The sequence below is a fragment of the Marilutibacter aestuarii genome, assembly GCF_006546775.1.
GTDB lineage: Bacteria > Pseudomonadota > Gammaproteobacteria > Xanthomonadales > Xanthomonadaceae > Marilutibacter > Marilutibacter aestuarii.
On record NZ_VICE01000001.1, the window covers coordinates 1 to 56,836 of the forward strand.

Below are 56,836 nucleotides of genomic sequence, written 5' to 3' on the forward strand. Positions count from 1 at the left end.
CCTGGAAGCTGGGCGCCATCGGCGCGGCCATCGCCACGCCGCCCTTCGGGGTACGGGCCAGGCGGACGGATTCCTCGCCCTCCTTGATCTCGATCTCGGCGAGGTTGGATTCCTCGAGCAGGTCGATCAGTTTCTTGATTTTTCGCAGGTCCATGGAAGGGCCTCTCGGTCAGGTGCCCCGGGCGGGGCGGTCGGTCGGATGGGGGGCGTCAGGCGTCGGGCGCCAGCAGCAGTTCGAGTTCACGGGTGCGGGTGCGGGCGCGCTCGCTCATGCAGGTCAGGAAGACGACGGTGCGGATGGTGCCATCGGCGTTGTACTGCCAGGCCGCGTCGCAGTCGCTCTTGCGGTAGGCGACCCAGCTGCGCTGCGCCTCGGTCAGCAGTTCGCGGGTACGGGCGCAGTGGGTGCCGCAGTCGGGCTCGGCCAGGTGGGCGCGGACCCGGCGGTAGGTCGCGTTGAGGTCGGCCTCGGCGCGATCCAGTTGCGTCTGCGCACAGGCATTGATGTCCTGCGTGGTGATGGCGTCGGCCTGGCAGGCTTCGACGTCGGTGTCGCCGGCCAGGGCCGTGGGGGCGGCCAGCAGCAGGGCCAGGGTCCATGCGCAGCAGGCCCCTGCAGCGGCCCTCATGCCCGGGCCCCCAGGCGTTTGAGCGCGGCGTCGAGCGCGTAGTGGTAGCTGTCGGCGCCAAACCCACAGACCACGCCGGCCGCGAGATCGGAGAAGTAGCTGGTATGCCTGAAGGGTTCGCGCGCGTGCGGATTGGACAGGTGGATCTCGATGAACGGGATCGCCACTGCCGCCAGGGCGTCGCGCAGGGCCACCGAGGTGTGGGTGAAGGCCGCCGGATTGATCAGGATGAAGTCGACCGTGCCGCGTGCCGCCTGGACCCGCTCGACCAGGGCGTGCTCGGCGTTGGACTGGAAACTCTCCAGCCGGTGGCCGGCCGACTCGGCGCGGCGGGCGAGCGCCGAGTCGATCTCGGCGAGGGTCGTCGCGCCGTAGATCCCCGGCTCGCGGGTGCCGAGCAGATTGAGGTTGGGGCCGTGCAGGGCCAGCAGTGTCGCCATCGGGTAGCGCAATTACCTTTGGAAGGCCGGGAGTGTGCGCGACAGATGGGGCCGTGTCTAGGAGTTCGCTGCCAAATCGGCGAAGTTGTCGCGATTTAAGCGCTTGTTTGATTTTCGGCGACAGGCGTCCGCGCAGGCTTGTCAAGGGCCGGAAGCCCTTCTGGCGGGCTCAGCGCGCCCAGTCGTCGATCTCGCCATGCGTGAAGGGCCCGATCTTCTGTTTCAGCAGCCGTCCGTCGGACGACAGCAGCACCGAGTAGGGCAGCACGCCCTTCGGATTGCCCAGTTGGACGCTGCTGTCGCGCGGTCCGGCCTGGTCGAGCAGGATCGCGTAGTCCACCGGCACGCGCGCCAGGAAGTTGCGGACGGCGTCGGCGTTGTCCAGCGCGATGCCGACCACTTGCGTGCCGTTCGGCCCCTGGGCGCCTGCGAAGCGGTTCAGTTCGGGCATCTCTTCGATGCAGGGTCCGCACCAGCTGGCCCAGAAGTTGACCAGCACCGGGCGTCCGGCGAGATCGCCGGGCAGGGTCGTCAGGGCCCCGTCCAGGCCGGCCAGCCGGACGGTGGGTACCACGTCGCCGCGCACGGCGATCGGCAGGTCCGCGGGTGGCGGCGGAGCCGAGGTCGCCAGCGCGCCCTGCAGCGCACGCTGGCCCAGTTCGGTCCTCAGCAGCGGCGCAGGTCCGTTGAGCCACAGGCCCACGACCCCACCGAGCACGGCGCCAGCCACCGCGACCAGCACGATCGCACCGGTCTTCATCGTGCCGCCGCCTGTTCAAGGGCCTCGCGGGCGAGGTCGGGGGTCAGCACGGTGGGCAACACGCGGCCCTCGCCGCCGTCGGCGGGGAAGACCACGTACAGCGGGACGCCGACCGCCTCGTAGCGCTGCAGGAAAGCCGTCAGCGCGGGGTCCACGTCGGTCCAGTCGCCGAGCATGTAGACCGCGTTGGCGGCCTCCAGCGCGTCGCGGAAATCCTCGCGCCCGAACACCGTCTTTTCGTTGGCCTTGCAGGTCACGCACCAGTCGGCGGTCATGTTGACGAACACCGGCCGCCCGGCCGCGCGCAGGTCGGCCAAGCGTTGCTCGGAAAACGGCACCGGGGCCAGCGCTTCGTGGGCCGGGCTCGCGAGCACGGCGGCGTCGCGCGGCCGCGGCAGGGTGTGGATCGCATGCAACGGCCACAGCGTCGCCAGCAGCGCCAGCACCGCCAGCACAACGCCCCCGCGGCCGCCGCTGCGGCGCGCGCGGGTCAAGGCCCAGGCGGCGAAGGCGAGCAGGGTCGCGGCCAGCAGCCACCAGCCGATCGCGTCGGCCCCGCGCTGGCGTGCCAGCACCCAGGCCAGCCAGACCGCGGTCAGGTACAGCGGGAAGGCCAGCGCCTGCTTGAACGTGTCCATCCAGGCGCCGGGCCGCGGCAGGCGATGCGCCAGCGCGGGCACGAAGCCGATCAGGAGGAACGGCAGGGCCAGGCCCAGGCCCAGGGCGAGGAAGACCAGCAACGCGCTGGCGCTCCCGGCGGTGAAGGCCCAGGCCAGCGCCGGTCCCATCAGGGGCGCCGTGCAGGGGGTCGCCACCACGACCGCCAGCACGCCGGTGAAGAAGTCGCCCATGGCGCCCGACCGGGTGGCCAGGCCGTGGCCGACGCCGGTCCACCGGCCCCCCACGTGCCACACGCCCGACAGGCTCAGGCCCAGGGCGAACATCAGCAGGCCGAGCAGGGCGACCACCAGCGGCTGCTGCAGCTGGAAGCCCCAGCCCAGCGCAAGCCCGGCCTGCCGCAGTCCCAACGCCAGCGCGCCGAGCGCGACGAAACTGACCAGCACGCCGGCGGTGTACCACAGGGCATGGCGACGCGCCTTGCCCGGGCTTTCACCGCTCCCGGCCAGCGACAGCGCCTTGAGCGACAGCACCGGCAGCACGCAGGGCATCAGGTTGAGGATCAGGCCGCCGCCGATGGCCAGCAGGAGGGCCGAGAACAGGCCCAGGCGGGAGCGTGCCGGGCTCGCTTCGGACTCGGCGGCGGGCGTCGCCGCCGCGGGCGGGGGCGTCTCGCGCGCGCTCGACGCAGCGGCCATCGCCGTGGCGGTTCCGGCCTCCGGCTCGGCTTGCCCGGCGGTCGACGGCGGCACCGGATCGGATTCCGGGGCCGCCGCTGCATCGTCCCGGCTGCCTGCGCCGGCGGCGTCGATCGCCGGTGCCGAGGCCGCTCCCGCGGGAATCGACACGGCCAGCGAGCGGCGCATGGGCGGATAGCAGATGCCGCCGGTCTGGCAGCCCTGGAATTCGACTTCCAGGGTGCCCGCGGCCGCGGCGGCGCGGCTGCGCAGCAACGGTACGGTCGCGGTGACCGGGTCGAAGAACACGATGGTCGTGCCGAAGTGCTCGTCGTGGTGCGACTGGCCGGCCGGCCAGCGCGGCGTGCCGGCGCGTACACCGGGCGTGCGCAGCTCGAACGCGGTCTTGTCGCGATACAGGTAATAGCCGGGCGTGACGTCGAAGCGCACGCGCAGGACATCGCCGTCGACGGCTTCCAGGGCGACGCTGAACGCCTGTTCGGCGGGCAGCGGGCGGGCCTGGCCGCCAGGCAGGGCGGTCGGGGCCAACAAGGGGTTGCCAGGGCTGGCATTGGAAACGCCGCCGGCAATCCCGCCCCGCAGGCGCAGCCCGCCGCCGCTCGCGGGTACGGCGTCGACGTTCGCTGCGCCGGCCGCCGCGGCGGGCATCACCACCGACAGCTCACGGGTCTGGGGCGGGTAGCAGATCCCCAGGTCGGCGCAGCCCTGGTACTTCACCTTCAGCGATACGGTGCCGGCGCCGGCACGCCCGGGCAGGACCGCCGTGAGGGTGCCGCGATAGGTCTCGACGTCGCCGAAGAATTCGTCGGTGTACGCGTGTCCCTTGGGCAGTTGCAGCGCCTGTTGGCCGTATGCAGCGTCGGCCTGCACCGAGGTGCGGTGGCGGTACAGGTAGTAGCCGTCGGCGATCTTCCAGCGCAGGGTGATGGTGTCGGGCGCGGTGGCTTCGGCGCTGAGTGCGAAGGCCTCGTCGACCGGCAGCAGGTCGTCCAGGTCGACCGCGGCCGCTGCCGGGGGCGGGAAGGCCGCGGCTGCGAGCAGCAGCACCAGGGCGGCGGGGGCGAGCGAAGGCAGGGCGCGCGCGAGGCGCTCGCGCGCGTTCCGGAGGATGTCAGTCATCGAGTCTTGTCTGTTGGGCCACCCATTGCAGGTAGGGGGCATGGCCGGCATGGGCTTCGACCGCCACCAGCTCGGGGAGTTCATGGGGGTGCAGCTCAAGCACGCGCGCGGTCAGCGCCTCGAGCCGGTCGGCGCAGGTCTTGGCCAGCAGCAGCACTTCCGTGTCGGTCTGTACCCGGCCTTCCCATCGATATGTCGAGCGCAGGCCTTCCAGGCGGCTGACGCAGGCCGCCAGGCGCTCGTCGACGAGCGCCTGCGCGATGCGCTCGGCGCTCTCGGCATCGGGACAGGTGCAGTGGACCAGGAGCACGGACATGCCGCGATTGTAACGGGCGCGTCCGCGAACGTTGCCCCGGGCCGCGGGCGGGGCGCCTGCCCCGGCAGCGCGGGGCAGGACGGGCGGCCGCTACCGGAGTTGGCAGGTCGCCGGCGTGGACGAGGTGAACAGCGCCGCGCTGGCCCATTCCGGGTGGTCGACGAAGGGGTTGCGGTTGCCCTGGAAGCTGAAGACCACTTCATTGCGCTCGCGCTCGGCCGCATCGGGCGGATCGGCCTGGTGCCAGGCCAGGAGGGTGGAGAGCAGGCCCATGTAGGCCGGCGAGCCCGAGGTGGCGACGATGCGGCTGCGGTCGTCGGTGAGCTCCAGGTCCGGTTCCGACTGCCCGGTATGGACGTCGCGGCCACCCTCGTAGCGGATCGCCATGTACATCACCGCGCGCGCCATGTCGCCGCGGCGGGCGTTCCAGACCTGGAAGGACTGGCTGTCCACCCAGTTGGAGTTGCCCGGGAACTGGCCGCTGCCGCCGCCGCGCCCGCCGTTGGCGTCCGTCGGGCGCTCGCCGCAGTTGGCCTGCGAGCTGCAGTCGGCGTAGGGCTTGTTGCCGCGGTCGGCGTTGTAGCCGGTGTCGGTCAGGTAAAGCATGTGGGTGTCGGTGTAGGGCGCGTTGGGCAGCCCCAGGTCGCCGGTGCGCGTGCCGAAGCCCAGGGAGTTGGGCCAGCTGTGCTCGCGGTTGTAGGTCGCGCCGCTGCCGGTACCGGCACGGGCGCTGCCCTTGGCGTAGCTGCGGTTGCGGTAGGCGTCCAGGATCCGGCCGCCGTTGGCGGGGTCTTCGTCGGCGATCTCCAGGATGGTCCAGGTGCTGGTGCCCGACCCGCTGTAGGGGTAGGCCGTGTGGCCGCGGATGGTCTGGTGCAGCGAGCAGCGCAGTTGCCCGGCATTGCTGGTGTTGACACGACCGTAGTAGTCGCCGCTCCCGTTGCCGGCGGCAACGCCGAACGCCACCACGGTGTCGCTGTCGGGGCGCGCGCCCGCGAGGTCCTGGACGCGGCTGGCATCCACGGTCAGCGTGCAGGCCTCGCCGGCATGCAGGGCGCCATCGGTCGAGAGGACGAACTGGTCGCCGCTGGCAGCGTGCGACAGGCCCACGTTGCCCGACTGCGCGCACTGCAACCGGAACGCGCCCGCGGCGAGCGTGACAGGCTCGCTGAAGGCGACGCCCAGGTCTGCCGCGGCCGGGAAATCACTCGCGCCGTCGACCGGCATCGTCAGGGTCACCCGGGGCGGTGGATTGGGCGCAGGCACGCCCTGGCCGGGGTTGCAGCGTCCGAAACTCTGCGTCGCCGAGGCTTGCCAGCTGAAGTCCGCCGCCGCTCCGCCGTGCCCGGCCAGTTGCAGCGACGTCCCCACGGGGGTGTTGGCGCCTTCGGACACGGGGATCGCGGTGCTGGCCAGGCCGGCGGCGGGGCCGTTGGCCGCGACAAGCGTGCCTTCGTAGCTCAGGAACTGCACCACCGCGCCGCTTGCGTCCACGAGGGCGAGGCCATCGGGAGCGCCGTTCTGCAGGCCGTTGGCCGGGTACTGCAGCGTAGCCACGCGCGCCTGGCCGCCGCCGTCGCAGGCCACGATGGCGCCGCCCGGCAGGGGGGCGTCGTCGTAGGCGACTGCCGCGCCCGGCGAACTGCCGTTGTAGAGGTGGATCCGGTAGCCGGCCAGGCTTTCGCCGGCGGTCGCGACGACCTCGATCGCCTCGCCGGCATCGCCGCCGGCATTGTCGTAGTGGAGCTCGTTGACGAACACGTCCGCCAGCGCGGACGCGGGCAGCAGGGCCAGCAGGGTGGCGATGGCGAGGCGGGGGGCGTGGCGTGCGGCGTCGATGCCCATCGGCGTACATCCTTCCTTGAATGCGGTGGGCCGAGTCTACCCCGCTCGGATGTCGGGACGGTTTCGTGGCCGGGGCGGTGTCACGGTTTGCGTGCTTCGGGGGGCTTCACCCGGCCCGTCCGCTGCGCGGCCAGCTGCTCGACCACCTCCACCAGCGGCGCGCGCGCGAGGGTCGGCGATTCGCGGAAGGCCGCCAGCAGGCGCAGTTCGAGCGGATCGTCCACGAGCAGCGCGTCGACGGCGGCCACCGAATCCATCGCCACGTCCTCGGACAGGGTCATGCGGCCCCGGCCCGTGGCCAGCCATTCGAACTGGACCTGGGTCACCAGCGCCAGCTCGCGCAGGTGTCCGGCGCTGGGTGACTTGCCCAGGGTCGCCTCCCAATGGCTGACGGCGCTGCGCTGCACGCCGACGGCCTGGGCGAGGGCGGCCTGCGACAGGCCGGCGTGGCGACGGGCGAGGCGGATGCGTTGCGCGGGCGTCATCTGGGAGCTCCTGCAAGGGGGCTGTCATTCATCCTGGGGCCAAATCCTGTGGTGCATTTGGCATTAACAGGCGGATTGTTACCAATAATAACCTAGTGATCGATAATCACATTCATCTGTCTACCAATGGTAGCGCCCGGTGTGGTGATTTCGTGAAGTACAAGGCATATTCAGCCGTATTCAGGTCTCGATGCTACCTTTAGCGCACGCTTTTGGGGGCTTGCAGGACTGGTCAAGCCGACACTGAACGCGCAATATCGTCCCAGGCCGACAAGGAAGGCCGGTATCAGACAAGAAGTCTGGTCAGCAGAATGGCGCAAGGAGGCGCGAGCTCAGGAAGGGCCATCTCTGTACCAGGAAAGGGCGCGTCACTTCGGGGACGCGTCCTTTCTTTATTTGCGTCTCTTCGAATGCGCGTCCGCGACGGACGCGTCGCGACGCGGGCGCGGGGCCGGTCCGCGGGGCCCGCCGGAAATTTTTCGCCGACAGCCCCTTGAAAGCCCGTCGCGCCCCCCCATCCTTTCGCCATCCCGGTGCGCCGGGCGCTGTTCGCCCCGGGGTTGGCACTCTCCCGGGGCGACTGCCAAAACTCCAAGAATTGCTTCCCACAATCAACCACTTGCGTGAGGTTCCAATGAACATCAAGCCGCTCTACGACCGCGTGGTCATCAAGCGCATGGAAGAAGAGAAGATGTCCGCCGGCGGCATCGTGATCCCGGACTCGGCCACCGAGAAGCCGATCAAGGGTGAGGTCGTGGCCGTGGGCTCCGGCAAGGTGCTCGACAACGGCGACGTGCGCGCGCCGGTGGTCAAGGTCGGCGACAAGGTGCTGTTCGGCAAGTACAGCGGCACCGAGGTCAAGCTCGACGGCACCGAATACCTGGTGGTGAAGGAAGACGACATCTTCGCGACGATCGGCTGATCGCGCTGTCGCCCTGCCACCGCTTCTCCCCAATCCATTGAATTCCTGAGGTAATACGCAAATGTCCGCGAAGGAAATCCGCTTCGGCGAAGACGCGCGCTCCAAGATGGTCCGTGGCGTCAACACGCTCGCCAACGCCGTCAAGGCGACCCTCGGCCCGAAGGGCCGCAACGTCGTGCTCGACAAGAGCTTCGGCGCCCCGACGATCACCAAGGACGGCGTGTCCGTCGCCAAGGAGATCGAGCTGGCCGACAAGTTCGAGAACATGGGCGCGCAGATGGTCAAGGAAGTCGCTTCCAAGACCTCCGACAACGCCGGTGACGGCACCACCACCGCGACCGTGCTGGCCCAGGCCCTGATCCGCGAGGGCATGAAGGCGGTCGCCGCCGGCATGAACCCGATGGACCTCAAGCGCGGCATCGACAAGGCCGTGACGGGCGCCGTCGCCGAGCTCAAGAGCCTCAGCAAGCCGTCCTCGACCAGCAAGGAAATCGCCCAGGTCGGCGCGATCTCCGCCAACTCCGACGCCAACATCGGCGACCTCATCGCCCAGGCGATGGACAAGGTCGGCAAGGAAGGCGTGATCACCGTCGAGGACGGTTCGGGCCTGGAGAACGAGCTCGACGTCGTCGAGGGCATGCAGTTCGACCGCGGCTACCTGTCGCCGTACTTCATCAACAACCAGCAGTCGATGCAGGCCGAGCTGGACGATCCGTTCATCCTGCTGCACGACAAGAAGATCTCCAATGTGCGCGACCTGCTGCCCGTCCTCGAGGGCGTGGCCAAGGCCGGCAAGCCGCTGCTGATCATCGCCGAGGAAGTCGAGGGCGAAGCCCTGGCGACCCTGGTGGTCAACACCATCCGCGGCATCGTGAAGGTCTGCGCGGTCAAGGCCCCGGGCTTCGGCGACCGCCGCAAGGCGATGCTGGAGGACATGGCCGTCCTGACCGGCGGCACCGTGATCTCCGAGGAAGTCGGCCTGTCGCTGGACAAGGCCACCATCGAGGACCTGGGCCGCGCCAAGAAGGTGCAGGTCTCCAAGGAGAACACCACCATCATCGACGGCGCCGGCGACACCGGCGGCATCGAGGCGCGCATCAAGCAGATCAAGGCGCAGATCGAGGAGACCTCCTCGGACTACGACCGCGAGAAGCTGCAGGAGCGCGTGGCCAAGCTGGCCGGCGGCGTCGCGGTGATCAAGGTCGGTGCTTCGACCGAGATCGAGATGAAGGAAAAGAAGGCACGCGTCGAGGATGCCCTGCACGCGACCCGCGCGGCCGTCGAGGAAGGCATCGTCCCGGGCGGCGGTGTCGCCCTGATCCGCGCGCTGGCCGCCGTCGGCACCCTGAAGGGTGACAACGAGGACCAGAACCACGGCATCGCCATCGCCCTGCGCGCGATGGAGGCCCCGCTGCGCGAGATCGTCACCAACGCCGGCGAAGAGCCCTCGGTCATCGTCAACAAGGTCAAGGAAGGCAAGGGCAGCTTCGGCTACAACGCCGCGACCGGCGAGTTCGGCGACATGCTCGAGCTGGGCATCCTGGACCCGACCAAGGTGACCCGCACCGCGCTGCAGAACGCTGCGTCGATCGCCGGCCTGATGATCACCACCGAAGCCATGGTGGCGGAGCTTCCGAAGAAGGAAGAGCCGGCCATGGGCGGCGGCGACATGGGCGGCATGGGTGGCATGGGCGGCATGGGCTTCTGATCCCCCACCGCCACGACCCCGCGTCGTGACACCGGAAAACCCCGCCTCTGGGCGGGGTTTTCCTTTTGGCGCGCGAGCCGGGAAGTCCGGGCTCATCGCTCATTCATGTACCCGTCGGTTCTTTTTTGCACTGCAGCGTGCAAGCGACTAACACTTCCTTCACGATCGACCTGCATCCCGACGTGGGGGAGGGAGCAAGCCCGCAACCGGTTCAGACCGGGGCGGGCTTTTTTATTGCGCCCTTCCCGACGGCGGCCCCGCCTGGATGCGTCCGCCGCGATGCCGCGGTCGGTGCGTGCTTGCGGCCCTCTTCGCGTGCCCTTGTTGGGGGGCCTGCGCGCCGCTGGGGATGCACGCCGCGCGCCGCCGTGGGATGCTGGCGGTCCGCGCGCGCCGGGGTCCGGGCGGGCGACAGGGAGGTGGCCGGCCGGGCGCCGGATGCACGTGGACACAATGGGGTTGGCAAGGGGGGCGACCCTGATCGCGCGTGCGCATGCACGTCCTCTTTGATGCTTCGGAGTATCTCCATGAAGAACAGAAACCTTCTCGCCACCAGCGTTGGCGTGGCCCTCATCGGCCTGGGTGCGATGGCCACCGCCCAGGCCGCCAACTACGTGGTGATGACGCACGGCAATGGACTGAGCTCGACCCAGCAGGAACGCATCCGCGCGGCCGGCGGCACGATCACCGCCCATCTACCGCAGATCGGCGTGGCGATCGTCGAGGCCGGCGACGGCTTCGATGCCGCCGCCGGGGCCATTCCGGGCCTGCAGTCGGTCACCCGCGACGTGACCCTGGACTGGGACATCGCCGAACCCGACAGCGCGCCGATCGCGGCCGAAGACTTCGCCAATCCGCCGGGTTCCGGGGACGACGACCGCTTCTACGACCTGCAGTGGGGCAACGCCGCCGTGGATGCCGCCGGGGCATGGAACGCGGGCTACCGTGGCGCCGGCGCGACCGTCGCCGTGCTCGACAGCGGCGCGTACTGCGCCCATCTGGACATCGCCCCCAACCTCATCGGTGGCGCGTCCTTCGTTCCGGGCGAGACCTTCTGCAACACCTCCGGCAGCTCCCACGGCACGCACGTGGCCGGTTCGATCCTCGCCGCCGACAATGCGACCGGCACGATCGGCGTGGCGCCGGAAGCCAAGCTGCTGGCGGTCAAGGTCCTCAGTGCAGCGACCGGCAGCGGTGATTTCGCCGGCATCATCCAAGGCATGGTATGGGCCGTGGACAACGGCGCCAACGTCATCAACATGAGCCTGGGCGTGCGTGGCGGCCTGCCGCGCAGCGGCCCCGGCGCGAACGAGCTCTCCGAACTGATCAACGCCACCAAGCGGGCCGTGCAGTACGCCGGCAAGAACGAAGTGCTGGTCGTGGCCTCGGCCGGCAACGACGGCCGCGACCTCGACCATGACGCCTCGACGATGAGCTTCCCCGGCCAGCTCCCGGGCGTGCTGACGGTGTCGGCACTGGCACCGGAGGGCTGGGCGATCGATCCCACCGTCGACCTCGATCCGCTGGCCAGCTACAGCAACTACGGCCAGTCGACCATCCACTTCGGCGCCCCCGGTGGCGACACCCGCTATCCGGGCAACGAGTTGTGCACGGTCGGGCCGGTCACCCAGGTCTGCTGGATCTTCGACGCGGTCTTCAGCACCGTGCAGGTGAGCGGCGGGTCGAGCTTCTATGGCTGGAACGCCGGCACCAGCATGGCGGCCCCGCACGTGGCCGGCGTCGCCGCGCTCGTGTACGGCAAGCATCCGGGCATCAAGGCCTCGCAGGTCGAGTCGATCCTCAAGCGCTCGGCCGACGACGTCGGCAAGCCGGGCCGTGACGATGCCTCCGGCTTCGGTCGGGTCAACGCCGCCCGCGCCGTGCAGTACTGACGCCCCAGTGGCGTAGCGAAGGGCGGTCGCCCCGGGGGCCGCCCTTTCTTGTGGGTCGCGCACCGGGCGCTCGTGCCATCATCGCGGCATGCCGCCCCTGCCTGCCGCCCAACCCGACATCGAGCGCGCCCTCGGTCGCCTGCGCGCCTGCGCACCCGGCCTCGCCGCCCTCGAGGACGCCGACGTCGTCGCGCGCCTGCGCCGCGTGGCCGTGGCGAGCGACTTCGCGATCGAAACCCTGTGCCGGCAGCCAGCGCTGCTCGAACGCCTTGCGCTGGACGCCGATGCCCCCGCCACGCCGCCGCCGGTGCTGGCAGCCGACGAGGTCGCCCAGTTGCCCGGGCTGTTGCGGCGTTACCGCGCCGCGGAGTCGACGCGGCTGGTCTGGCGCGACGTACTCGGGCTGGACGACGTCGACGCTACCCTGGCCGGCAGCACGCGCCTGGCCGAAACCTGCCTGGTGCTTGGCCTGGACGCGCTGGAGCAGGCCTTCGCCGAACGCCATGGCGTGTTCCGCGATCGCGACGGACGGGTCCGGCGCCTGGTGGTGTTCGGACTGGGCAAGCTGGGCGGCGGCGAGCTGAACTTCAGTTCCGACGTCGACCTGGTCTACGGCTACGACGTCGATGGAACCGGGGGCGCTGACGCGAGCGACGGCGAGCGTCCCTTGGCCGCCGAAGCCTATTTCACGCGGCTCGGCCAGCAGCTCGCCCGGCTGCTCGACGACACCACCGCCGACGGCTTCTGCCACCGCGTCGACCTGCGCCTGCGCCCCTACGGCACGGCGGGGCGCGTGGCATGGTCGTTCGCGGCGATGGAACTCTACTTCCAGCATGAAGGCCGCGACTGGGAGCGTTACGCCTGGCAGAAGGCGCGTCCCGTGGCCGGCGACATCGAGGCCGGCGAGCGCTTCCTGGTGGAACTGCGGCCCTTCATCTACCGGCGCTACCTCGACTACGGCGCCCTGGACGGATTGCGCACCATGAAGGCGGCGATCGCCGCCGAGGTCGCGCGCAAGGAACTCGCCGACGACGTCAAGCGCGGCCCCGGCGGCATCCGCGAAATCGAATTCCTGGTGCAGGCGCTGCAGTTGATCCGCGGGGGGCGGGAACCGGCCTTGCGCGGCCGCGGCCTGCTGGCCAGCCTGCAGGCCCTGGTCGACGCCCACCAGGTCGCCCCCGGCGCGGCCGACATGCTCGCCGATGCATACCGCTTCCTGCGACGGCTGGAAAACCGCCTGCAGATGCGCGACGACGCCCAGGTCCACGCCCTGCCCGAGGATGCGGCGGGTCGCGCGCGCCTGGCAGCGGGGCTCGACTTCGAAGACTGGCCGGCACTCCTGGCAGCGCTCGACCTGCACCGTGCAGTGGTCAGCACCGAGTTCGACGCCCTGCTGGCGCCGAGGCGGCGGCAGGCCGCGCCCGATGCGCTGGCGACCTACTGGCGCGCGCTGCCCGACGCCGGCCAGGCGGACGTGCTCGCGGACGCGGGTTTCGTCGAGCCTGCCGGCGCCGATGGCATGTTGCGCGACCTCGCCCGCAGCCCGGGCGTCGCGGGCCTGTCGGACAAGGCCCGCGCGCGCCTGGACCGTGTGCTGCCGGTCCTGCTGCACGGTGCCGCGCAGGCGCAGCACCCGATGCTGGCCCTGCGTCGCTTGCTGACGATGCTGCACAACATCCTGCGGCGCAGCGCCTACCTGGCCCTGCTCGACGAACAGCCAGCGGCACTGGCGCGCCTGGTCGAGGTGGTGTCGCAAAGCGCCCTGTTGGCCGAGCGACTGGCCCTGCATCCGCTCTTGCTCGACGAACTGCTCGACGCGCGCGTGTCCGGTCCGCTGCCGGACCGCGACGAGCTCTTCGACGCCTGCGCGGGTGTCGCCGGCGGCGATGACGCCGAGTCGGTGCTGCAGGCGCTCAACGAGGTGCGCCAGGCCCTGAGCTTCCGCATCGCGATGGCGTTCCGCGACGGACGGCAGGACGCAGAGACCACTGCGCGGCAGCTGGCATGGCTTGCCGACGCGGTGGTCGCACGCGTGCTCGCGCTGGCCACGGCCGAAGTGGAGCGCGCGCATGGGCGCGTCCCCGACGCGCGCTTCGCCGTGATCGGCTACGGCAGCCTCGGCGGCGAAGAGCTGGGCTTTGGTTCGGACCTGGACCTGGTGTTCCTGTACGACGCCGATCCGCTCGCGCCCTCCGACGGCGACCGCCCGCTGGAGGCCTCGCGCTGGTTCGGGCGCCTTGCGCAGAAGATCGTCGCGTTGCTGGACGCGGTCACCGCGGCCGGGCGCCTGTTCGAGGTCGACGTGCGCCTGCGGCCCGACGGCGCGCAGGGCCTGCTGGTCTCCAGCCTGGCGAGCTATGCCGAATACCAGCGCGAACGCGCCTGGACCTGGGAGCACCAGGCCCTGGTCCGCGCCCGCGCCGTCGCCGGCGACCCCGGACTGGTCGAGGCCTTCGAGCGCGTGCGCGGCGACACGCTGTCGCAGCGGCGCGAGCCCGGAGGGCTGGCGGCGGACGTGGCGCGCATGCGCGGCCGGATGCGCCGCGAACTGGACCGGACGGACGCGGCCTTCTTCGACCTCAAGCAGGGCGAGGGCGGCCTGGTCGACCTGGAGTTCCTGTTGCAGTTCCTCGTCCTGCGCGAGGGTGCGGTGGAGCCCGCGCTGTTGCGGCCGCGGCATACCCCCGGCGTGATCGACGCCGCGTGCGAATCACGTGTGATCGACCACGACACCGCGCGCGCCCTGCATGCCGCCCACGCGCACCTGCTCGCCATCGGCCTGGCCTGCACGCTGGACCGGCGCCAGCGCCGCGCGCCGCTGGACGATTCGATCGAGTCGGCACGTGCCGCCATACGAAACAGTGTCCGGATGCAGGGACTCGATTTCGATTCCACCTCGTCCTGAGTGCATTGGCGTGGGGATCCCGGCGAACAAGGGCGTCGCACGGTCCCGTCGATCGACGTGGGCCGCCGCGCCGCGGCATGGGGCGGCCTGGGCCTTCCCATGCCGTCGTCCGGACTCAATCGATCCGTTCGAGCTCACCGGGCTGCCAGGTCTTGTCGAACCACGCTTCCAGTGGGCCATACAGGCGCAGCACGACGTTCCAGCCCTTGCCGGGCACGGTCTGCACCCAGTTGCTCTCGTGCCCTTCGGGCGCCGTCGGCCCAAACCAGATGTCGACGGATGAATCCGCGTTGACGACCAGCGACGTCTTCTGGCTGCCGATGCTGGGGAACTGCTGGTCGGTTTGCAGCATGGACCGGGTCTGGTTGTCGTACACCACGAACGACCAGAAGTCCCTGGCCGGGATGCCTGGCGGCAGGTGGACCTTGTAGCGCCTGCTTCCATCGAGCGGCAGCTTCTTGCTGTCGACCGTGGCGACGGCATACTGCGAGCCGATCCCGACCCGCTTCATCGCCATTGCCGGCGTGATGCCGGTCGCGTAGTAATGGAACAACACCCGGGCGTCGAGGTTGCGAACGCCCGGTTGCAGCAGGAACTCGTGGTTGCCGCCCACGAAGCCCGTGAACCAGGCGCTGTCGGGGTAGTAGTACGCCCCCTCCATGCGCGTGTCGAACATGATCGCGCGCGAGGTGGCGTTCCCCACGGCGGCGGCGTCGGTGAGGATCGCCTTCATGCGTGCATCGGGTGAGAACGGCTTGCCCTTGACGATGCCGATCGCCGCCAGCTGTCCCAGGACTTCCGGGTGGTAGGCTTCGGCCGGCTCGTACTGGACGATGTCGTCGACTTCTTCGTAGAAGTGATAGTTGTTGGCATGGATGGTGTTGAACTCCCGCCCGGAACCATCGATGAATTTCATGGGTGGCGGGTTGTCGGCCGCTGACAGCGGGTACACCCGGGCGAACTTCCGCGTGTTCTCGACGGCGGTCGCGGTGGTGCCGTTCTCGAGGAAGCCCCGCCAGAAATAGAGGTTGCCGTAAGTCGAGCTCCGGAGGACGAAATAGCCGTCCGGCACCTCGCCTTCGTAGCCGGGCGGCAACAGCAGGTATTTCCCGCCCTTGCCCCCGTCTGGTCCGGCGTTGCCGATGTCCCCGACGTACTGGAACCAGTGGTTGTCGACGATGCCCAGGATATTCGGTGGCGATTCGATGACCAGTGGCCCTGCCTTGGTGTCGAGCCACATCAGGTTGTAGACGCTTTCGCTGTTGGGGGTGAGGAACAGGGAACGCGAGTCCATCAGGTCTTCGAAGATCATGACGGTCTGGTTGTCGTCCACCCCCTGGCTGGCCAGCCCGACCCGCAAGGCCTCCACCGATGCCCCTGGCATGGCATTGAGGAAGACATCGACGCCGCGCATGAAGTCGAGGTTGTCGTACAGCGTGGCGGTGGTCGCCTTGTCCGGGAAACCATCGGAGAATCGCAACGTGCCCAGTCGCGTCTCGACGGTGTCGGGCGTTTCTATCGCGTCCGGTATCGGCGTCGTCATCTTCAGCTTCGGCGGTGTTTGCGCGTGCGCGAAGCCGCTGAGGAGTACGAGCGTGAAGGCTGTCGCAAGCGTGGTTCTGGTCGATTCGCACATCATGTGGTTTCTCCGTCCAGGGGGGCTTATGCAGGAAGCGTCATGTCTGTCGTGTATCGCCACCGCACGCGGATGCGCTGGGATCGTTTGCCTGGGGTCCAGCGCGGCGCGGACAGGCCATTGGAGGGCCGTGCGTCATCGGCAGCGTGCCCGCGGTCCGGGCGTTACGGGAATGGCGCTGTCCCCGGAGCCGTTGTCGGCGGTTGCGTCCGGTCGCCGGCGGTCGTCATCACGGGCGTGCCGGATCTCGATCTCACGTGGTGCGGCGGGCAGGGGCGGCGAAACGCCGTATGCGCAGGCTTGGGTCGTTCCCCTCGCGTCCAATCCAGGGGAGTGCGCAGGCCCGTCTTCTGCATGGCCACCCGGTACCGGGTTCCCCTCGATATTGGATGTTCACGCCATCCTAGCGCGACGGGTGCGAGGTTCGAAGGACCATTTTGCGCCAGGCCGGGGACATGAACGCTTGCGTGGAGAAGGCCCCGACGCTGGTCTGCGTCGACGCGCTCGCCGGTGTGCCTGCCTTCGTACGCGACAGGTACGGAGCCAAGGTGCTTCGCGAGGCCAATCGGGCGATCAGCCTCGATATCGAGCGGCTGGAGGGCCATGACTGCTTCATCACCCACGCGACGATGTTGGCCTTCCTGGAAAGCATCGCCCGTCAGACGGGTGAGTCGAACCTGGGGCTGTTGCTGGCACCGGGCCTGGAGTTCAGGCGCTATGGCGTGTGGGCCCGCCATGTCCTGGGCGCGCACACGCTGGGCGCCGCGATCCAGCGCGCGCGCAGGACACTCGGATACCACAGCCAGGGCGATCGCATGAGGCTGGCGGTCGCCGGGGGCACCGCCCATTTCACCTACCTCAGTGCCGCGCGCGGTTGCGTGGGGTATCGGCACGACGCGCTTGGCACCGTGGCTGTGATGGTCAGCCTGTGCCAGGACTATCTGACATCGGGCTGGCGCCCGTTGCGGATCGAGCTGGACATCCCGCGACCCGAGGATGCGCGCAGCCACGAAGACCTGTTCCAGTGTCCTGTGCGCTTCGACATGCCCGCGATCGCGCTGGTGATGGAAGCGGCCGTCCTCCTGCGCCGTCGACCTGTGGAAGATCGCGCTGTCCCCGTGACCGTCGGCGATGTCGCCCGTGCCCGGCTCGATCCCGTCACCCGGGCCCATCCGCTCGGGGTGATCGTGGCATGCATACGGACGCAGGTGCTCGCAGGCCGGGTGTCCATCGACGGGACTGCGCACGCCCTCGACACCAGCACGCGGAGTCTGCAGCGCGGCTTGAACGCGATGGGGATCCGCTACCGCGACATCGTCAACAGGGCCCGTTGCGAACATGCCGCCGAGCTGCTGCGCGATCGAACATTGCGGGTCCACGAAATCGCCGAGGCACTGGGGTATTCCTCGCCAACCCATCTCTGCCGGGCCTTCCGGAAAGCGGCCGGCATGCCCCCCATGCGATACAGGGCAAGCCTGGCGGGTGCGGAAGGGCGCTAGCGGTGCAGCTTCAACAGGTGGTCTCGGCCGAACGGCCGTGGGCCGATGGGCGGCGGTTGCATGGCCGTGGCCCTATCCAGGGGCTGGCTCGCCCCGAAGCCGGCCTGCCACCTCCATCGCCACCCGCGCCGTTTCGCGAAGAGGGGTGACCGGGTAGGACGCGAGTGTCTCGCCCAGGGGCTGCACGCGTCCCAGGCCGAGCAGGCTCTCGGCGAATCGCCGGGGGCGGCCACGCAGGCCGTCGATGCCGGCGGCATGTACCGGCGCCAACGTCGCGCAGGCTTCCGAGAGCATGTTGACCGAGTCCGCGGTGCAGACGATCCGGTCGGCCCAGCCCAGCAGGCCTGCATAGGGATTGGGGCCGTCGCGGTCGTCGGCCCAGGTGATCCCGGGCAGCCAGCCCAGCCGCTCGCGCATGCGCGCGACCACGGCGGGGGGCGTCCGCCGCGAGGCGGTGGCCAGCACGCTGCCTCCTTCCCGGCGGACCACGTCGACCACGCGGTCGAACAGTGCCTCCCAGTCGCCGGTGGCATGGCGTGCGTGGTCGCTCGGGCCGCCCAGCAGCAGGGCGGTGCGCGGTCCCGGCAGCGCGCCCAGTGCGGGGAACGCCCGCCGGGCCGCGGCCAGCCATAGGTCGTCGACCGGGTGCAGGCTGCCCAGCAGGGTGATCACGTTGCGGCCCTCCAGGCCGTCGTGGCTGGGCGCGACGACCAGGTCGAAGTGACGGGGTGCGATTCGCGGATCGAGGATCTGCACCGTGCGGCAGCCCCGGGCATGCAACAGGCGCGTGGCCAGGGCTGCCTGGCGGCCGCACCCGATGGCGAGGCCGGGCAGGGCGTCACGACCCAGGCGCAGGGCCTGGGCGAAGTCAGGTCCGAAGGCGTGCCGGCTGCCGGGCAGGCGCCGGGGCGAGACCCAGCGCCAGGGCGTCCGCGCATCCAGTGTCCACGCACGGGCATCGCGACCCAGCGCGGCGGCCAGCGCTTCGGCCTGGCGCCGGTTGCCGGCATGGCCGTCGGTCAGTGTCCACGTGCTGTCGTCCATCGTGGGAATTCCCCGCGTTTGTTGCATGGGTGTGATTAATCCGTTCTGGCCATGTCGACGGCACCATGACTGCCAGACTCTACACTTCACCCCGTTACCCGCGGCGCCTCCATGCGAATCCGTTTGCATCGGATGCCTGATCCGCCGCCCATCGCCGACTTGCCGACATGGAGACCTTGATGTCCAGGACCTTGCCAGACGCTTCGCTCGACCAGCTCTTCCGCACCGCCCGCACCCACAACGAGCTGGGGGGCGAGGTCAGCGACGAGACCCTGCACCAGTTGTACGACCTGGCCAAGTGGGGCCCGACCAGCGCCAACATGAGCCCGATGCGCCTGGTGTTCGTGAAGTCGGAAGAAGCCAAGGCCCGGCTCGCACCGGCGATGGACGAAGGCAACCGTGCCAAGACCCTGGCCGCGCCGGTGACCGTGATCGTCGGCTTCGACCCCGACTTCCACGAGAAGCTGCCGGTGCTGTTCCCGCATACCGATGCCAAGAGCTGGTTCGAGGGGCCGCGCGAAGGCCGCCACGAGGCCGCCTTCCGCAACGGCAGCCTGCAGGGCGCCTATCTGCTGCTTGCCGCCCGCGCCCTGGGGCTGGACACCGGTCCCATGTCCGGCTTCGACAACGCCAAGGTCGACGAGGCCTTCTTCGCCGGCACCCCCATCAAGTCCAACTTCCTGATCAACCTCGGCCACGGCGACACCGGCAAGCTGTTCCCGCGGTCGCCGCGCCTTTCCTTCGACGAAGCCGCGCGCATCGTCTGACCCCTTCGACCGACCCCACCCCTGGAGCCAAGACCATGCTGAAGCGAATCCTGCTGGGCACCGCCCTCTCCGTCGCCAGCGCCGCCGCCTTCGCCGCGCCGGTGAGCTACGACATCGACCCCAACCACACCGACGTGATCGCGTCCTGGAGCCATTTCGGCTTCTCCAACCCGATCGCCCACTTCGGCGACGTGGACGGCACGATCACCTACGACGCCGACAACGTCGGCCAGTCCTCGGTCTCGGTCACCATTCCGTTGAGCGGCCTGGAATCGCACGTGCCGGACTTCAACGACCACCTGCGCAGCGCCGACTTCTTCGATGCGGCGACCTACCCCGAGATCACCTTCAAGAGCACCCGCGTCGAAGCCGCTGGCGACAGCAAGCTGCGCATCTGGGGTGACCTGAGCCTGCACGGCGTCACCCGCGAAGTGCTGCTCGACACCACGATCAACAAGCTGGGCGTGCACCCGCTGGGCAAGCGCGAGGCCGCCGGTTTCGACGCCACCGCGGTGATCAAGCGCAGCGATTTCGGCATCGACAAGTACGCACCCAACGTCAGCGACCAGGTGCAGATCCGCATCACCGTCGAGGCAATGGTGCCCAAGCCCGACGCCGGCGCGACCAAGTAAGGCTCCGGGAACGCCGACCATGATCATCGAACGTCGATCCGGCGACCGGGGCCGCGTGCAGGCCGGCTGGCTGGACAGCCGCCACACCTTCTCGTTCGGCCATTACTACGATCCGGCCTGGATGGGGTTCGGGGCGTTGCGGGTGATCAACGAGGACCGCGTCGCGCCCGGCGCGGGCTTCCCCACCCACGGCCACGCCAACATGGAGATCCTCAGCTACGTGCTCGAGGGGGCCTTGGCGCACAAGGACAGCAGCGGCGGCGGCGGGGTCATCCGTCCGGGGGAGCTGCAGTGGATGGGGGCCGGCCACGGCGTCGAGCACAGCGAATTCAACGCCTCCGACAGCGAGCCGGTGCACTTCCTGCAGATCTGGCTGCAGCCCGACCGCGTCAACGCACCGCCGGCCTATGCGCAGCGCGACGTCGCTGCGGGCGCCAGCGGACGCTGGAACCTGCTGGCCTCGCCCGATGGCGCCGACGGCAGCATCGCCATCCGCCAGGACGCGCGCCTGATGGAGGCCCGCCTTGTGGCGGGCGATGCGATCCAGTACCCGTTCCAGCCGGGTCGGCGCTACTGGCTGCACCTGGCCCGTGGCCAGGCCAGCGCCAGCATCGGCGACGCCGGCCATGCGCTGTCCGCCGGCGACGCGCTCGGCGTCGCGGGCGAGTCCACGCGCCTGGACCTGTCGGCGGACGGCGACGCCACCGCGCTGCTGTTCGACCTGCCGGCCTGAACGCCCGGGCGCGCGGTGCCCCCGCGCGCCCGGACTGCTAGACTGGCGCCCTCCCGCGATACCCGCCAGCGCACGCCGACATGACCGCCGCCCCCAGCACCCACACAACCCAGGCCAACGCCGAGCAGCGTTACAGCGTGACCCGCGCGGACCTGCCGCTGAGCTGCCCGACGCCCACCATGGCCTTGTGGAATTCGCACCCGCGGGTCTACCTGCCGATCGAAGCCGAAGGCGAGGTGCAGTGCCCGTACTGCGGCGCGCACTTCGTCCTGCAGGACTGAGCGACCGCCGGCTTGCCTGCGCCGCGGCCGGGACCTACCGCCAACACGCGGCCAGCGCGCGGCGTCGACCGTTGGCGGTTGCCTCGCCATCCGGGACCGAGCCGGGTCCTCTCCCTCGCCGCCGCATCCTCGAGGCAGGCATGCGCCGGTTGACGGTGGTCCAGGTGTTGCCGGCGCTCGAATCGGGTGGCGTCGAGCGCTCGACGCTGGAGATCGCCCAGGCGCTCGTGCGCGCGGGCCATCGAGCGCTGGTGGTCTCCGCCGGCGGGCGCCTGGTCCCGCGCCTGGAAGAACTGGGCGCGGTGCACGTCCGCATGGACATCGGCCGCAAGTCGCCGCTCACCCTGCTCAGGGCCGGCGCGCTCCGGCGCCTGCTGGTCGCCGAGGGTGCCGACATCGTCCATGCGCGCTCGCGGCTCCCGGCGTGGGTCGCGTGGCGCGCGCTGCGCGGCATCGATGTCGCGCAACGACCGCGTTTCGTCACCACGGTCCATGGGCTGAACTCGCCGTCGCGCTACAGCGCGGTCATGACCCGCGGCGAACGCGTGATCTGCGTGTCGGGCACCGTCCGCGACTATGTCATGCACCACTATCCCGATACCGATCCGACCCGCCTGCGCGTGGTGCCGCGCGGGATCGACCCGGCCGACTTCCCGACCGCGCCGCGGCCGGACCCGGCGGCGCGGGCGTGGGCGGCAGGCCTTCATCCTGCGCTCGCCGGCGAGGGGCCGCTGCTGCTGCTGCCGGGCCGCGGCACGCGCCTGAAGGGTCATGCCGATGCGATCGAGCTGCTGGCCGCTTTGCGCGGGGAGGACCTGGATGCGCGCCTGTGGTTGCCCGGTGCCCGCGAGGCCGGCCGCGAAGCCTATCTCGCCGAACTCGAGGCGAACGCGTCGGGCCTGGGCGTGGGCGACGCCCTTGCGATCACGCCGCCCACCGACGCGGTCGCCCGCGCCTATGCCGCCAGCGACCTGGTGCTGCAGGTCTCGCGCAAGCCCGAGGCCTTCGGGCGCACCGTCATCGAGGCGCTGTCCTGCGGCCGGCCGGTGGTTGGCTGGGCCCACGGCGGCGTCGGCGAGTTGCTGCGGGAACTGCAGCCCGAGGGCGCGGTCGCGCCTTTCGACACCGGTGCCTTGCACGCGACCGCGCGGCGCCTGTTGACCCGGCCCGGCACCGCAACCGTTACGATGTCCGCCCACACCTTGCGCGCCATGCAGGACGCCACGCTTGCCGTCTATGACGAACTCATCGACTGACGCGACCGCCACGACCGCCGCCGAGAAGGTCCCGCCCAGGGCTGGCTGGCGCTGGGCACCGGTCTGGATCCTCGCCTACGTCCTGCTGTGGCCGGCGCCCGGCTACGCCGAGGCGGTCCTGGTACTGGGTGCGGTGGCGGCGCTGGCCAAGCTGGTCGCCTCGCGCTTCCGCGGAGGCACGCAGTTGCTCAGCGGCCAGGCCTGGGCGCTCACCAGCGTGCTCTTCTTCGCGTACTGGTTGCCCGAGCTCGTGTCGTCGTTCGACGCGGTCGACGTGCCGCGTGCGCTGAAGGAGGCTGCCGCCGACCTGCGCTACCTGCCGTTCCTGTGGCTGGCGGCCTCCGCGGTGGCAGATGCGCGAGGGCGCCGCATCACCTTCGGCGGCCTGGCGGTGATCGTGTTCACATGGACGGCCGATGCCCTCGCACAGGCGGCCCTGGGTACCAGTCCGCTGTTCGCCGGGATCGACGCGGTCAAGCATGCGATCAGTGGACGCGGCATGTGCAGCGCGGACGAAGTCGCGGGCGTCGACCGCCTCAGCGGCGTCCTGGGGCCGTGCAACCTCAAGCTGGGACTGGTGCTTGCCAGTCTGTCGCCGTTCGCGCTTTACGCGGCGGGCCGGCGCTTCGGGACCGTGGGCTGGCTCATCGCGTCCGCCGCGATCGGCGTCGTCATCGTGCTGGCAGGCTCGCGTGCCTCGTGGCTGACATATGGCCTCGTGCTCCTGTTGTCGGGCTGGCGCCTGCTGGGCTGGAAGAAGCTGCTGGGCGTCTTCGCGTTCGGCGGCGTGCTGCTCCTGCTGCTGAGCGTGACCTCGCCGCAGGTGGCGGAGCGCGTGCAACGCACCGCGCAGGCCCTGACCGGGGACGAGGCCGGCGTCGACACGGCCCTGTCGGGGCGTGCCCGGATCTGGGGCGCTGCCACCTGCATGGCACGCACGCATCCATTCAACGGCGTGGGCGCGCGGGGTTTCCGGGAGGCCTTCCCGCCCTGCGATCCCAGCCCCGGCGAGGTCGCGGCCTGGGGTGAGGGACCGGCCTTCCATGCCCACCAGATCGTGCTGGAAGTGCTCAGCGAAACCGGCGGCTTCGGGCTGCTGCTCTGGTTGGCGGGCGCGGCGCTGGCCTGGCGTGCCTGGCGTTTCGCCGATGAAGACTCGCGACGCCGCGCGCGACCGGCGATGCTCGCGCTGGCGGTGACGGTGTTCCCGTTCAACACCCACCTGGCCTTCTACTCGACGTTCTGGGGCGGCTTCACCCTGCTGCTGGCGGCGCTGTATGCAGGCAGCCTGCTCGCGCGGGACGGGGAGCCGCCGCGCGCGGCGGCGTGAGCACCGCGTGCCGCGGCCCGTCGCGGGCTCCTAGTAGGGCGGCGCCTCGCCTTCCGGCCGGCGCTTGAACCGACGATGGATCCACAGGTACTGGCTGGGTGCTTCGCGCACCATGTCCTCGATCGCCACGTTGACCTTGGCGGTGTCGGCGACGGGATCTTTCGAGGGTACGCCGTCAAGCGGCGCCCCCAGGCGGAGCACGTAGTCCGCGCCGTCGCGCCGGTGGAAGAACGGCACCACCACGCAGTTGCCCAGGCGCGCGAACTGGTGGGTCGCGGTGATCGTCGCCGCCGGGACGCCGAAGAACGGCACGAAGACGGTGTCCTTGCCGCGCATGTCCTGGTCCGGCGCATACCACAGGATCCCGCCCTGCTTGAGGTGCTTGATCGCCGGCCGCACTTCCTCGTTGGCGAACATCGCCACCGCATAGCGCTGGCGTCCGCGCCTCACCGCCCATTCCATCACCGGGCTGCGGTAGCGGCGGTACATGCCGGCCAGTGGGAGGCGGTCGCACATCAGCCGGCCGCAGATCTCCAGGGTCATGAAATGGCCGGACACCAGCAGCACGCCGCGCCCCCCGGCACGCAAGGCCTCGACCTGCTCCACGCCCTCGATCCGCACGCGACGGCGCATCGGTTCGATCGTGCCCCACCACGCGCGCGCGAACTCCAGGAAGCCGATCCCGAGGTCGCGGAAGCTCTCGCGCACCAGTCGCCGTCGCCCGGCCTCGTCCAGTTCCGGGAAACACAGTGCCACGTTGGTCGCCGCCGCCCGCCGGCGACTCCCGGCCAGGGCAAAGGCGAGCGCGCCCAGCGCGCGACCCAGGCCGCGCTGGAGCGGCCACGGCAGGCGACCGGCCGCCGCCATCAGGCCGACGCCGATCCAGGCCGGCCAGTGGCGCGGGCCCATCGGAGGAAATGGCAGCGGGGTGTCGTCGCGCATCCGGCGATTCTACCGGCCGCGGTCGCACGGCGCCGCCCGCAGGCGGGCGCGGCTTCGTTATCCTTGCGCCATGCGGAGTGATTCCATCGAGCGCCTATTGCGCGGCCTGTATTCGGCCGTCCTCTACCTGTTGGTGCCGATCACCCTGTACCACCTCATCTGGCGTGGCTTCCGCCAGCAGGCCTACTTCCTGCGCTGGCCCGAGCGCTATGCGGCCTACCACGACGCCCCGGCCAGCCAGGCGCAGGGCGCGCGCACGATCTGGCTGCACGCGGTGTCCGTCGGCGAGGTCAATGCCGCCGCGCCGCTGGTCAATGCGCTCAGGCGCGCCCGTCCGGACCTGCGGCTGCTGGTCACCAGCATCACCCCGACCGGGTCCGAGCGCGTCAACGCGCTGTGGGGCGGCGCGATCGACCATGTCTACCTGCCCTACGACCTGCCCGGCGCGGTCGGCCGTTTCCTCGACCACTACCGGCCGAGCGTCGCGCTGATCATGGAAACCGAGCTATGGCCGAACTTGCTGTTCGGCTGCCGCGACCGCGGCGTGCCGGTGTACATCCTCAATGCGCGGCTTTCGGAGCGCTCACTGCGCGGTTACCGCGTGCTGGCGCCACTGGTGGGACGCGCGTTGCGGACCGTGCATACCGTCGCCGCGCAGTCGGTGGCCGATGCCATGCGCTTCGTGCGACTGGGCGCGCGCAGCGAACAGGTCGTGGAGTCGGGCAACCTGAAGTTCGACGTGCCCGTGCCCGAGGGCCTGGATGCCTTCGCCGCCGAATGCCGGCAGTACCGGGGGGGCGCGCCGGCGTGGATCGCCGCCAGTACCCACGAGGACGAGGAAGCGGCAGTCATGGCGATCCATCGTCGCCTGCGCGAGCGGCATCCCGACCTCCTTCTGCTCTGGGCGCCCCGCCATCCCGAGCGCTTCCGCGTGGTGGCCGAACTGGCGCGGATGTCGGGCATGACGGTGTCCACGCGCTCGCGCGCGCGCTGGCCGCAGGCCGGCGACGACGTCTTCGTGGTCGACACCCTGGGCGAGCTCATGAACTTCTATGCCGCGGCCGACGTCGCCTTCGTGGGCGGGAGCCTGCAAGCGGTTGGCGGCCACAACCTGCTCGAGCCCGCGGCGGCGGGTACCGCGATCGTGACCGGGCCGCACCTGCACAACTTCGCCGAGATCTCGCGCCTGTTCGTCCGGGCCGGCGCGATCCGAATCGGCGAGGACGCCGACGCGGTCGGGCGGGAACTGCTCGCGCTACTGGACTCGCCCGCGGAGTGCGAGCGCATGGTCGAGGCCGGCCATGCGCTCATCGAGTCCGGACGCGGCGCGCTCGCCACCACGCTGGCCCTGATCCAGCCGGCGCTACCGCCGGTGCCCGCTGTCGACGGCACGCCGCGCAGCCAGCCCCTGGGCTGAGCGCGGCTGCGGGGCTGCCGGACGGGGTGAGGCTGCTGCGTGGCCGTAGGGTGGGTAGAGCCGAAGGCGAAACCCACCGTCGCGAAGCTGCACGCACGACGCGCGATGGGTTTTGCTTCGCGCTACGCATCCTGCGATGCTCGTCCATCACCTTTCCTCATCACAGCGAACGCTGGAATCCAGACTTTGGCAAGCCTCGGGAGTTCTCCCCGGCCCAGCGCAGGGCGCTGGGCGTTCGGCCAGACCGCGCGGCAGTGCCGCGCAAGCGGTCCGCCTCACCCCAGCGTTCGCTGGGATGACGGCTTGTAGGGGCTGCCGGACGGGGTTTGGCTGCTGCGTCGGCGTAGGGTGGGTAGAGCCGAAGGCGAAACCCACCGTCGCGAAGCTGCACGCACGACGCGCGATGGGTTTTGCTTCGCGCTACCCATCCTACGAAGCTGCGAATGCCTGATCGCCGGCCGCGTAGCCCGGAGAAGTGAAGCGCACTCGGGCGCCCGGCATGAGGGCAAAGTCAAAGGCTTTCGCCCGCTGCGCGTGCGAGTCCCTTTTGTCTTGTCAAAAGGAACCAAAACCGCCGGCTCCATCGGCCGCCGGTTCGGCTTCGCCGTACCGGTTCCCTGTGCGCCTCGGCGCTGGCGGCACGGCGCCCAAACTCGCTGCGCTCAGACAAGGGCGCCTCTTCGGCCGCCACGCTCTGCGGTGCTCGGCGGCCTCAAAGTCGCGAAGGTCAAGGTCAACTGCAAATGCAACTGCAGGACCGTAGGGTGGGTCGAGCCGAAGGCGATACCCACCATGGCTACCGGCTACCGCGCATGATGGGTTTTGCTTCGCGCTACCCATCCTACGAAGCTGCGAACGCCCGATCGCCAGCCGCGTAGCCCGGGCAAGCGAAGCGCACCCGGGGGCCCGGCAGAGTCACGGCTGGATCCCAGCGTTCGCTGGGATGACGTCTTTGCAGGCTACCGTTGCCGGCGATGCGCCATCCTCCCCTCAGCGGGAGAACAACCAAGAAAAAGGCCGGCTTTCGCCGGCCTTTGCTTCCATGGCGTGCGCGGGCGTGGGCCCGGCGCGCGTCGGCTTACAGCTTCACGTCGGCTTCGGCGTTGGCGGTCAACAGGCGGTTGACGTCCATCACGTCCTCGGCATCGAGGGTGCCCGCGGCCTGCTCGAGCAGGAGGCGGCTTTGCAGGTAGTTGTAGCGCGCCTCGGCATACGCGCGCTGCGCCTCGAACAGGGTGCGCTGGTTCTGCAGGACGTCGAGCACGGTGCGGGTACCCACTTCCAGACCGACGTTGGAGGCGTCGTAGGCGCTCTGCGCGGAGACCAGGGCGAGGCGGCGCGCCTCGACCTCGCTGATGCCGGCGACCACGGTCTGGTAGGCGTTGCGTGCGTTGCGCTCGAGCGCGCGGCGCTGCTGCACCAGTTCGTCCTGGACGATGTCCCGGCGGGCCAGGGCCTGGCGGACGCCGGACTGCACGCCGCCGCCGGAGTAGATCGGCACGCTCAGGGTGACCCCGATGCTGCGCGACCGGGCATTGTTCTCGTAGTCGGAGGTCGCCTGCGTGATGTTGTTCGTCGAGCTGCCGTCGTTGTTGGTGTCGCCATAGTTGCCGCCCAGGTACAGGGTCGGCCAGTGCCCGGCGCGGGCCGTGCTGACGTCGGCCTCGGCCGAGGCGAGCTGGTACTCCTTGGCCTGCAGCGCCGGGTTGTTGTCGATGGCGGTCTGCACCCAGTCGTCGGCGCCCAGGGCATTGGGCAGTTCGGGCTGGAAGTCCATCGGCAGGCCCTTGAGGTTGCGTACCGGTTGACCGGTGATCTCGGCCAGCGCCTGGTAGGCGTCCTCGAGCGTGTTACGGCTGAGGATGGTGATGGCGCGGGCACTCTCGTACTGCGCACGGGCTTCGTAGACGTCGGTGATCGGCGCCAGTCCGACCTCCAGGCGCTTGTCGGCGTAGTCGAACTGCTTCTTGGCGGCGTCCTCGGCGGCCTGGGCGGCCGCGAGGGTCTCCAGCTGCACCAGCACCGTGAAGTAGGCAGCCGACGTCCGCGTGATCAGGTTGTCGCCGGCAGACTCCAACTGGTAGTCACTGGCCTCGCTCAGCGCCTTCTGGCTCTTGAGCGTGGTGAAGCGGGCGCGATCGAAGATCATCTGGTCCAGGCGCAGCCCGTACTGGCGGGTGGTCGATTCGCTGCTCGAGTCGCTGGCGCCGCCGGGGATCGGCGTGCCACCGATCACCTGGGTGCCGTCGTTGTCGCTCCTGTTGCGCGTAAGCGAGGCCGAGCCGCCCAGCTGGGGCAGCATCTGCGCACGTGCCTGCACGGCGCCCTCGCGCACGGCCAGCCGGTTGGCCTCGGCGGCGGAGAACTGCGGATCGCCGGCACGTGCCAGCTCGTAGGTCTGCATCAGGTCTTCGGCCGATGCCAGCGAGGGGGCCAGCACGAAGGCGAGGGCGAGAACGAGGGGGCGGCGGATCATGCGGGTTCCTTTTTTCCTTTAGAACTCGAAAGTCGGCACGGGCGCAGCGCCCGCGAGGTAGGGGAGGTCGATCTCGAACAACGATTCGATGCGCGCGGCGTTGACGTCGTTGCAGGCATCGCCCCGCGCCGAGGTCAGGCGGACGGCTTCCATCGCCGGGGAGCGGCCGCGGATGACGAACATGCGGCCGCCGGGCGCGAGCCATTCCATGAAGCGGGCGGGGATGCGGTCGACCGCGCCGGTCACGCAGATGGCGTCGAAGCGACGGCTGTTGTCCCAGGTGAACGCATCGGCGTGGACCACGCTGGCATTGTTGACGCCCTGTTCGACCAGCCGCGCGCGCGCGGCGTCGGCCAGGTCGGCATGACGCTCGATGCTGACGACCTCGCGGGCCAGGCGGCCCAGGCAGGCGGTCAGGAAGCCGCTGCCGGTGCCGATCTCGAGCACGCTCTCGCCCACCTGCACGTCGAGCGACTGCAGGCTGCGCCCCTCGAGCACGGGCTTCATCATGAATTCGCCGTGGGCCAGCGGCAGCGGGACGTCCGAGTACGCCAGCTTGCGGTGCGCCTCGGCCACGAATGCCTCGCGCGGCAGCGTGGACAGCACGTCCAGAATGCGCGGGTCGAGCACGTCCCAGGGCCGAACCTGCTGTTCGACCATCAGTTCACGTGCCTTGGCGTAGTCCATCGTCGTCATGTCGTTCTCGTATCACGCGGTCAGCCCATCATTCTAATCGACCGGCCGGCAAGCGGCGGCGAGGGGCCCGCGAGTGGTCAGGATGGCGGCAACGCGGTAGGTGATTTAGTGCCATAAGTCACCACTACACATGGCCGGTTCAGGGCGCGCGGGGGACCCGCCGCGCGGCGTAGGCGCTGAGGAACATGTCCACCGAGGCCGCCAGGTGGACATGCACGTCGTCCGTGCCGGGCCGGCAGCAGCCGAACACCAGCTGCGCATGCGGTTCGCCCTTGAGCAGGGTGAAGAACTGGGCCGCCGCGCGCGGCACGTCGGGGACGACCAGTTCACCCGCCTCGATGCGGCGCTGCAGGAGTCCGGCGAAATCGCGCTGGACCCGCATCGGCCCGGCTTCCCAGAACAGTCGCGGCAAGGGCGACTCGGCCAACTGCGGCGAGCACAGCATCCGGTGCCCGGCGACCGCTTCCGGACTGGAGATCATCGCGTAGAAAGCCTCGGCGATTTCCAGCAGGCGCTCGCGCAGGGGCATGTCGGGGCGGGCATGGAACAGGGTCGTGGGCAGGCTCTGTTCGCAGTGCGACTTCACCGCCGCGCCGAACAGGCCTTCCTTGTCGCCGAAGTGGCTGTACACCGTCAGCTTGGAGACCCCGGCTTCGGTGGCGATCTGGTCCATGCTGGCGCCGTCGAACCCGTGCTGGGTGAACATGCGCTTGGCGGCCTCCAGGATCGCGGCGCGCTTGGCCGGGTCCTTCGGGCGACCGGGGCCGGCGGGCTTGGTGGGGGATGCGTCGGAACGGCTCATCACACAATACTAGACTATTGGGTTTTATATTTATACAGTACCGGTCAGTTTATTAATCCTCCCCCAAGGACGATCCATGTCTCAGCTGCCTTCACCGGACGCGTTCCGGCCCGGCCCGGCCCTGCGGGCCGCGGCGCTGGCCTCCCTCATGATCGCGGTCGCCGCGTGCGGCGACCGTTCGCCCGACGCCGCGGTCGCCCGACCGGTGCTGGTGGTCCAGCCCAGCGCCCAGGGCGCAGGCGACGACGCCTTCGCGGGCGATGTCCGCGCCCGCGAGGAAAGCCCGCTGGCGTTCCGGGTCGGCGGCAACCTGGTCGAGCGCCGGGTCGATGTCGGCGATCGCGTGGAGCGGGGCCAGGTCCTGGCGATCCTGGACGGCGACGACTACGCGGCCCGTGCCCGTGCCGCGCGCGCGCAGCTTGCCGCCGCAGAGGCCGAACTGTCGCGCGCGCGCGCCGACCAGTCGCGCGTGGCCAAGCTGGGCGAGGACCGCCTGGTGAGCCGTTCGGCGATCGATGCGCAGAACGCCGCCGCGACCGCCGCGCAAGGGCAGGTCACCGCGGCCCGGGCCGAGCTGGACGTCGCCAACAACCAGGCCGCCTACACCCGCCTTGAGGCGCCGGCCGACGGCGTGATCGCGGCGCGCCAGGCCGAGGCCGGGCAGGTCGTCGCGGCGGGCCAGGCCATCTTCACCCTGGCGGCGGACGGCCCGCGCGAGGTCGCGTTCGCGATCCCGGAAGGCGCGATCGAACAGGTCGAGCCGGGCATGGCCGTCGAGGTCAGCCTGTGGTCGGCGCCCGGCAAGCGCTGGCCGGGCACCATCCGCGAAGTCTCGCCGGCCGCCGACCCGGCGTCGCGCACGTATGCGGCGCGTGTCGCCGTCGATGCACCCCCTGGCGCGCTCGAGCTGGGACAGAGCGCGCGCGTGCACATGGATCGCCACACGGGCGACGCCCTGGCCGTGCCCCTCGCGGCCGTGCTCGAGGTCGATGGCGCCACCTCGGTATTCGTCGTCGACCCGTCGGACTCGACGCTGGAGCAACGGGCCGTGCAGGTGGGTCGATACGGCGCCAGCCGGGTTGCGGTCACCTCGGGCCTGGCGCCCGGGGACTGGGTCGTCGCGGCGGGCGGCCACCTGCTGCAGGACGGGCAGGCGGTGTCGCCCGTGGATCGCGACAACCGGCCGGTACGCCTGGGCGCGGGGGGCAAGGATGGCCCGCCGTCCAGCGACGTCCCCGCCGGGGACCGGTGACCGGCCATGGGCTTCAATCTATCCGAATGGGCGCTGCGCCATCGCAGCCTTGTCGTCTACATGATGCTGGTGGTCGCGGTCGCCGGCACCTTCTCGTACCTCAACCTGGGGCGCAGCGAAGACCCCGAGTTCACCTTCAAGGCGATGGTGATCAGGACGATGTGGCCGGGCGCCACCGCCGAGGAAGTCTCGACCCAGGTCACCGAGCGGATCGAGAAGAAGCTGATGGAAACCGGCGAGTACGAGTTCATCCGCTCGTACTCGCGCGCCGGCGAGTCGCAGATCATCTTCATGGCCCGGGACTCCATGCGTTCGAAGGAAATCGAACCGTTGTGGTACCAGGTGCGCAAGAAGGTGGGCGACATCCGCGCCACCCTCCCGGCCGAAGTGGTCGGGCCCTTCTTCAACGATGAATTCGGCGACACCTACGGCAACATCTACGCGCTGACGGGCGAAGGCTTCGACTACGCGGTGCTGAAGGACTATGCCGAGCGCATCCAGCTCGCGCTGCAGGAACTGGACGACGTCGGCAAGATCGAACTGTTCGGCGTGCAGGACGAAAAGGTCTGGATCGAGCTGTCCAACGACAAGCTGGCCACGCTCGGCGTGCCGGCCGCTTCGGTGCAGCAGGCGCTTGAACAGCAGAACGCGATGGTGCCGGCGGGCTTCTTCGAGACCGACAGCAGCCGCGTGCCGCTGCGCGTGGACGGCAAGTTCGAATCCGTCGACGAGATCCGCGCCTTCCCGATCCGCGTCGGCGACCGCACCTTCCGCCTGGGCGACCTCGCCCGGGTCGAGCGCGGCTTCGCCGATCCCGCGGCGCCGCGGATGCGGTACAAGGGCCAGGACGCGATCGGCCTGGGCGTGGCGATGCGCGACGGCGGCAACATCCTCGATCTGGGCAAGACCCTCGACGAGGAGTTCGCGCGCCTGCAGGACACGCTGCCGACCGGCATGGAACTGCACCGCGTCGCCGACCAGCCCGCCGCGGTCGATGCCTCGGTGGGCGAGTTCGTGAAGGTCCTGGCCGAGGCGGTGGTGATCGTGCTGCTGGTGAGCTTCCTGTCGCTCGGCCTTCGCACCGGCCTAGTGGTGGCCCTGTCGATCCCGCTGGTGCTGGCGATGACCTTCGCGGCGATGGCGTTCTTCGGCGTGGGCCTGCACAAGATCTCGCTGGGCGCGCTGGTGCTGGCGCTGGGCCTGCTGGTCGACGACGCGATCATCGCCGTGGAGATGATGGCCATCAAGATGGAGCAGGGGCTGAGCCGCCTGAAGGCCGCGGCCTTCGCGTGGGAGAGCACCGCGTTCCCGATGCTGACCGGTACCCTGATCACCGCCGCCGGCTTCCTGCCGATCGCGACGGCGGCCTCGAGCACCGGCGAGTACACGCGCTCCCTGTTCCAGGTCGTGACCATCGCCCTGGTGGTGTCCTGGATCGCGGCGGTGATGTTCATTCCCTACCTGGGCGACAAGCTGCTGCCCGACCACGGGCATGGCGCCGCGCCGAAGCCCGGCTCGCTGGCCGCGCGCTGGCACGCCCGCCGGCAACGCTGGGCCGACCGCCATCCCGCGCTGGCCGACTACATTGCGCCCGCGCCGCACGACGGCCGCGACCACGATCCCTACGACACGCGCTTCTACGCCCGCTTCCGCCACCTGCTGGGCTGGTGCGTGCGCCGCCGCAAGACCGTCATCCTGATCACCGTCGCGGCGTTCGTCGCGTCCGTCCTGATGTTCCGCTTCGTGCCGCAGCAGTTCTTCCCGGACTCCGTGCGTCCCGAACTGATGGTCGACATGGAGCTCGCCGAGGGCAGCTCGCTGAAGGCCACCGAAGCGCAGGCGCGCAAGCTCGAGGCCATCCTCGCCGAGCGCGAGGACCTGGACAATTACGTGGCCTATGTGGGCACCGGTTCCCCGCGCTTCTACCTGCCGCTGGACCAGCAGCTGCCGGCGGCGAACTTCGCCCAGTTCGTGCTGCTGCCGAAGGACAACGAGGCCCGCGAGGCGGTGCGCGAGTGGTTCATAGCCGACGTGGTGCCCCTGTTCCCCGAACTGCAGTTGCGCATCACGCGTCTGGAGAACGGGCCGCCGGTGGGCTATCCGGTGCAGTTCCGCGTGTCGGGCGAACACATCGACGAGGTGCGTCGCATCGCCGGCGACGTCCGCGCGAGGATCGCGGCCAACCCGCACGTCACCAACGTCAACCTGGACTGGGACGAGCCGGGCAAGGTGGTCAACCTGCGCATCGACCAGGAGCGCGCCCGAGCGATCGGACTGAGCTCGGCGCAGATCGCGCAGTTCCTGGGCAGCGCATTGTCGGGCATGTACGTGAGCACCTACCGCGAAGGCAACGAACTGATCGAGATGCGCCTGCGCGGCACCGACGCCGATCGGCTCGACCTGGAGGGGCTCGGCAGCCTGGCCATCCCGTTGCCGGGCGGCGGCAACGTGCCCATCCGCCAGGTCGCGACCCTGGAATACGGCTTCGAGGACGGGATCATCTGGCACCGCGACCGCCGTCCGACGATGACCGTGCGCGCCGACATCTACGACGGCACCCAGCCGGCGACGGTGATGGCGCAGATCTCGCCCACGCTCGATGGCCTGCGCGAGGCGCTGCCGTACGGCTACTCGATCGACATCGGCGGCAGCGTCGAGGACTCGGCGCGCGGCCAGAACTCGATCATCGCTGGGGTGCCGCTGTTCCTGTTCGTGGTGTTCACCCTGTTGATGCTGCAGCTGCGCAGCTTCTCGCGCAGCGTGATGGTGCTGCTGACCGCGCCGCTCGGCCTGATCGGCGTGACCCTGTTCCTGCTGGTGTTCCGCGTGCCCTTCGGCTTCGTCGCGATGCTGGGCACGATCGCCCTGGCCGGCATGATCATGCGCAACTCGGTGATCCTGGTCGACCAGATCGAGCAGGACCGCGCTGAGGGCCACGAGACCTGGCGCGCCATCGTCGAGGCCACCGTGCGTCGCTTCCGGCCCATCGTGCTGACCGCGCTGGCGGCGATCCTGGCGATGATCCCGCTGTCGCGCAGCGTGTTCTTCGGACCGATGGCGGTCGCGATCATGGGGGGCCTGCTGGTCGCGACGGTCCTGACCCTGTTCTTCCTGCCGGCGCTCTACGCCGCCTGGTTCCGGGTCAAGGTGCCCGCCGACGCCTGACGGGCACGCGCACCGGTCCCGTCGCCTGGCAGCGGGACCGGTTCAGCGCGTGGCGTCGTGGCCCCAGGCGGGAGGAGGGACGTCGACCGGCGTGCCGAGGTCGAACTCGACGCGGAATTCCCGGCCCGGGCGGGTCAGCGCATAGGCGAACATCGTCCCCGGTTCGATCTCCATCGCCCAGGCGTTCGCGTTGGAGACCGCGCGTCCCTCGCGGGTGAACAGTGCCTTCGAGCCCGTGTCGGCCGGGAAGACCTGCCGCCCGGGTGTCCCGGGCTCGAGGGTGTGGCCGCCGTACATCGTCAGCACGTCCTCGCTGCCGTCCTCGTGGCGGTGGTCATGGTGCAGGCGCAGGCCCGTCGCGGTGCGGCCGAGGACCCAGGTGCGCGAACGGTCCGCGCCGACGTGGAAGGGAATGCGCAGCTCGTCCGCGCTGCAGTCGCGCACGTGCATCACCAGGGGCTTGCCGGCGAAAGGGTCGTCGCCCGCGGGCGTGGGCACGTCCACGACGACGCGCCCGGCGAAGGCCTGTCCGCAGAGGGCCGACACGCGCGCGAAGAACGCGTCGGCCGGCGGCGATCCACCCGCGGCGTCGCGCGCTGCATCTCCATCCCGTACCGCAGCCGGCGGCGATCCGGCCGGTGCCTGGCAGGCCGCGAGGCACAGGGCGAGCAGGCCGCCGCCGAGGCGGGGAAGGGTCGTGTGTGCACTGGGCATGGCGGTGTCCGCGGTGGGTCGTCCGTGACCCTACCATCCATGGCGACCGCGGCACCATGGAACTCAGTCGCGCAGCTCGACGGCCACGCAGTCGTGCTGCAGGCGGTCGATCACCGCGATGGTGGCTTCGCGCGTGGAGACCGCCCGGCCCTCCGCCGCGAGGTCGGCGGTGAACACGCCGGCCTCCAGCACCCCGGCGACGGCGTCCTCCACGCAGGCGGCCTCGGCGTCCAGGCCCAGCGAGTGGCGCAGCAGCAGGGCCGCGCTCAGGATCGCCGCATAGGGGTTGGCGATGCCGCGGCCGGCAATGTCGGGCGCCGAACCGTGGATCGGCTCGTACAGCCCCACCCGTCCCTCGCCCAGCGAGGCCGAGGGCAGCAGGCCGAGCGAGCCGGCGAGCATCGAGGCTTCGTCGGTGAGGATGTCGCCGAACATGTTCTCGGTGACGATGACGTCGTACTCGCGGGGCTTGGCGAGCAGGTGCATCGCCATCGAATCGACCAGCTGGTGCTCGAGCTCGACGTCGGGGTATTCCTCGCGCACCACGCGCGTGGTGACCTCGCGCCACAGCCGAGAGGTTTCCAGGACGTTGGCCTTGTCCACCGAGGTCAGCCGGCCGCGGCGTGCGCGGGCCAGCTCGCAGGCGCGGCGGACGACGCGCTCGATCTCGGCGACGGTGTACTCGCACAGGTCGCTGGCACGATCGTCGCTGCGCTCGCGGCGGCCGAAGTACACGCCGCCGGTCAGCTCGCGCACCACCAGCAGGTCGACGCCATTGAGCAGGTGCGGCTTGATCGGCGAGGCGCCGAACGCGGCGGGGTGCGGCGCCACCGGTCGCAGGTTGGCGAACAGGCCCAGCGCGGCGCGGATCGCCAGCAGGCCCTGTTCGGGCCGGACGCTGGCGCGCGGGTCGGACCACTTCGGCCCGCCGACGGCGCCCAGCAGGACCGCGTCCGCGCGGCGCGCAGCCTCCAGCGTGGCGGCGGGCAGGGCCTCGCCGGTGGCGTCGATCGCGGCACCGCCGATCAGGTGTTCGTTGAAATGGAAGGCATGGCCGTAGCGCTTGGCGACCGCGAGCAGGACCTGCACGGCGGCGGCGGTGACTTCGGGACCGATGCCGTCCCCGGGCAGGACGACGATGTCAGCGTGCATGGGCGTGGCCCTCATGGTGCATTGCCTCGTAGCGTTGGATGGCGGGCGCCTGGCGCAGCAGGTAGCCGAGCTGGTCGACCCCTTCCAGCAGGCAGGTGCGGGCGAAGGCGTCCAGGGGGAACTCGACCTGGCTGCCGCCGGGCAGGGTGACGAGGCGGCGCGCCACGTCGATGTGCAGTTCGATCCCGGGGTGCTCGAGCAGTTCGTCGACCACGGCTTCGTCCAGGACCACCGGCAGCAGGCCGTTCTTGAGCGCGTTGCTGCGGAAGATGTCGGCGATCTGTGCGCTGACCACCGCGCGCAGGCCCAGGTCGACCAGCGCCCAGGGCGCATGCTCGCGCGAGGAGCCGCAGCCGAAGTTGCGTCCGGCCACGAGGATCGAGGCACCGGCATTCTCGGGGCGGTTGAAGGGGAAGTCCGGGTCCGGCGAGCCGTCCTCGCGCTGGCGCCAGTCCTGGAAAGCGTGCTGGCCCAGGCCCTGCCGCTCGGTCGTGGTCAGGAAGCGCGCCGGGATGATCTGGTCGGTGTCGATGTTGCGTTCGCGCAGCACGACGGTGCGCGAGCGCAGTTCGGTGAAGGGGCGCATCATGCGGTCTCCAGTTCGGCGGCGGCCGCGATGGCCGGGGACAGGAAGGCGCGTGGGTCGGTGATCTCGCCCGCGACCGCGCTGGCCGCCGCCGTCAACGGCGAGGCGAGCACCGTGCGCGCGCCCTTGCCCTGGCGGCCCTCGAAGTTGCGGTTGCTGGTCGACACGGCGAGCTGGCCAGGGCCGACGATGTCGCCGTTCATGGCGATGCACATCGAGCAACCCGGCTCGCGCCATTCCGCGCCGGCGGCGCGCACGATGGCGTCGATGCCCTCGGCCTCCGCTTCGCGCTTGACCTGTTCCGAGCCGGGCACCACGAGCATGCGCACGCGCGGATGCACCCGGCGACCGTCGAGCACCCGTGCCGCCTCGCGCAGGTCCGACAGGCGCGAATTGGTGCAGCTGCCGATGAAGACGACGTCGACCGCTCGCCCGGCCAGCGTGGCGTCGGCCTCCCAGCCCATGTAGTCGCGTGCCTTCGCGTCGTCGCTGGCGCGGGTGTCGGGCAGCCGGCCCGAGACCGCTGCGACCTGGCCGGGGTGGGTGCCCCAGGTGATCGTCGGCAGGATGTCGGCGGCGTCGACGTGCACCTCGCGGTCGAAGCGCGCGCCCTCGTCGCTGCGCAGGCTGCGCCAGGCCGCGACCGCCTCGTCGAAAGCGGTGCCGCGTGGCGCGCGCGGTGCGTGGCGCAGGTAGTCGAAGGTCGTCTCGTCGGGGGCGACCAGTCCGGCGCGGGCGCCGGCCTCGATGGACATGTTGCAGACCGTCATGCGCTCGTCCATGGACAGGGCGCGGATGGTGCTGCCGCGGTACTCGATCACGTGGCCGGTGCCGCCGTTGACGCCGATCACGCCGATCACGTGCAGGATCAGGTCCTTGGCGGTGACGCCGGGGCGAAGCCTGCCCTCGACGTTGATCGCCAGGGTGCGCGGCTTGCGCTGCAGCAGGCATTGCGTGGCCAGCACGTGCCCGACCTCGCTGGTGCCGATGCCGAAGGCGAGCGCGCCGAAGGCGCCATGGGTGGCGGTGTGGCTGTCGCCGCACACGATCGTCATGCCGGGCCGGGTCAGGCCCAGTTCGGGACCGATGACATGGACGATGCCGCGCGCGGGACTGTCCATGTCGAACAGTTCGATGCCGTGGCGCGCACAGTTCTCGCGCAGGCGCGCGACCTGGGCGCGCGCCTGGTCGGAGGCATACGGGAGCGTGCCGTCGGCGCCGGCCGGCAGGGTCGGCGTGGAGTGGTCCATGGTGCCCTTGGTGAGGTCGGGCCGGCGCGGCGAGAGTGCGCGCGACTCGAGTTCGGAGAAGGCCTGCGGCGAGGTCACCTCGTGGATCAGGTGCAGGTCGATGTAGAGGACGGCGGGCGCCGCCTCGGTTTCGGGGCTGACGAGGTGCGCGTCCCAGAGTTTGTCGAACAGGGTGCGGGGAACTTGTGCGGTCATGTCGGGTGTCCGGCGGCTGGCGCCCGGCGCGGCGCGCCGGGGTCTGGATCAGGGAAAGTGGGGAGTCTCAGGCGATGGCGGCCTGCCTGCGGACGGCCGGCGCGCGCGCGCGCGACTGCCGGTTGGCGATGTCGAGCCAGGCGTGCGCACTGGCTTCCAGGATGTCGGTACTGGTCCCGGAGCCGGTGACCTCGACGCCGTCCACGCGCGCGATGACCTGGGCCTGGCCCTGGGCATCGTCGCCGGTGGTGACGCTGGAGACCTGGTAGCTGTCCACGTCGAGCGCGATGCCGGTCGCGCGCGCAAGGGCCGCGAACAGCGCGTGCACCGGACCGTCGCCGACCGCGGCCTCGCTGACCGTGGCGCCGTCGGCGCCAAGCAACTGCACGCTGGCGGTGGGCAGGGTGTCGCCATCGCCCGCGCCGGTGCTCACGTGCAGGCGCGACAGCCGCCAGCCGCGGTGGGCCACGGCGTCGCTGCCCAGGACCAGGGCCTCCAGGTCCGCGTCGAACACTTCGCGCTTCTTTTCGGCCAGGGCCTTGAAGGCGGCGAAGGTGCGGTTCAACGAGGCCTCCTCCAACTGGAAGCCCAGGGCCTGCAGGCGGTCGGCGAGGGCAGCGCGGCCGCTGTGCCGGCCCATGACCATCTGCGACTGCGACCAGCCCACGTCCTCGGGCCGCATGATCTCGTAGGTGCCGCGGTGCTTGAGCATGCCGTGCTGGTGGATGCCCGACTCGTGCGCAAAGGCGTTCTGGCCGACCACGGCCTTGTTGCGCTGGACGGCCATGCCGGTGATGCGCGAGAGCAGGCGGGAGGTCGGCACCAGGCGGCGGCTGTCGATGCGGGTGTGCGCGCCGTAATAGTGGCTGCGCACGCGCAGCGCCATCACCAGTTCCTCCAGCGCGCAGTTGCCGGCGCGCTCGCCGATACCGTTGATCGTGCACTCCACCTGTCGCGCGCCACCCTCGATCGCCGCCAGCGAGTTCGCCACCGCCAGGCCCAGGTCGTTGTGGCAGTGCGCGCTGAACACCGCCTTCTCCGCGTCGCGCACGTGCGCGCGCAGGTACTCGAACAGCGCACGGATCTCGCTGGGCGTGGTGTAGCCGACGGTATCGGGGATATTGAGCGTGGTCGCACCGGCGGCGATGGCGGCGCTGCAGATCTCGGCGAGGAACTCGGGCTCCGTCCTCAATGCGTCCTCGGCGGAGAACTCCACGTCGTCCACCAGGCGGCGCGCGCGCGTCACGCCCATGATCGCGCGCTCGAGCACCTGCTCGCGGCTGAGCCCGAGCTTGTGCTCGCGATGCAGGGGACTGGTGGAGATGAACACGTGGATGCGCGGGTGCGCCGCGCCTTCCAGGGCCGAGGCGCAGGCATCGATGTCGCCTTCGTGGCAGCGCGCCAGCGTCACCACGGTGCTGCCGCGCACTTCGCGGGCGATCGCGCGCACGGCGTCGCGGTCGGCGTCCGAACTGGCGGGGAAGCCGGCCTCGAGCGCATCCACGCCAAGCTCCGCGAGCGCATGGGCGAAGCGGAGCTTCTGCGCGGCGGTCATGCTGCAGCCGGGCGACTGCTCGCCATCGCGCAGGCTGGTGTCGAAGATGCGGACTCGGGCGGCGGGGTCGTTCATGCGAAGACTTCCTCGTCAGGGTGTCGTGCGCGCGGTGCGCGGTTCGGGGGCGGAGAGGCCATGGGCGGTCGGGGCCGGGTGGGGAGGGTGGGAATGGCGGGCTCCTGGCTGGCGAGCGCCGGCACCGGCTCGCGGGTGCGGCGGCGCGGTCTGCGCGGTGCGCGCGGGCGCACTTCCGACAGCAGCGTGGCGAGCACGCCGGCATCGAGGTTGCCGCCGGAGACCACGGCGCACTTGCGCTTGCCGGCGACGCGACGGCCCGCGGCCAGGGCGAGGGCGCCAGCACCCTCGGCGATCACGTGTTCTTCCAACGCCAGGCGTACCAGGGTCTCGCGCAGTTCGGCCTCGCGCACGATGACCACGTCGTCGAGCAGTTCGGCCAGCAGGCGCCGGGTCAGCAGGCCGGGTGCTTTCACCCGGACCCCGTCGGCGAGGCTGGCGACGGGCTCCAGTTCGCGGGTGTCGCCCTTCAGGGCGCGCGCCATCGCATCGATGCCCTCGACCTGGGCGCCGACGATGCGCACGCCCTGCGACTTCAGCGCCAGCGCGACGCCGGCCGCCAGCCCGCCGCCACCGATGGGCACCAGGACCACGTCGGGCGCGAGCGCGGCGAGCTCCAGGCCGACGGTGCCCTGGCCGGCGATCACGTCGGGATCATCGAAGGCCGACAGCAAGCGGTAGTCGTTCTGCGCGGCCAGTTCGATGGCGAAGGCCTTGGCCTCGTCGTAGCTGTCGCCGTGCAGGCGTACGGTGGCGCCCCAGTGGGCGACGCCGGCGACCTTGGTCTCGGGCGCGCCACGCGGCATCACGGTGATGGCCTGCATGCCCAGCCGATAGGCCGCCCAGGCCAGGCCCTGCGCGTGGTTGCCCGCCGACGCGGCGATGACCGTGCGCGCATCGCCGCGTTCGCGCGCGGCGAGCAGCGCGTTGAGCGCGCCGCGGACCTTGTAGGAACCGGTGCGCTGCAGGTTCTCGAGCTTGAGCCAGCAGCCGAAGCGTTCGGCATGGTGCACCGGCGTGGCCGGCAGGTAGCGGCGCAGGCGCGCCTGCGCGGCCAGCACGTCGGCCACGCCGACCGCGGCCGCCGGTGCTGCCTCGGACGGGCGCGGGTACTGGCCGGCTACGGCTACGTCGCCATCCATGTCAGACCACCGTCAGCCAGCGGGCGTGGCGGGGTTCGGCCCCGCGCACGATGCGGGCGTACAAGGCCTGGAACTCGCGCGTGAGCGGGTTGTCGCCGAACACGGCGTCGTCCAGCGATGCGATCGGCGCGACCTCCGCGGCGGTGCCGCAGACGAACACCTCGTCTGCCTGCCTGAGTTCCTCCAGCGACACCGGCCGCGAGTGCGCGCCGGTGAGCTCGACCAGGGTGGCGCGGGTGATGCCGTCCAGCGCGTCGGGGTGGCTCGCGGCGGTGATGCTGCCGTTGCGGACCATGAACACGTTGGCGCCCGTGCATTCGACGACGAAGCCCTCGGCGTCGACGAACAGCGCCTCGTCGAAGCCGCGCTGCTTGGCCTCGCGCTTGGCCAGGACCGAATTGACGTAGCCGCCGCACAGCTTCAGCGGGGGCAGCGAGGTGGCGGGGTTGCGGCGCCAGCCCGACACGCCCAGGCGCGCGGCCTTGCCGGCCAGGTGCACCTGGGTCGCCATGGTCGCGACCATGTAGTGCTGGGTGAGCGGTGCCACGTCCAGGCCGATGGTGCCGCTGCCCAGCCAGGCCAGGGGACGGATGTAGGCATCGGCGTGCCGATTGGCGCGCAGCGTCTCCAGCACCGCTTCGCTGGCACGCGCGACGTCGAAGTCGATGCCCAGCAGTTCGGCGCCCTTGCGCATGCGTTCCATGTGCTCGGGCAGGCGGAACACCGCGGCACCGCCATCGGCGGTGGCATAGCTGCGGATGCCCTCGAACACGCCGCTGCCGTAATGCATGGCGTGGGTGGTCAGCGGCGCCTGAGGCGAGTCGATCGCCACCAGTTTCCCGTCGAACCAGACCCGGGGCGCATCGGTCGCTGCGTCGTTGGCCGCCTCGCGCGGCGGTTCGGCCACGGCGGTCGCGTCGTTCAGCTGCACGGCGACACCTCCACGGCCAGGCAGTCGTGCAGTTTGGCCAGCTGCGACTGCAGGCTGGCGTCGGCACGGTCGCTCTCGACCATCAGGCGCAGGTGCCAGCGGTCGCCATCGGATTGCGCTTCGCCATCGACGGCGAGCGGGCGAAAGCCCCGGCGTTCGGCGGTGCCGAGCACGCGCGCGAGCGCGCCCTCGGCCTGTCGCAGGGTCAGATCAAGCTGGTAGCGCATGCGGCGTCTCCGGGGTGGGGGCGAGGGGGGCGTGCCCGGGATCGACGGGGGCGCCGTCGAGCATCTGGGCGTTGTTGTGGTTCGGCGGGACCAGCGGCCAGACGTTGGCCTGCTGGTCGATCGCGACATGCAGCAGCGCCGGCCCCGGCGCGGCCATCAAGGCCTGCAGCGCGCCTTCGACCTCGTCGGCGCGGTCGACGTGCAGGGCCTGGATGCCGAATGCCGCGGCCAGGGCGCCGAAGTCCGGGTTGTCGGACAGGTCGATCTCCGAATAGCGCTTCTCGAAGAACAGCTCCTGCCACTGGCGCACCATGCCGAGCGCCTGGTTGTCGAGCAGCACGATCTTCACCGGCAGGCGGTAGCGCGCGGCGGTGGCCAGTTCCTGCACGTTCATCAGGAACGAGCCGTCGCCGCTGACGCAGACCACGCGCGCGCCGGGATCCTGCATCTGCGCGCCCAAGGCCGCCGGCAGGCCGAAACCCATCGCGCCCAGTGCGCCACTGGTCAGGTGCTGGCGCGGATGCTGGAAGCGCCAGTGCTGCGCAACCCACATCTGGTGCTGGCCGACGTCGCAGGCGACGACGGCATCGGGCGCGATCTCGGACAGGCGCTTGAGCAGGGCCGGGGCATAGACCGTGTCGCCGGGGGCGTCATAGCGCGCGGCGTGCTGGCGCGCGCGGGCCTGGCAGGTGTCGCGCCACTCGCGCCGGGCGCGCGCATGGCGACCGTGCACGTGCGCCGCGGCGGGCAGGGTCAGGGCTTTGAGTGCGGTGCCGATATCGCCGTTGACCCCGGCGTCGGCGTGGCGCAGCTTGCCGATCTCGCAGGCATCGGGGTCCATGTGGACCACCCGCGCGCGTGGCGCGAACTCGGCCAGCTTGCCGGTCGCGCGGTCGTCGAAACGCGCGCCGACCACGATCAGCAGGTCGCACTCCTGCACGGCCAGGTTGGCCGCCTGGCTGCCATGCATGCCCAGCATGCCCAGGTTGAGGACATGGCCCGACGGCAGGGCGCCCAGCCCCTTCAGGGTCAGCACGGTGGGGATCTGGGTCGCGTTGACGAAATCGCGGAACACCTCCACGGCATGCCCCAGCGCGATGCCGCCGCCGCCGTACACGACCGGCTGCCGCGCTTGCGACATCAGTGCCAGCGCCTCGTGCAGGGACGCATCGGCAGGTGCCGGCACGTCGTCGATCGCCAGCGGCGCGTGCGGCGCGAGGCGGCCGGCGTCGGCGACCTGCACGTCCTTGGGGAAGTCGATGAGCACCGGTCCCGGTCGACCCGAGCGGGCGATGCGGAAGGCCTCGGCGACGACGCCGGGCAGGTCCTCGACGCGACGCACGATGAAGCTGTGCTTCACGATCGACATCGTCATGCTGAAAACGTCGAGCTCCTGGAAGGCGTCCGTGCCCATCAGGCCGGTGGCGACCTGGCCGGTGATGACCACCATCGGCACCGAGTCGAGCATCGCGTCGGCGATCCCGGTGACCAGGTTGGACGCGCCCGGACCGGACGTCGCCACGCATACACCGACGCGCCCGCTGGCTCGCGCATAACCGTTCGCGGCGAACGCCGCGCCCTGCTCGTGGCGGACCAGGACGTGCTTCAGGTCCGAGCCGTGCAGGGCATCGTAGAACGGCATGATCGCGCCGCCCGGGTAGCCGAACAGCGTGTCGACGCCCTCGGCGACCAGGGCCTGCACGAGCCAGCGGGCGCCGTTCATGCGGCGGCCTCTTCCGGTTGCGCGGCCTCGGCCGCGTCGGCCGCATCGGCCGGCCTGGCCTGCGGTGCGGTCGACAGCCACTTCATGTTGGCGCGCAACTTCCGGCCCACCGCTTCGATCGGATGGTCCAGATCGGCCTGCTTGAGCGCCTTGTACTGTGTGTTGCCCGCGGCATATTCGGCGATCCACTGGCGTGCGAAGGTGCCGTCCTGGATTTCCTGCAGCACCTTCTTCATCTGCGCCTTGGTGTTCTCGTCGACCACATAGGGGCCGCGCGTCAGCGCGCCGTACTGGGCGGTCTCGCTGATGAACTCGTGCATGCGCGTGACCCCGCCCTCGTAGAACAGGTCGACGATCAGCTTCAGCTCGTGCAGGCACTCGTAGTAGGCGACCTCGGGCTGGTAGCCGGCCTCGACCAGGGTTTCCCAGCCGGCCTGGACCAGCTTGGTGGCGCCGCCGCACAGCACCGCCTGCTCGCCGAACAGGTCGGTCTCGGTTTCTTCCTTGAACGTGGTCTTGATGGCGTTCTGGCGTGCGCCGCCGATGCCGGCGCAATAGGCCAGCGCAAGCGCCTCGGCCTTGCCGCTGCGGTCCTGGTGGACGGCATAGACGGACGGCACGCCGCGGCCGATCTCGTACTCGCGGCGGACCAGCGCGCCCGGCCCCTTGGGCGCCACCAGCACCACGTCGAGGTCCTCGCGCGGATTGATCTGCTGGTAGTGGACGTTGAAGCCGTGCGCGAACAGCAGGCAGGCGCCGGGCGCGATGTTGGGTTCGATGACCTCGCCGTAGAGCTGCGCCTGGACCATGTCGGGGGTCAGCACCGCGACCAGCTCGGCGCCCTTGACGGCCTCGGCAGGCGTCCTGACGGTGAAGCCGTCGGCCCGGGCCTTGATCTCGGTCGGGCCGCCGGGACGCAGGCCGATGGTGACGTCGAAGCCGGAGTCGCGAAGGTTGAGCGCATGCGCGCGCCCCTGGCTGCCGTAGCCGACGATGGCGATGCGGGGTTTCGGGCCGGTCTGGCTGGGTGAACTCATTGCGGTGTCCTTGTGGATGTCGGTTGGAGTGCGTGGAACTGGAGGGGCCGCCGTGGCGGGTGGTCGGGAACGGTGGGGCTCAGGCCGGCGCCGGCTCGCGCTCGCGAGCAGCGTCGACGAGGGCCGATGGGATGGCGCGCGTGTCGTCCAACGGGCCGGGCGCGGTCACCGCGCCTTTCGACGCGGAGCGGACCAGGCGTGCGTACTTGGCGAGCGCGCCGGTGCGCACGCGCGGCGCGAACGCGGCGGGGCTGCGCGTGGCGAGGTCGGCGTCGACGTCGATGCGTCGCGTGCCAACGTCGATGCGCACGCGGTCGCCGTCGCGCAGGCGCGCGATCGGACCGCCATGCGCCGCCTCCGGCGCGATGTGGCCGACCATGAAGCCGTGGGTGGCGCCGCTGAAGCGGCCATCGGTGATCAGGGCGACGTCGTTGCCCAGGCCCTGGCCGACGAGCGCGGCAGTCACCGCCAGCATCTCGCGCATGCCCGGGCCACCGGTCGGGCCCTCGAAACGGATCACCACCACGTCGCCGGCCTGCACCTTGCGCGCCTGCACGGCGGCGAACGCGGCCTCCTCGGAATCGAACACGCGCGCCGGGCCCTCGAAATGGTCGCGCCCGTGCCCGGCCAGCTTGACGATGCAGCCCTCCGGGGCGAGGTCGCCATAGAGGATCGAATAGCCGCCGCGCGGCTTCAGCGGCGAGGCGGTCGGCCGCACCACGTCCTGGTGGGCCGGCGCGGGCACGGCGTCGAGCTCGGTGAAGAAGGAACGCCCGGTCACCGTGGGCACGTCCTCGATCAGGCCGGCGATGCGCAACTCGCGCGCCACCAGCGCGCAGCCGCCCTGCTCGAACATCTCCGCCGCGGTATAGCGGCCGCCCGGCTTGAGGTCGGCGATGACCGGCGTCGACGCCGCGGCCTCGAACTCCTCAAGGTCGAAGGCGACGCCGGCTTCGTGGGCGATCGCCAGCAGGTGCAGCGCGGCATTGGTGGAACCGGCGGTGGCCGACACCGCACGCGCGGCGTTGCGCAGCGCGGCGGGAGAGAGAAGGGCGCGCGGTGTCGGCCCGCCATTGCGCAACTGCTGCATGACCAGCGCGCCGCAGGCTCTCGCCGCGCCGGGCTTGTCCGCGTGGATCGCCGGGATGTCGTTGAGCTGCAGCGGCGACAGGCCCAGGAAGGTGAGCACCATCGCCATGGTGTTGGCGGTGAACTGGCCGCCGCAGGCGCCCGCGCCGGGGCATGCATGCGACTCGACCCGATGCAGTTCCTCGTCGTCGATGCGGCCGGCGGCGTGCGCACCGACCGCCTCGAACACGTCCTGCACGGTGAGCGGCGTGTCCTTGCCGTCCTTCGACGGACAACTGCCGGGCATGATCGTGCCGCCGTAGAGGATCACCGTGGGCACGTCCAGGCGGGCCGCCGCCATCGCCGCGGCGGGGATGGTCTTGTCGCAGCCGACCAGCAGCACCATCGCGTCGAGGCTGTGGCCGGTGATCGCCAGTTCGATCGAGTCGGCGATCGTCTCGCGCGATGCCAGCGAGGCGCGCATGCCGTCGGTGCCCATGGCGATGCCGTCGGTGATGGCGATGGTGTTGAACTCCACCGCGGTGCCGCCGGCGCCTTCCACGCCCTCGCGCACGTGGCCGGCGAGCTCGCGCAGGGTCAGGTTGCACGGCGAGACGTCGGTCCAGGTGTGGACGACGCCGACGAACGGCTTGGCGATGGCGGCGTCGTCGCGCCCGGTGGCGCGGAGCATGGCGCGTGCCGGCGCGTGCGCGGGACCCTGCTTGATGGCGTTGCTTCTCACGTGTGGGACTTCCTGGATGTCGTGTTCGAGTGGATTTCGGAGCCTGGAAAACGAAAAACCCCGCGCCATTCCTGGCGCGGGGTCTTGGTGTTTCGACCTGGGTTTGCTCGTTACCTACGCAACCCCGTACCCCGCGCTGATTGGCCCGGTAATAAGTACGAGTACGAGAATGAGCGCCGCCGATGCGGTCGCCAGGATCACGGGAAGCGCGTCACGCAGCGCGTCGGCCGGGCCGTGCGCCCGGGCGGTCATCGTCTGCGAAGGGTTGTTGCGCTGCGTCATGGCTTGGAGATAAACACGGTCGATTCGAGGGTGTCAACAGTTTCTTGTGAAATGGCCCGGCCGGATGACGAACGGTCGCCGCGCGGCGGGCCTCGTCATTGCAGTACTTCGACCAAGGTCTCATACGTCGCCGGCAGGCGGCGCGCGTGCGCCGGTTGCGAGAGCGACGCCGCGAGCGCGGGCGGTACGTCGACGTGGTGCCCGACCAGGGGCTCGACGATCGTGTCGAACTTCGCCGGGTGCGCGGTCGCGACCACCGCCCATGGGCGCACGTCTCCGCTCGCGCGCAAGGCATCGAGCAGGTGCAGGCCGGTCGCGGTGTGCGGGCAGGGCACGATGCCGTGCCGCGACGGCGCGTCGCGGATGACCTCGCGGATGGTGGCGTCGTCGACGGCGATGGCGCCGGTCGATGCGCGCAGGGCCTGGTCGCTGTCGTGCCAGTGCCGCAGGCGCTCGAAGTTGCTGGGTGCGCCGACGTCCATGGCATTGGCCAGCGTCGCCCGCGTGGGCTGCGCGGCATAGTCGGCGCCGGCGAAGAAACGCGGGAGGGTGTCGTTGGCATTGGTCGCCAGGCGCACCTCCCCGATGGGCAGCCCCATGCGTCGCGCGAGGATCGCCGCGCAGGCATTGCCTAGGTTGCCGGTCGGCACGATGAAGTTCAGCCGCTCGCGATGCCGCGCCTGGAACGCCAATGCGGCGTGCGCGTAGTAGGCGGCCTGCGGCAGCAGCCGGCCGAGGCTGATGCTGTTGGCCGAGCCCAGTGCGACGCGTTGCCGGAGCGCGGTGTCGGCGAGCGCCTGCTTCACCAGCCGCTGGCAGTCGTCGAAGCTGCCCTCGACGCTGAACGCGTCCACGTTGTCACCCCAGCACCCCAGCCCGTGGGCCTGGCGCGGCGAGACGCGACCTTCGGGATAGAGGATCGCGACGCGGAAGCCGGGCCGCCGGTGGAAGGCGGCGGCCACGGCCGCGCCGGTGTCGCCGGAGGTCGCGACCAGGATCGTGGTGTCGGGCGCATCCGGTGCCCGCAGGCGCGACAGCGCTTCGGCCAGGAAGCGCGCGGCATAGTCCTTGAAGGCCGCCGTGGGGCCGTGGAACAGCTCGAGCAGGTGGTCGCCGTCGCCTTCCAGCCTGCGCAGTGGCGCCGGGAACGCATAGGCGGTCGCGCACATCGCATCAAGGTCGCCCGCGAGGGCGGAACCCTCGAAGAAGGGCGCCAGCACCGCCGTCGCGGTGTCGGCCAGCGTGGCGCGGGGGCCTTCGAGGCCCAGGCGGGGCACCTGCGCCGGCACATAGAGGCCACCGTCGGGGGCGAGCCCGGCGACGAGCGCAGTGTCGATGTCGGTGGGCGGCGTCTGGCCGCGGGTACTGGTGAAATCCATGGCGATCGTCAGTCCGCCCGCGGACGGGCGGCGTCGGGTTCCTGTGCAAGAAGGGGCGGTCAGCCGCGGTCGGTGGCGATCACGTCGGCGCGGGGACCGGCGACCGGGCTCACGTAGGCATGGGCCGCGAAGCCCACGTCGACGAAGGCGGCGCGCATGGCCGGCGCGGCGGCTTCGGCGGCCCCGCGCGACTCGAACCAGGCAAACGTGCTGGGCCCGGCGCCGGAGATGCTGGCGCCGATCGCACCGCCCGCGAGCGCCGCGTGCCGGGCCTCCGCGAAGCCGGGGATGAGCGGTGCGCGTCGCGGCTCCACGAGCAGGTCGCACAGGCCTTCGCGCAGCATCCCGATGTCCGAGCGCTGCAGGCCGGTCAGGAACAGGGCGAGGTGCGCGCTCTGGCGGACCACCACATCCAGCGGGTAGGGCTCGGCCAACACGGCGCGGGCGCGGCGGGTCTCCAGCACCTGCGCCGGATGCACCACGACCGCGTACAGTCCGGCGGGCACCGGCAACGCGATCATGCGATCGTGGGTCGCCATGACGACGCCGCCGAGCAGCATCGGCGCGACGTTGTCGCCGTGCCGGCTGCCGCTGGACACGGACTCGCCATCGAGCGCATGCACGTAGAGCGCATCGCGCGTGAGCGGAGCGTCGAGCAGCGCGTTGGCCGCCATCAGCGCGGCGACGCAGGACGCGGCCGAGCCGCCGAGTCCCGAACCCAGTGCGATCCCCTTCTCCAGCGTGAGCTCGAAGCCGTGCGACAGGCCCAGTGCCTTTCGCAACGACAGCAGGGCCTGCCCGGCGGTGTTGCGGGCGGCCTCCAGCGGCAGTTCGCCGACCCCGGGCACGTCGCCGGTGATGGCGCGGATGCGTACCTCGGGGGCGTCGATGCGCCGCACCGTGGCGATATCGCGCGGTCCGTCGATGGTATGGCCGAGCAGGTCGAAGCCGACGCCGATGTTGCCGACGCTGGCCGGCGCGAAGGCGCGCGCCTGCACGATCCGCTGGGGTGGGGCATCGTCCTGCACGCGGGCATCTCCTGGTGTGGCGGATGGGGCCTGGGCGAGCATCGTATCGCTCATGCGCGTGCCCCGAGCGTCTGCGCGATCGCCAGGATGTCGCCGAACACGCCGGCCGCGGTGACGTCGGGCCCGGCACCGGGGCCCTGTACCACCAGGGGGTTGTCCGGATAACGGGCGGTGCGGAACTGGATGAGGTTGTCGGTCAACTGGCCATGCAGGCTTGCGTGGGACGGATCGGGCACGGTGAGGGCCACGCTGGCGCGTCCTTCCCGGTCGAGCCGGGCGAGGTAGCGCAGCTGGCCGCCGGCGACGCGCGCGGCGTCCAGGCGCGCCTGCATCGGGGGATCGAGTTCGGCGATGCGGTCGAGGAATTCCGCCAGCCCGACGTCGCGTAGCGGCGCCGGCACCAGGTTCTCCACCGAGACATCGTCGAGCGAGAGCTCCCGACCGGCTTCGCGGGCCAGGATGACGAGCTTGCGCGCGACGTCGGTCCCGGAGAGGTCGTCGCGCGGGTCGGGCTCGGTGAAGCCCATCGCGCGGGCCTCCAGGACCAGTTGCGAGAACGGCGCTGTGCCGTCGAACTTGTTGAACAGCCACGCCAACGTGCCCGAGAAGACGCCTTCGATCCCATGCAGCGCATCACCGGTGTCGAGCAGGTTGCGCAGCGTCTGCACGACCGGCAGGCCGGCACCGACGGTGGCTTCGTAGCGGAAGCGGCCGCCGTGGCGACTGGCCGCGCGTATCGCCTGGAAACGGCGCCAGTCGCCGCTGCCGGCGTGCTTGTTCGGCGTGACCACGTGGATGCCGGCGTCCAGCCAGTCGGCGTAGCGGTCGGCGACCGCGTCGCTGCCGCTGCAGTCGACGATCATCGCGTGCGGCAGGTGTTCGGCACGCACGTGCGCCGCGAAGCGGTCCAGGTCCAGCGTCTCGGCGCCGGCCAGCGACTCCACGGCGGTCGCCGGATCGAGTGCCTTGTCGTGCAGGTGCATCACGCGGCTGTTGGCGACCGCGCGCAGGCGCAGGTCCAGGCCTTGCCCCGGCAGGGCGTCGGCCATGAAGCGCGGCGCGGCCCCGGCCAGTTGCTCGAGCAGGGCGCGGCCCACGTTGCCGGGTCCTATCAGGCCGATCGAGAGCGTCTGCGGCGACAGCCAGAATGCCGCGTGCGCGGCGCGCAGGCCGCGCTGTGCATCCGCGGCGGCGACCGCGACGGAGATGTTGCGCTCGCCCGCGCCCTGCGCGATCGCGCGCACGTTCACCCGTGACTGGGCCAGGCCGCCGAGCAGGCGCGCGGCCACGCCCGGCACGCCGACCATGCCGTCGCCGACCACGGCGAGCACGCAGATGTCGGGCGTGAGCGCGATCCCCTGTGCCTGTCCGTCGCCGATCGCCTCGGCGAAGGCCGCTTCGACCGCGTCGCGCGCGGCGTCGGCCTGCGCCTGGTTGACCACGGAGCAGATGGAATGCTCGGACGAGCCCTGCGAGATCATGATCACCGAGACGCCGGCCTGGCGGAGCGCGGAGAACATGCGCTCGGCCGTGCCGGGGACGCCGATCAGGCCAGCGCCGGAAAGCTCGAGCACGGCCAGGCCCTCGACCAGGCTGACGCCCTTGACCGGGGTGCCGCGCGACTGCCCGCGTTCGCCCGGCGTGGCGCTGATCAGGGTGCCGGGCGCCCGTGGGTTGCGCGCATTGCGGATCCGTACCGGCAGTTCGTGGCTGATCGCCGGCGCCATCGTCTGCGGGTGCAGGACCTTGGCGCCGAAGTAGGCCAGCTCGCAGGCCTCGGCATAGGACAGCATCGGCAGGCAGACCGCGTCCGGGACGAGGCGCGGGTCGGCCGAGAGCACGCCGTCGACGTCGGTCCAGATGGTCAGGGCATCGGCCTGGAAGAGCACCGAGAAGATCGCCGCGGAGTGATCGCTGCCGTTGCGTCCCAGGGTCGTCGGCTGGCCGCTGGCCGAACGCGCGACGAAGCCGGTGACGACCACGTCATTGCCCGGATGGTGCGCGCGCCACTTGCGCAGCAGCGCGCGCGAGGCCTCCCAGTCGACGGCGACGCCGAGTTCGCCGGGGTGGACGACGAGCACCTCGCGCGCGTCCAGTCGCGACCAGCCGGCGGCATCGCCCCCGAGCGCGGCGTGCAGCAGGCGAGAGGACAGCACCTCGCCCATGCCGTGCACCCAGGCCGCATGATCGGCATCGACGCCGCAGCGCGGGCGGATGTCGACCAGGCGGGCATGCAGGGCGTCGAAGTCCGCGGCCAGCGCCGCCTCCGGCGCGGCGGCGCCCAGCAGGTTGCGCGCGGTGTCGAAGTGGCGCGCGCGCAGCGCGGACCAGCCGGGCATCCAGTCCTCGCCGCGGGCCGCGAGGTCGGCCAGGCCGATCAGCGCGTCGGTGACCCCGTGCATGGCCGAGACCACCACCACGCGCGCGGGGGCGCCGTCGTCGACCAGGTCCGCGGCGGCGCGGATGCGCTCTGCATCGGCCAGGCTGCTGCCGCCGAACTTGTGGGCCTGGCACTGCACGTGATGGCGGAGCGGGGGCGCGTCGGCGACGCGGGGCGGCGACGGGGCATCGCCCGGGGCGGCGTCCTGGTGTTTGTTCGATGCGGGGTGTGGCATGGGCGGGCTTCCTTGTGGAGCCCCGCCTTCGAACCCGGTGCCTGGCATCCGCACCCGGTTCGGGGGCGGAGCGGCGTGGGTGGCTTACTTCACGCGCGATCACACCCCGGCTGTCGGGTGCCGGTGGTGGTAATGGTGGTGGTAATCGCGGTGGAGGTGAGGGTCGACGCCAGGCCGCTGGCCGCCGCGCGCGCGATCGCGACGCCGCGGGGCGTGCACTGGATCACCGGCATGGGCGTGTTGCGTTGCGTCATGCGGCCGAGAAAAGCACGGGCGCCGCGCGCATGTCAACCGTTTCGTCCGCAACCGCCGCCGGCCCCGGCAACGGTGCGGTGGCGCATGCGCTCAGCCCGCGTGCTTGAGGCCGCGCTTGCGCTTGTCGATGGGCTTGTCGACCGGCTTGTCCGCGTTGGCGCCGCCGCGCGCGCGCGCCGACAGCCTCGGGGCAGTGGCCGGCGCGGCGGTTTCGTCGCCGTGCAGGGTCATCAGCGACTCCAGCAGCTGTTCGTCGTGGCTCGAGCAGATGCCCAGCAGAAGGGCCTCTTCGCAGCCATCGGCGACGGTGTAGGCATGGCCCATGTTGGAGTCGATGTAGACGCCTTCGCCCGCCTTCAGCACGACCGGATCGTAGAACTGGGTGTGCACTTCGATCGCGCCCTCGAGTACGTGCACGTATTCCTCGCCCGAGTGGTTGACCAGGGCGCCGAACTCGTCGAGGTTCTTCGCGCGCACGCGCGTGAGCACCGGGATCATGCGCTTGCGGCGTAGTTCCGGGCACATGTAGTAGTAGTCGTAGTTGGGCGTGGTGACGCGTACCGCGTCCTCCATGCGGCCGATGCTGCGGCGCGCGGTGACCGGCGGGTCGGCGTCGGCGTCCTGCTCGGCGAACAGCTCGGACATGCGCATGTCCAGGCGCTGCGCCAGCTGCTGGAGCTTGTCGTAGGTCAGGGTGAGGCGGTCGTGCTCGACCTTGGACAGCGTCGACAGCGGGATGCCGCAACGCTCGCTCATTTCCTTCAATGTCCAGTCGTTCCGGGCGCGCAGGGCCCGGAGCAGGCTGCCGATCGTCGGGTGGGGCGATGTCATCGAGGGGTCGCTTCCTGCAGGCTTCTGGGGATACCAGGTCGAAAGTCATGATCCACTTTTGTGATCGGCTTTGCCAGTCTGGGTTGACATTTTTCCAATCAGGATCACTATTGCCATACAGGACGGAATCGGGGTTCGGGTTTCCGTCGGGATCCATGCCGCCGTGGTGGCCCATTCCAGGGGATAGACGATGTCGAAGCGTTCCACGGCCTTGCTGGCCTGCCTGCTCAGCGTGCTCGCCGCGCTCCCACCGGTCTTCGCGGCCGATCCGGTGGTCGGCCCGGCGGTGCCCGAGGTCGAACTCGATGCGCAGGTGCCCACCACGCCGGATGCCGTTCCGGTCGGCGCGGTCCCCGGTATCGAAGAAGGTCCGCTGACCCGGGCCGATGTCGAGGCCTGGCTCGATGGCTTCCTGCCCTACGCGATGCAACGCGGCGGCATCCCCGGCGCCGTGGTGGTGGTGGTCAAGGATGGCGAACTGCTGGCCTCGAAGGGCTACGGCTACGCCGACGTCGAGGCGGGTACCCCCGTCGACCCGGCGAAGACGCTGTTCCGCCCGGGCTCGGTGTCCAAGCTGTTCACCTGGACGGCGGTGATGCAACTGGTCGAGCAGGGCAAGCTCGACCTCGATGCCGACATCAACGGCTATCTCGACTTCGAGATCCCCGAGCGCGACGGCACGCCAATCACGCTGCGCAACGTGCTGACGCACACCACCGGCATGGAGGAAGCGATCCGCGGCCTGATCATCGCCGACCCCACGCAGTACGTGACGCTCGAGGAGTACCTGAAGCACTGGGTGCCGACGCGGATCTTCGACGCGGGCAGCACGCCGGCGTACTCCAACTACGCCACCGCGCTCGCCGGCTACGTGGTCCAGCGGGTCTCCGGGCAGTCCTTCGACGACTACGTCGAGCAGCACCTGTTCAAGCCGCTGGGCATGCAGCATTCCAGCTTCCGCCAGCCCCTGCCTGAATCGCTGCAGCCGCTGATGTCCAAGGGCTACGCCTACGGCGAAGATGCGCCGAAGGATTTCGAATTCGTCACCCCGGGGCCTGCCGGCAGCCTCTCGGCGACCGGCGAGGACATGGCGCGCTTCATGATCGCCCACCTCCAGGACGGTGCCGTCGGCAATGCGCGCATCCTCCGGGAGGACACCGCGCGGCAAATGCATGGCACCGCGCTGGACATGATCGCGCCGCTCAACCGCATGCTGCTGGGCTTCTACGAATACAACGTCAACGGCCGCCGGGTGATCGCCCATGCGGGCGACACGCAGTGGTTCCACAGCGACATGCCGTTGTTCATCGACGATGGCATCGGCCTGTTCGTGTCCTTCAACAGCAGCGGTCGCGAGGGGGCCGCCGGCAAGATCCGTGGCGCCCTGCACAAGGCATTCGCCGCGCGCTACCTGCCCGGCGAGCCGCACGAGGGTGAGGTCGACGAAGCCACCGCGCGCGAGCATGCCGCGCAGATGGCCGGCCTTTACGACAGCAGCCGTCGACCGGAAGACAACTTCCTGGCCATCCTCAACCTGGTCGGCCAGACCAAGGTCGTGGCGACCGAGGACGGCAGCATCTCCGTCCCGGCGTTGACGGGCCTCGATGGCCTGCCGGTGAAGTGGCGCGAGATCGCCCCGTACGTCTGGCGCGACGTGGACGGCAGTGACCGCCTGGCCGCTGAAGTGGTTGACGGCAAGGTCGTGCGCTGGAGCTTCGAGCCGGTGTCGCCGTTCATGGTGATGGAGCCGGTGCCCGCGTGGCGCTCGGGCGCGTGGCTGCTGCCCCTGATCGTGATGGGCCTGGCCGCGCTGGCGCTGACGGTGCTTGCCTGGCCGGTGTCGGCGCTGGTACGTCGCCATTACGGCGTGCCGTACCGCCTCACCGGTGAGGACGCCCGCGCCCACCGGCTCATCCGGATCGCTTCGCTGGTCGTGCTGGTGACCGCGATCGGCGTGCTCGGGACGATCATGGCCATGTTCAGCAGCCTCGACATGCTGGGTCCGTCCAACGACTGGCTGGTGCGCACCTTGCGGATCGTCTCGCTGCTGGTGTTCCCGCTGGGTGCCCTGGTGGCGGTCTGGAACGCGTGGAAGGTGCTGCGCAGCCGTCGTCGCTGGTGGGCGAAGCTGTGGGCGGTCGTGCTCGCGGTCGGCTGCCTGGCGATCCTCTGGGCGAGCATCGCCTACCACCTGGTCGGCTACAGCGCCAACTACTGACGCCCACGGGCGCGGCACCGCGGTGTCGCGCCCCGTCCTGTCCTGCCAAGGAGCGCCCCATGGCCCCCATCGCGCCGCGCGTGACGATGACGCTGCACAACGAGCCGCTGCCGCTGGTGGCGCCCTTCCGCATCTCGGGCTACGTGTTCGAGGCGATGCCCGCGACGGTGGTGCGCCTGGACGATGGCCGCTTCGAGGGCCGCGGCGAGGCTGCCGGCGTCTACTACCTCGATGACCGTCCCGACGGCATGCTGGCAACGCTGGAGGGACTGCGCGACACGATCGAAGCCGGGGTCACCCGCGCTGCGCTGCGCGACCTGCTGCCCCCGGGCGGCGCGCGCAACGCGCTCGACTGCGCGCTGTGGGAACTGGAAGCGCGCCGCGCCGGCGTGCCTGCCTGGCAGCTGGCCGGCGTCGAGCGCCCGAAAGCCCTGCTGACGACCTTTACCGTGGGCGCGGACGACCCGGCGGTGATGGCCGATGCCGCGCGCCGCTATGCTAAGGCACGCGCGATCAAGCTCAAGCTCACCGGTGAAGCCGAGCTCGACGGCGAACGCGTGCGCGCGGTCCGCGCGGCGCGACCCGATGTCTGGCTGGCCGTCGATGCCAACCAGGGCTACGTGCCCGACACGCTCGATGCCCTGATGCCGTCGCTGCGCGAGGCGGCCGTCGCCCTGCTCGAGCAGCCCTGCCGGCGCGGTCGAGAGGCTGATCTCGACGGCATCGACCACGCCATCCCGATCGCGGCCGACGAGAGCGTGCAGGGCCTCGACGAAGTGGAGGCCCTGGTGGGTCGCTTCGACGTGGTCAACATCAAGCTCGACAAGTGCGGCGGCCTCACCGAGGGCCTGATGATCGCCGAGCGCGCCCGCGCGCTGGGCATGAAGGTCATGGTCGGCAACATGGCCGGCAGCAGCTGGGCGACCGCGCCCGGGTTCATCCTTGGCCAGCAGTGCGACGTCGTCGACCTCGACGGCCCGACTTTCCTCAAGCAGGACCGCACGCCCGCCGTGGTCTATCGCGACGGCCTCGTCGATTGCCCGGACGATGTCTGGGGTGGCCCGGTGCCGGCGCGGTGATCGCGACCGCCGCCCCCGCGACCTGGTTGCCGGCCGGCAACGGCTTCGCGCTGCTGGCGGTGCTCTTCGCGATGGCCGCCATCGGCGCGGCGCTGGAGCGGACCCCGCTGGGACGCCGCGTGTCGGGGGTGATGATCGTCATCGCGTTGGCGATGCTGCTGGCGAACCTGGGCGTCATCCCGCGCGCCGCGCCCGTCTACGACGTCATCTGGACTTACCTGGTGCCGTTGGCGATCGCCCTGTTCCTGTTGCGTGCCGACCTGGTCAGCATGCTCGTGGAAGGCGGGCGTACGCTGCTGGCATTCGCGGCCGGTGCGCTGGGGGTGGTGCTGGGCGCCTGGCTCGGTGCACGCGTGCTCGACCTGGGGATCTACGAGGCGCAGTACGCGGCGGTCTTCAGCGCGACCTATACCGGCGGCTCCCTGAACTACGCGGCAGTCGCAGAAGCCATCGGCTTCCGCGATCCCAGTGCGCTGGCCGCGGGCGT

The 56,836-nt window shown here is 70.6% G+C and carries 46 protein-coding genes and 1 pseudogene (1 of these 47 cut by a window edge); 17 read left to right on the forward strand and 30 right to left on the reverse strand.

Going from position 1 to position 56,836, the window contains the following annotated elements; genetic code table 11:
• From FKV25_RS00005 to FKV25_RS00040, 8 genes and pseudogenes are all read right to left on the reverse strand, one after another.
• A pseudogene (locus tag FKV25_RS00005) lies at positions 1–154 on the reverse strand (acetyl-CoA carboxylase biotin carboxyl carrier protein); the annotation flags it as partial.
• A gap of 55 nt (positions 155–209) precedes the next feature.
• Positions 210–629, reverse strand: a complete 420-nt coding sequence (locus FKV25_RS00010) for a lysozyme inhibitor LprI family protein (protein ID WP_141516738.1) — start codon at positions 627–629, stop codon at positions 210–212.
• Positions 626–1,069, reverse strand: a complete 444-nt coding sequence (aroQ, locus tag FKV25_RS00015) for a type II 3-dehydroquinate dehydratase (RefSeq protein WP_141516739.1) — start codon at positions 1,067–1,069, stop codon at positions 626–628. The genes FKV25_RS00010 and aroQ overlap by 4 nt, the downstream gene beginning before the upstream one ends.
• Before the next feature lie 169 nt (positions 1,070–1,238).
• Positions 1,239–1,829 (reverse strand): TlpA disulfide reductase family protein, encoded by a 591-nt coding sequence (locus FKV25_RS00020; RefSeq protein WP_141516740.1) that lies wholly within the window; start codon positions 1,827–1,829, stop codon positions 1,239–1,241.
• Positions 1,826–4,264, reverse strand: coding sequence for a protein-disulfide reductase DsbD family protein (locus FKV25_RS00025; RefSeq protein WP_141516741.1), 2,439 nt, complete (start codon positions 4,262–4,264; stop codon positions 1,826–1,828). The genes FKV25_RS00020 and FKV25_RS00025 overlap by 4 nt, the downstream gene beginning before the upstream one ends.
• Positions 4,257–4,580, reverse strand: coding sequence for a divalent-cation tolerance protein CutA (gene cutA, locus FKV25_RS00030; protein ID WP_141516742.1), 324 nt, complete (start codon positions 4,578–4,580; stop codon positions 4,257–4,259). Before cutA ends, FKV25_RS00025 begins: the two co-directional genes overlap by 8 nt.
• A 90-nt stretch (positions 4,581–4,670) precedes the next feature.
• Positions 4,671–6,425, reverse strand: a complete 1,755-nt coding sequence (locus FKV25_RS00035; RefSeq protein WP_141516743.1) for an endonuclease — start codon at positions 6,423–6,425, stop codon at positions 4,671–4,673.
• A gap of 80 nt (positions 6,426–6,505) precedes the next feature.
• Positions 6,506–6,910, reverse strand: coding sequence for a helix-turn-helix transcriptional regulator (locus tag FKV25_RS00040; RefSeq protein WP_141516744.1), 405 nt, complete (start codon positions 6,908–6,910; stop codon positions 6,506–6,508).
• 634 nt (positions 6,911–7,544) lie between these two features.
• Here FKV25_RS00040 and groES point away from each other — a divergent pair.
• The 4 genes from groES to glnE all read left to right on the forward strand — a co-directional run bounded on the left by groES (position 7,545) and on the right by glnE (position 14,337).
• Positions 7,545–7,832: a co-chaperone GroES gene (groES, locus tag FKV25_RS00045; protein WP_141516745.1), complete on the forward strand. Its 288-nt coding sequence runs from the start codon at positions 7,545–7,547 to the stop codon at positions 7,830–7,832.
• A gap of 61 nt (positions 7,833–7,893) precedes the next feature.
• Positions 7,894–9,540, forward strand: coding sequence for a chaperonin GroEL (gene groL, locus FKV25_RS00050; RefSeq protein WP_141516746.1), 1,647 nt, complete (start codon positions 7,894–7,896; stop codon positions 9,538–9,540).
• A gap of 527 nt (positions 9,541–10,067) precedes the next feature.
• Positions 10,068–11,432 (forward strand): S8 family peptidase, encoded by a 1,365-nt coding sequence (locus tag FKV25_RS00055; protein WP_170218449.1) that lies wholly within the window; start codon positions 10,068–10,070, stop codon positions 11,430–11,432.
• A gap of 88 nt (positions 11,433–11,520) precedes the next feature.
• Complete coding sequence (gene glnE, locus FKV25_RS00060) at positions 11,521–14,337, forward strand: bifunctional [glutamate--ammonia ligase]-adenylyl-L-tyrosine phosphorylase/[glutamate--ammonia-ligase] adenylyltransferase (protein WP_141516748.1); 2,817 nt, start codon at positions 11,521–11,523, stop codon at positions 14,335–14,337.
• Between the two features lie 115 nt (positions 14,338–14,452).
• Here the strand turns inward: glnE and FKV25_RS00065 are convergent, their stop codons facing one another.
• Complete coding sequence (locus FKV25_RS00065) at positions 14,453–15,880, reverse strand: DUF1254 domain-containing protein (RefSeq protein ID WP_211345327.1); 1,428 nt, start codon at positions 15,878–15,880, stop codon at positions 14,453–14,455.
• A gap of 548 nt (positions 15,881–16,428) precedes the next feature.
• Here FKV25_RS00065 and FKV25_RS00070 point away from each other — a divergent pair.
• Complete coding sequence (locus FKV25_RS00070) at positions 16,429–17,472, forward strand: AraC family transcriptional regulator (RefSeq protein WP_141516749.1); 1,044 nt, start codon at positions 16,429–16,431, stop codon at positions 17,470–17,472.
• A 72-nt stretch (positions 17,473–17,544) separates the two neighbouring features.
• Here FKV25_RS00070 and FKV25_RS00075 read toward each other — a convergent pair whose 3' ends face one another.
• Positions 17,545–18,516 (reverse strand): mitochondrial fission ELM1 family protein, encoded by a 972-nt coding sequence (locus FKV25_RS00075; protein ID WP_141516750.1) that lies wholly within the window; start codon positions 18,514–18,516, stop codon positions 17,545–17,547.
• A 179-nt stretch (positions 18,517–18,695) separates the two neighbouring features.
• Between FKV25_RS00075 and FKV25_RS00080 the strand changes: the two genes are divergently transcribed.
• The 6 genes from FKV25_RS00080 (at position 18,696) to FKV25_RS00105 (ending at position 23,515) form a co-directional block, all read left to right on the forward strand.
• Positions 18,696–19,283: a malonic semialdehyde reductase gene (locus FKV25_RS00080; RefSeq protein ID WP_141516751.1), complete on the forward strand. Its 588-nt coding sequence runs from the start codon at positions 18,696–18,698 to the stop codon at positions 19,281–19,283.
• Between the two features lie 35 nt (positions 19,284–19,318).
• A complete protein-coding gene (locus FKV25_RS00085; protein ID WP_141516752.1) occupies positions 19,319–19,915 on the forward strand; it encodes a YceI family protein in 597 nt (198 codons plus the stop codon).
• Positions 19,916–19,934: 19 nt separating this feature from the next.
• A complete protein-coding gene (locus tag FKV25_RS00090) occupies positions 19,935–20,648 on the forward strand; it encodes a pirin family protein (protein ID WP_141516753.1) in 714 nt (237 codons plus the stop codon).
• A gap of 80 nt (positions 20,649–20,728) precedes the next feature.
• Positions 20,729–20,929, forward strand: a complete 201-nt coding sequence (locus FKV25_RS00095) for a zinc-finger domain-containing protein (RefSeq protein ID WP_141516754.1) — start codon at positions 20,729–20,731, stop codon at positions 20,927–20,929.
• A gap of 140 nt (positions 20,930–21,069) precedes the next feature.
• The gene (locus FKV25_RS00100) at positions 21,070–22,185 is read left to right on the forward strand and encodes a glycosyltransferase (RefSeq protein WP_141516755.1); all 1,116 of its coding nucleotides are present in this window, start codon (positions 21,070–21,072) and stop codon (positions 22,183–22,185) included.
• Positions 22,166–23,515, forward strand: a complete 1,350-nt coding sequence (locus tag FKV25_RS00105) for an O-antigen ligase family protein (protein ID WP_141516756.1) — start codon at positions 22,166–22,168, stop codon at positions 23,513–23,515. The genes FKV25_RS00100 and FKV25_RS00105 overlap by 20 nt, the downstream gene beginning before the upstream one ends.
• 30 nt (positions 23,516–23,545) lie before the next feature.
• On the opposite strand, the gene lpxL is transcribed toward FKV25_RS00105, so the two are convergent.
• Complete coding sequence (gene lpxL / locus FKV25_RS00110; RefSeq protein WP_141516757.1) at positions 23,546–24,457, reverse strand: LpxL/LpxP family Kdo(2)-lipid IV(A) lauroyl/palmitoleoyl acyltransferase; 912 nt, start codon at positions 24,455–24,457, stop codon at positions 23,546–23,548.
• Positions 24,458–24,527: 70 nt separating this feature from the next.
• On the opposite strand from lpxL, the gene waaA reads away from it, so the two are divergent.
• Positions 24,528–25,874, forward strand: a complete 1,347-nt coding sequence (gene waaA / locus FKV25_RS00115) for a lipid IV(A) 3-deoxy-D-manno-octulosonic acid transferase (protein WP_141516758.1) — start codon at positions 24,528–24,530, stop codon at positions 25,872–25,874.
• 1,078 nt (positions 25,875–26,952) lie between these two features.
• Here the strand turns inward: waaA and FKV25_RS00120 are convergent.
• The 3 genes from FKV25_RS00120 to FKV25_RS00130 all read right to left on the reverse strand — a co-directional run bounded on the left by FKV25_RS00120 (position 26,953) and on the right by FKV25_RS00130 (position 29,848).
• The gene (locus tag FKV25_RS00120; protein WP_141516759.1) at positions 26,953–28,350 is read right to left on the reverse strand and encodes a TolC family outer membrane protein; all 1,398 of its coding nucleotides are present in this window, start codon (positions 28,348–28,350) and stop codon (positions 26,953–26,955) included.
• An 18-nt stretch (positions 28,351–28,368) separates the two neighbouring features.
• Positions 28,369–29,046, reverse strand: coding sequence for a protein-L-isoaspartate O-methyltransferase family protein (locus FKV25_RS00125; protein WP_141516760.1), 678 nt, complete (start codon positions 29,044–29,046; stop codon positions 28,369–28,371).
• Positions 29,047–29,185: 139 nt separating this feature from the next.
• On the reverse strand, positions 29,186–29,848 hold the full coding sequence (locus tag FKV25_RS00130) for a TetR/AcrR family transcriptional regulator (protein ID WP_141516761.1): 663 nt from the start codon (positions 29,846–29,848) through the stop codon (positions 29,186–29,188).
• 148 nt (positions 29,849–29,996) lie between these two features.
• Between FKV25_RS00130 and FKV25_RS00135 the strand changes: the two genes are divergently transcribed.
• Together FKV25_RS00135 and FKV25_RS00140 are read left to right on the forward strand one after the other, a co-directional pair.
• Positions 29,997–31,100 (forward strand): efflux RND transporter periplasmic adaptor subunit, encoded by a 1,104-nt coding sequence (locus FKV25_RS00135; protein ID WP_141516805.1) that lies wholly within the window; start codon positions 29,997–29,999, stop codon positions 31,098–31,100.
• 6 nt (positions 31,101–31,106) lie between these two features.
• The gene (locus FKV25_RS00140; RefSeq protein WP_141516762.1) at positions 31,107–34,265 is read left to right on the forward strand and encodes an efflux RND transporter permease subunit; all 3,159 of its coding nucleotides are present in this window, start codon (positions 31,107–31,109) and stop codon (positions 34,263–34,265) included.
• Between the two features lie 42 nt (positions 34,266–34,307).
• Here FKV25_RS00140 and FKV25_RS00145 read toward each other — a convergent pair whose 3' ends face one another.
• From FKV25_RS00145 to FKV25_RS00215, 16 genes are all read right to left on the reverse strand, one after another.
• Complete coding sequence (locus tag FKV25_RS00145; protein WP_141516763.1) at positions 34,308–34,979, reverse strand: hypothetical protein; 672 nt, start codon at positions 34,977–34,979, stop codon at positions 34,308–34,310.
• A 63-nt stretch (positions 34,980–35,042) separates the two neighbouring features.
• Positions 35,043–36,131, reverse strand: a complete 1,089-nt coding sequence (gene leuB / locus FKV25_RS00150; protein WP_141516764.1) for a 3-isopropylmalate dehydrogenase — start codon at positions 36,129–36,131, stop codon at positions 35,043–35,045.
• On the reverse strand, positions 36,121–36,717 hold the full coding sequence (gene leuD / locus FKV25_RS00155; RefSeq protein ID WP_141516806.1) for a 3-isopropylmalate dehydratase small subunit: 597 nt from the start codon (positions 36,715–36,717) through the stop codon (positions 36,121–36,123). The genes leuB and leuD overlap by 11 nt, the downstream gene beginning before the upstream one ends.
• Complete coding sequence (gene leuC / locus FKV25_RS00160; protein WP_141516765.1) at positions 36,717–38,162, reverse strand: 3-isopropylmalate dehydratase large subunit; 1,446 nt, start codon at positions 38,160–38,162, stop codon at positions 36,717–36,719. The genes leuD and leuC overlap by 1 nt, the downstream gene beginning before the upstream one ends.
• Positions 38,163–38,229: 67 nt before the next feature.
• Entirely contained in the window at positions 38,230–39,792 is a 1,563-nt protein-coding gene (locus FKV25_RS00165) for a 2-isopropylmalate synthase (protein WP_141516766.1), read from the reverse strand.
• Positions 39,789–40,934, reverse strand: coding sequence for a threonine dehydratase (locus tag FKV25_RS00170; RefSeq protein WP_141516767.1), 1,146 nt, complete (start codon positions 40,932–40,934; stop codon positions 39,789–39,791). Before FKV25_RS00170 ends, FKV25_RS00165 begins: the two co-directional genes overlap by 4 nt.
• 1 nt (position 40,935) lies before the next feature.
• Positions 40,936–41,865, reverse strand: a complete 930-nt coding sequence (locus FKV25_RS00175; RefSeq protein WP_141516768.1) for an aminotransferase class IV — start codon at positions 41,863–41,865, stop codon at positions 40,936–40,938.
• Complete coding sequence (locus tag FKV25_RS00180) at positions 41,856–42,092, reverse strand: ACT domain-containing protein (RefSeq protein ID WP_141516769.1); 237 nt, start codon at positions 42,090–42,092, stop codon at positions 41,856–41,858. Before FKV25_RS00180 ends, FKV25_RS00175 begins: the two co-directional genes overlap by 10 nt.
• Complete coding sequence (gene ilvG / locus FKV25_RS00185) at positions 42,076–43,815, reverse strand: acetolactate synthase 2 catalytic subunit (RefSeq protein ID WP_141516770.1); 1,740 nt, start codon at positions 43,813–43,815, stop codon at positions 42,076–42,078. The genes FKV25_RS00180 and ilvG overlap by 17 nt, the downstream gene beginning before the upstream one ends.
• On the reverse strand, positions 43,812–44,852 hold the full coding sequence (ilvC, locus tag FKV25_RS00190) for a ketol-acid reductoisomerase (protein ID WP_141516771.1): 1,041 nt from the start codon (positions 44,850–44,852) through the stop codon (positions 43,812–43,814). Before ilvC ends, ilvG begins: the two co-directional genes overlap by 4 nt.
• A 79-nt stretch (positions 44,853–44,931) precedes the next feature.
• Entirely contained in the window at positions 44,932–46,662 is a 1,731-nt protein-coding gene (gene ilvD, locus FKV25_RS00195; RefSeq protein WP_141516772.1) for a dihydroxy-acid dehydratase, read from the reverse strand.
• 377 nt (positions 46,663–47,039) lie between these two features.
• Positions 47,040–48,323, reverse strand: coding sequence for a threonine synthase (thrC, locus tag FKV25_RS00200; RefSeq protein WP_141516773.1), 1,284 nt, complete (start codon positions 48,321–48,323; stop codon positions 47,040–47,042).
• A gap of 59 nt (positions 48,324–48,382) precedes the next feature.
• Positions 48,383–49,405, reverse strand: a complete 1,023-nt coding sequence (locus FKV25_RS00205; protein ID WP_141516774.1) for a homoserine kinase — start codon at positions 49,403–49,405, stop codon at positions 48,383–48,385.
• On the reverse strand, positions 49,402–51,966 hold the full coding sequence (thrA, locus tag FKV25_RS00210) for a bifunctional aspartate kinase/homoserine dehydrogenase I (RefSeq protein ID WP_141516775.1): 2,565 nt from the start codon (positions 51,964–51,966) through the stop codon (positions 49,402–49,404). The genes FKV25_RS00205 and thrA overlap by 4 nt, the downstream gene beginning before the upstream one ends.
• A gap of 89 nt (positions 51,967–52,055) precedes the next feature.
• Positions 52,056–52,220, reverse strand: a complete 165-nt coding sequence (locus FKV25_RS16055) for a hypothetical protein (protein WP_170218451.1) — start codon at positions 52,218–52,220, stop codon at positions 52,056–52,058.
• 91 nt (positions 52,221–52,311) lie between these two features.
• Positions 52,312–53,052, reverse strand: a complete 741-nt coding sequence (locus FKV25_RS00215) for a helix-turn-helix domain-containing protein (protein WP_141516776.1) — start codon at positions 53,050–53,052, stop codon at positions 52,312–52,314.
• 190 nt (positions 53,053–53,242) lie between these two features.
• Between FKV25_RS00215 and FKV25_RS00220 the strand changes: the two genes are divergently transcribed.
• The 3 genes in view from FKV25_RS00220 to FKV25_RS00230 are tightly spaced (at most 59 nt apart) and all read left to right on the forward strand, a layout consistent with a single transcriptional unit that may run on beyond the window.
• Positions 53,243–55,270: a serine hydrolase domain-containing protein gene (locus tag FKV25_RS00220; protein ID WP_141516777.1), complete on the forward strand. Its 2,028-nt coding sequence runs from the start codon at positions 53,243–53,245 to the stop codon at positions 55,268–55,270.
• 59 nt (positions 55,271–55,329) lie between these two features.
• Complete coding sequence (locus FKV25_RS00225; protein WP_141516778.1) at positions 55,330–56,349, forward strand: dipeptide epimerase; 1,020 nt, start codon at positions 55,330–55,332, stop codon at positions 56,347–56,349.
• Positions 56,346–56,836, forward strand: partial view of a DUF819 family protein gene (locus tag FKV25_RS00230; protein ID WP_211345328.1) — the 5' end (the start) only. The gene runs 661 nt beyond the window's last position; 491 of the gene's 1,152 nt are visible here — the first part of the coding sequence; it begins with the start codon at positions 56,346–56,348; its stop codon lies beyond the right edge, outside the window. The genes FKV25_RS00225 and FKV25_RS00230 overlap by 4 nt, the downstream gene beginning before the upstream one ends.

Bases quoted from the DNA above. Each gene is read 5' to 3' on its own strand.
- FKV25_RS00010 (WP_141516738.1), bottom strand. From the start codon at position 629: ATGAGGGCCGCTGCAGGGGCCTGCTGCGCATGGACCCTGGCCCTGCTG.
- aroQ (WP_141516739.1), bottom strand. From the start codon at position 1,069: ATGGCGACACTGCTGGCCCTGCACGGCCCCAACCTCAATCTGCTCGGC.
- FKV25_RS00020 (WP_141516740.1), bottom strand. From the start codon at position 1,829: ATGAAGACCGGTGCGATCGTGCTGGTCGCGGTGGCTGGCGCCGTGCTC.
- FKV25_RS00025 (WP_141516741.1), bottom strand. From the start codon at position 4,264: ATGACTGACATCCTCCGGAACGCGCGCGAGCGCCTCGCGCGCGCCCTG.
- cutA (WP_141516742.1), bottom strand. From the start codon at position 4,580: ATGTCCGTGCTCCTGGTCCACTGCACCTGTCCCGATGCCGAGAGCGCC.
- FKV25_RS00035 (WP_141516743.1), bottom strand. From the start codon at position 6,425: ATGGGCATCGACGCCGCACGCCACGCCCCCCGCCTCGCCATCGCCACC.
- FKV25_RS00040 (WP_141516744.1), bottom strand. From the start codon at position 6,910: ATGACGCCCGCGCAACGCATCCGCCTCGCCCGTCGCCACGCCGGCCTG.
- groES (WP_141516745.1), top strand. From the start codon at position 7,545: ATGAACATCAAGCCGCTCTACGACCGCGTGGTCATCAAGCGCATGGAA.
- groL (WP_141516746.1), top strand. From the start codon at position 7,894: ATGTCCGCGAAGGAAATCCGCTTCGGCGAAGACGCGCGCTCCAAGATG.
- FKV25_RS00055 (WP_170218449.1), top strand. From the start codon at position 10,068: ATGAAGAACAGAAACCTTCTCGCCACCAGCGTTGGCGTGGCCCTCATC.
- glnE (WP_141516748.1), top strand. From the start codon at position 11,521: ATGCCGCCCCTGCCTGCCGCCCAACCCGACATCGAGCGCGCCCTCGGT.
- FKV25_RS00065 (WP_211345327.1), bottom strand. From the start codon at position 15,880: ATGACGACGCCGATACCGGACGCGATAGAAACGCCCGACACCGTCGAG.
- FKV25_RS00070 (WP_141516749.1), top strand. From the start codon at position 16,429: ATGAACGCTTGCGTGGAGAAGGCCCCGACGCTGGTCTGCGTCGACGCG.
- FKV25_RS00075 (WP_141516750.1), bottom strand. From the start codon at position 18,516: ATGGACGACAGCACGTGGACACTGACCGACGGCCATGCCGGCAACCGG.
- FKV25_RS00080 (WP_141516751.1), top strand. From the start codon at position 18,696: ATGTCCAGGACCTTGCCAGACGCTTCGCTCGACCAGCTCTTCCGCACC.
- FKV25_RS00085 (WP_141516752.1), top strand. From the start codon at position 19,319: ATGCTGAAGCGAATCCTGCTGGGCACCGCCCTCTCCGTCGCCAGCGCC.
- FKV25_RS00090 (WP_141516753.1), top strand. From the start codon at position 19,935: ATGATCATCGAACGTCGATCCGGCGACCGGGGCCGCGTGCAGGCCGGC.
- FKV25_RS00095 (WP_141516754.1), top strand. From the start codon at position 20,729: ATGACCGCCGCCCCCAGCACCCACACAACCCAGGCCAACGCCGAGCAG.
- FKV25_RS00100 (WP_141516755.1), top strand. From the start codon at position 21,070: ATGCGCCGGTTGACGGTGGTCCAGGTGTTGCCGGCGCTCGAATCGGGT.
- FKV25_RS00105 (WP_141516756.1), top strand. From the start codon at position 22,166: ATGACGAACTCATCGACTGACGCGACCGCCACGACCGCCGCCGAGAAG.
- lpxL (WP_141516757.1), bottom strand. From the start codon at position 24,457: ATGCGCGACGACACCCCGCTGCCATTTCCTCCGATGGGCCCGCGCCAC.
- waaA (WP_141516758.1), top strand. From the start codon at position 24,528: ATGCGGAGTGATTCCATCGAGCGCCTATTGCGCGGCCTGTATTCGGCC.
- FKV25_RS00120 (WP_141516759.1), bottom strand. From the start codon at position 28,350: ATGATCCGCCGCCCCCTCGTTCTCGCCCTCGCCTTCGTGCTGGCCCCC.
- FKV25_RS00125 (WP_141516760.1), bottom strand. From the start codon at position 29,046: ATGACGACGATGGACTACGCCAAGGCACGTGAACTGATGGTCGAACAG.
- FKV25_RS00130 (WP_141516761.1), bottom strand. From the start codon at position 29,848: ATGAGCCGTTCCGACGCATCCCCCACCAAGCCCGCCGGCCCCGGTCGC.
- FKV25_RS00135 (WP_141516805.1), top strand. From the start codon at position 29,997: ATGATCGCGGTCGCCGCGTGCGGCGACCGTTCGCCCGACGCCGCGGTC.
- FKV25_RS00140 (WP_141516762.1), top strand. From the start codon at position 31,107: ATGGGCTTCAATCTATCCGAATGGGCGCTGCGCCATCGCAGCCTTGTC.
- FKV25_RS00145 (WP_141516763.1), bottom strand. From the start codon at position 34,979: ATGCCCAGTGCACACACGACCCTTCCCCGCCTCGGCGGCGGCCTGCTC.
- leuB (WP_141516764.1), bottom strand. From the start codon at position 36,131: ATGCACGCTGACATCGTCGTCCTGCCCGGGGACGGCATCGGTCCCGAA.
- leuD (WP_141516806.1), bottom strand. From the start codon at position 36,717: ATGCGCCCCTTCACCGAACTGCGCTCGCGCACCGTCGTGCTGCGCGAA.
- leuC (WP_141516765.1), bottom strand. From the start codon at position 38,162: ATGACCGCACAAGTTCCCCGCACCCTGTTCGACAAACTCTGGGACGCG.
- FKV25_RS00165 (WP_141516766.1), bottom strand. From the start codon at position 39,792: ATGAACGACCCCGCCGCCCGAGTCCGCATCTTCGACACCAGCCTGCGC.
- FKV25_RS00170 (WP_141516767.1), bottom strand. From the start codon at position 40,934: ATGGATGGCGACGTAGCCGTAGCCGGCCAGTACCCGCGCCCGTCCGAG.
- FKV25_RS00180 (WP_141516769.1), bottom strand. From the start codon at position 42,092: ATGCGCTACCAGCTTGATCTGACCCTGCGACAGGCCGAGGGCGCGCTC.
- ilvG (WP_141516770.1), bottom strand. From the start codon at position 43,815: ATGAACGGCGCCCGCTGGCTCGTGCAGGCCCTGGTCGCCGAGGGCGTC.
- ilvC (WP_141516771.1), bottom strand. From the start codon at position 44,852: ATGAGTTCACCCAGCCAGACCGGCCCGAAACCCCGCATCGCCATCGTC.
- thrC (WP_141516773.1), bottom strand. From the start codon at position 48,323: ATGGATTTCACCAGTACCCGCGGCCAGACGCCGCCCACCGACATCGAC.
- FKV25_RS00205 (WP_141516774.1), bottom strand. From the start codon at position 49,405: ATGAGCGATACGATGCTCGCCCAGGCCCCATCCGCCACACCAGGAGAT.
- thrA (WP_141516775.1), bottom strand. From the start codon at position 51,966: ATGCCACACCCCGCATCGAACAAACACCAGGACGCCGCCCCGGGCGAT.
- FKV25_RS16055 (WP_170218451.1), bottom strand. From the start codon at position 52,220: ATGACGCAACGCAACACGCCCATGCCGGTGATCCAGTGCACGCCCCGC.
- FKV25_RS00215 (WP_141516776.1), bottom strand. From the start codon at position 53,052: ATGACATCGCCCCACCCGACGATCGGCAGCCTGCTCCGGGCCCTGCGC.
- FKV25_RS00220 (WP_141516777.1), top strand. From the start codon at position 53,243: ATGTCGAAGCGTTCCACGGCCTTGCTGGCCTGCCTGCTCAGCGTGCTC.
- FKV25_RS00225 (WP_141516778.1), top strand. From the start codon at position 55,330: ATGGCCCCCATCGCGCCGCGCGTGACGATGACGCTGCACAACGAGCCG.